We start from the raw sequence: 57,270 nt of genomic DNA, 5'->3' as shown, positions 1-57,270 counted from the left end.
CAAAAACATCGTGATCCTTTAGCTTTTTAGCTAGGGCCTTGGCACTATCGACCCGATTTAACAGCCAGAAAGTATGCGCCAGCTCTTGTCGTAACTCTGGTGTTGAGAAGGGATACTTCTCTTGCTTGGTCAGAGCATCCAAGAAACGGTCGACGGCTTCATCGTAAACAAATTTACCATTTTCCTTTGTTTTGAAGAACTCGTTAAGATCAAAGGCTGGGTCGACCTGATCACCATCATCAAGTTTAACCTTGCCCTTTAACTCGTCAGCCATCATTGCTGATACCTGGTAGGTGTACATGTTCAATTTGGGCATCACTTCGTAAGGATTGCTACTACCTTCTTGATTTTCATCCCAGTCAAGTTTGGCTTGTTGTTCATCCGCATATGACCAGTTATAGATTTGGTCTGAAGCAAACTTACCCTTCGCCAAAGCTTTAAATGGTGTTCCAGTCAAATGTAAGGTGTACTTGCGCTTAATCTTATCGAAAGCTTTATCGGTCTTGTAGGTATCTACTCCTTCATGAGCCTCGTCGATTACCAGCAAATCCCAGTTCAGTTCACTAATCCACTTCAATTTGTCGTAATTCCCGCCAAAGTAGACAGAACCTTTTAGCCCTTGCAAACTCTCAAAGGCAATTTGTCCATACTCTTTACCATCCGAGATTGTGTTGATAAATTCATCCCTGGAAAGAACCGGACGATTCTTCAGGGCATCCGTTTCACTCACAAACTTGAAGTTAGTCTGCCAAGCAATAAACTTATCAAAATCATCAAACCAAGAATTGGCAATGCTTGGTCGATTAGTTACCACCAAGATATTTTGCATGTTCATCTGCCGAACTAAATCGTAAGTAGTTAATGTCTTCCCAAAGCGAGGCTTCGCATTCCACAAGAACTCACTGTCTTCGCCATGTTTAAGGAAGTAGCTTACCGTTTGGTCTACAGCTTGTTGCTGTTCCTTGCGCAATTCATACTGAGTACCATCTGTTCCCTGGATATCACTAAAATCGCGTTCAGTAAACTTGTAGAAATACTGATGTGAAGTATCGCCATCAACGTGAAACCACTCGGTTTTCGGCTTACGTTCAATATGGCGCTTACTGGTTAAGTAATCGTGGAAATCATGATCAGTAAAAGTCTCATCTGAGCCATCTTGGTAACGAGCATTACCTTTCCAGAGAATTTCAGCCTTTACATCCGCCGTATGGGTTTGTTGCTTAATTCGATCTTCTACTGATTGGCGGTCTGTATAGCCGATCTTAGTCCACCCTCGATGAGAAATATCATTAGGCGTGGTATAGGCATAAATCATTGGGATGATCTTTTTGAATGATTTAATTGTTGGTGCATTCATGCTAGTTCATCTCCTTTACGTGGGTTTCAATAAAGTCAATCTCCTCTGGAGAAAGGTTGTACTTCTTGTATAGTTGCTGATCGATTTCAGCGATGGATTTAGTCCAGTCGATGTCGGAGTTGGATGTGAAATCTTGGATAGGAACATACGCCCACTTATCCCTTGGATTATCTTGAGTTATTTTCAAAATCCCCAGCATCGCTCTTGCGAATTTTGTCTTAACATATTTAAGACATCCTTCTGCTTCAGTAACGGTGTCAAATGAACCAATAGATAGAAAGGTTTCAGTTGCCCCGACAAGGGGTTCCCCGACAAGGGGTGTACTTAACACTTCCCCTATCGCTCCGCTACCATTGGCTTTCGGAATAAACACTTTATATTTTCTAAATGAATCCGGACCATCAACGTATTCTTCTCTACACCATTCATATACACGTTTTCCCTTTAAAAGACCTAAGAATTTTACGTATCCATCTTCTTTGTAGTGTTTCTCCGAATAAAAAATCAAATTTGAAAGTTTATTGAATGCTCCGGCTCCAATGTCTTTCTTATGTCCTTTTGATTGAATATCAACAAGTTCTGGATACTCCTCAAGTGCCTTATCTGCTAACTTATAAACACCACGTCCCGAAATTATAGTATTCAAGAATGTAGTAGTCTTTGTAGTGACCTTTTTCATAGCAGTCCTTAATGGCAAATATGGAGTGAACACTCCAATCGGTTCAAATTCCTTTTTGTTATCCCAATAAGTTACTGTAACCCCACCCTTTATATCTGTATTCTCAAACACAGAACTGCTATTTTGTTCAAAATACAGAACCTTAAGGTGTTTATTTTCGAGCATACGCTTGTTCCAATCTTTAGGCGTGCTCCCTGCATTAAATAAAAACCTTCCCGGGTGAATCATCTCCACAATGTTTCCAACTTTATATGCCTCATCTAAAAATTTGTGGTAAATAGGTGGCGCATATCCCTTATTATCACCAATCGTTTCATCCTGATACGGTGGATTCCCAATCACCACATCAAACTTAAATTTTTTATCCTCTCCACTCATTATCCTCGTTCCTCCTTGTAGACTTTCAACACATCACACAACGCATATTCTTTTTCAGCTTCTGTCTCTAACTCACCAAACAAACTAAGTTGTCCCTCTGCAGCCCCCATATCAGTAACATCACTATTATTAAATAATGATTTATAGGTAAAGGTCTCCCGTTGAACCTTTCCATCAACTGGCCACCAATGGCTAAACTCAATCAATTGGCCATCATTTGTAGTGTACTCAAGCGTATTTCCCTGAACTATATTAGTCGTAATTACAAACTTAGCTGCCTTATAGAACTCGGTCTTTACACTCAGTTGCTTTTGCATTTTTGCTTGGTAATGGTTAATTACCACTTCTAGCATTGCATCCCTTGCCTTAAGTAAATTATCTTGCAAAAGTTCAATGCCGTAGATACTCATCAACGCCCAAATTGCTTGCTTGGTCCAGTTAGCCTTACTAACCTGTTGGCCAAGATAAGTTAACCGTTGATGCAAAATTTCAACCAAGAATGCACCCTCGCCAGCACTGGGTTCTAAAAATGTTGCATGAATATCTTTAATCTTCTCCTGAATAGCCGGTTCAGATAGCATTTTTTGCACCATCCATTTTGGGGTAAAGACTTCACCATGATTTTGGACTCGTTCTTTTGATTTAATTAATTCTGTGGATTCGGCTGTTTCTTGTAACTCATATTGTTTTGCTTCTACTGTGAATTCTTGCCCATCAAATAATGAGATTTCATTTTCTTCTGCTATGAGAATTCACCCCTTACTTATTTCTTTTCTACTTCACAAATGTCACTGATATCGCAATCAAGGGCGATACAGATTTTCAATAATACTTCGGTCGTAATATTACCATTACGACCTAATTTAGCAATTGAAGCAGCACTAACCCCACTAGCTTCTTGCAGTTCTTTTTTCTTCATGCCACGGTCAATTAATAGCTTCCATAACTTGTTATAGCTAATTTGCTGATCAATCTTTTTCATTCCAGGATCTCCCAAATAGTTCTTTGCCACCACGCTCAAGCCTTAAAATAGTATTTTCGTTTACTTTTTCTCGAATCGAATCACTATACTGTTCAAGCTTGTCTAGCGCTATAAAAATCTGTTTATCATTCTCTTCAAGATACATCTCAATAATTTTTTCTACTCGTGGAATTTCGATATCAGAAAAAATAATTGTGTCATGAACAATAATCGGTAACTCTGTTAACTTTAGACATGCTTCATCAAATAAAATTAACCCTTTATAGGAAGCACCAGTTCCGTGATCATTAGGAGTTTCAAACACGTATTTCTTACTGCTTTCAATTTCAATTCTTGGAGCTATATACCTAGAAGAGCCACAAATCACTTCATTAAGTTCCGCCATTTTATCATTCAATAAATTCTGAACTTGAATAGACTGTTCCTTAGTTATACGTTCTAGCGCATCTCCTTGATCCTTTTTATCTTCTTTCAGTTGGATCTCTTCTAAATAATTCTCATTAGATTTCTTCAATACATCAATCTGTTGCCTTAATTCAGAGTACTGCTTAAAAATTTCGTCGGTAATGCTCGTTATTTGGCCACCCTTCGCATCGTTAATCTTCTCTTTTAATACTTTGATTTGACTTTGTAAATCGAAAATTCTATCTTGCAGCTGTCTCTCTGTATTATCGAATTCAACTTTTAAGTTCTTGTATAGTTGCCTATGAAAAGCTTCCACCATTTGCACTTTTTTCAAATCAACCTCTGGGAAAAATTCCTTTAGCTCTTGATAATCTCTTTGGAAGCGTACTGGCCCTATATTTCTATTTTCTTGAACAAGTTCTAATCTCTTTTGATTATGATTTCTTTGGTTAACCAATACTTTGAGTTCTGAATAAAATCTTTTCAACTCAGCAGCTTGAACTTCATCCAATGTTGGCAGATCTTGTTGTGTTCTTTCTTTCAAGCTCTCAATTTCTGTGTACAACTGATCAATTTCTCGTTGCTTTCTATCATACTCAGACTTATTTTTTGTAATTGGCATAAATTTATATTTACCACTAGTTTTAAATGCCTTGTACTTTTTTTCAGCTTCTTTTGCGTACTTGCTACGTTCTTCTATCGGACCATACTTGTTAAATATCTTGAGAAGTTTGGAAATTTGCTGCTCCATTTTTTCTTTTGAGTTTGCCTGAAGTGGATGTGTTTGATCATTTGTATCCCTACCTGCTACGCGAATAAATGAAGATACCGTATTTCTAAAACTCGTTTCTCGAATACTGTATTTGTCCGCCAAAAATTCACAGTACTTATCTATAGTCAACTCAGCATCTTTTGATAATGGTAGATATTTAGAATTACACCGTATGACTGTATTAAAATCACCAGTTGAGCGTTTAAAATAAAAATTTTCTCCATTAAACTCGAACTGAAACTTAATAGTGTGTTCGCCAACTTCACTTTGGACATCGGTATCTTTTTTGGCGTAATCACTCCCACCGAAGACAAAATCTAAGATCATCAAAAAAGTAGATTTGCCAATTGAATTTGTACCCAAATCTCTACCTAAAACAACATTTAATCCCTTATGAAATATCAAAGGAGGGCGAGCCTTACCATTTTCAATAAATTCATCACAACTAATCTCTTTAAGCACGTACCAGCACCCCTTCATCATTAACAGAAATTTTATTGAGCATATATAGTAAATCCAGTGTCTCCAAGAATTCACCGACATCCTCAAACTGGTTATTAACAGACTTCAACAACTCTTCTGGTTTCATTGGTCTAGCATCCAGCTTTTTCAAAATCACTAACATCTTATATAGAGAACTTTCCCTAAAAGATGTCACTTTACTTGGCATTTTCAACTTCAAACACCTCACAGTTTGCAACAAAAAATGCAACAACAATTCTAGCGGCCTCATAATATCTATCCGTAAGCTTTTCTTTTTCAAGGATAAAATCAGTAAGTACTTTGAATATTTTTTCTCGACCATAACCCATTCCCTTAAATCTTAGATATGCCGTCTTTATTTGCATGGCTAAGATTTCAAACATGAATGTTCCATTTTCGAGTTGCGAAAATCGCTCCCTAATCCAGTTATAGTACATTGAAACATAGGCTTTAATCGTAAATTGCAAAACCACATTATCCGGAATCTTATCATCAATTTTTTTAGCGTCATAAGCCAGATCAATTGCTGATGAATCAATCTCAATATTTGTTAACCCCTCAATAACAGTTACAAGCTGGTTCTCTAACTGCATATCTTGCAATGCTTGTTCAATCGTATTCTTACTTATCATTTCTGCCTGTACTTCAACTAATCGTTTAAAAGTATTTATATCTGGATTTTGGAGATACTTATTAGCACAAGAAACACATAATGGAATTTGACTACCTATTGCATCCGATTCATCGGGTGCCTTTTTTATTTTCTCAAAGCTTTCTTTTTCAATTCGGCTCAAGTTCTCAGGAAAGATATAAACAATATTGTAATTATCAATGAATTTCCCAGAAACATTGGGAAGCAACGAATCTCCGCACAATGGGCATTTCAGATCATAGTACCTTATTAGGGCCTCCTTTTCCCTAATTTGATTGATATCTACCATATCACTAGGTAGCACCTCATCACTACCATCCGAAAGTTTTTCAAAAAAGCAGCACATTAATCTATAGCAAAATGTTGCTAATTTGGATTCGTTAACTTCAAATCCATTATTGACCAATGCATTGTAAATTGCTTCTCGTGCTTGTGGCGTCGTATATCTAATCGAATCTTTGAAGTTTTCTCCAGTTCCCCAGCTGTTTAAAAATCTAGTTGCTGTTCTTTTAGGAATTTTTCTCTTCCCATTGCAATACTTAGCAACTGTACTTGATTCAACCTTACGTAGCGGATTTAAACTGCCGTCTTCATCCAAAGTATCCTCAATATCCGTTTGAGGTTCTCTTAATAAGTCATCCCCAACTCTGCACAAAAAACTGGTTGGCGAAATTTCTTCAGAGTTAGCCAAATACTTATATAGCAATTGAAAGAAATCACTAAATTTCATTCAAAACACACTCTTTTCAGTTCGGGCAAAATTTGTCCTAACTTGTCCGGCAATGCCCGACTTAACAAACGCCCAGTTTATATACTTTAGTCATGAATTAATAATTCTACACAGTTTAAATTATAAATGTGCTGGGGCAGATGCTCAATATTAAATTTATGCGTTCGCACATTTTTTTATCTGTTCGGCATGAGATAAATGATCAATATCTGTTACTAGCATGCCACCTAAATTAAATACCATCCTGTAACAAAGCCACTAGTAAGGCGCTGTTGCAGTACCCAAGCGATTCAATCGTTTAGGTCTGTTTAACACGCTCTTCTAGTGGCTTTTTACGTACCTTCAATTCCTTCGCTTGGGTGATCCAAGTTAGGAGGAATTTTTATGTTGTTTTTCAAGAAAACTGACTATGAAGTAGTTGCTGAACAAGATGGCGAATTTACTGTTCGTATTAAAGGAAAGGCTGGTCAAGCCATTACTGTTGATGAAGCAGTTGGTGAAGTCATTCTTGACCTCGATAATGACCAATATAACTCCGACCACAGATTTTATCGTCATCAAGACGTGTTCTTTCAAGAAAAATCGGATGATGTTGAAATTGACTCGTTCGACAGTATAGCTGACCGTTCATCAATTGAAGCTACTTCTACTTACGGCCAAGAACCACTTCTTGATCAGTTAATTGAACAAGAAGATGCTGCAGAACATGCGCGATTAGTCGCCTTGCTGCCAGAAGCATTGGCTACCTTAACAGATAAGCAGCACTATGTCATAGAGCACTTTTTCCTTATGGGCGAAAAGCAAAACGTCATCGCTAAACAAATGCAAGTTTCACCGATGATGGTTCATAAGCATTTAGAAGCCGCCAAAAAGAAGCTGCGGACATTCTACGAAACTGAAGCAGAAAAATAATTGAAACTTTTCGCTCCAAGGAGGTTTATTTTCCTCCTTATTCTGGCAAATGAATGTGAGGTTATTAAACCCACCAAATTAAACAGAAAGGAAAGGTGACCATTATGGTAGAGCACCAACTTACGATTTCAGTTGCAGGTAATCCTCGCTCCAAGGGTGTGGTTAGTTTTAAGCAATTGACGATCTGGGAACGCATTCTTCGCTACCTATTAGGAAGCAAAAGCCAAATCATGGTGATTGCTCCAGGGCAAAGTGTAAAACAAATTCGCATTAAGGAGGCGAATACTCATGAGCAAGACTAAAAATTTCGTTGAAACACTTCGTGAACTTCGCGAAGCATGCAGTCAATTAAATGAAGCAATTGCCGATTTGAATGTCACACTGGAAAAAATCAATGCTGAAGAAAATGGACCAGAAGTTGAAATGCCAAAGCGTGACGTCCAAGCCGATAAAGAATTGATTCGCCAAAAACTCGCCGAAAAAGCTGCTGCTGGTAAAACTAAGGAAGTGCGGGAACTTCTTCATCAATTCAAGGCTGAAAAGCTATCGGATGTTGATCCAAAAGACTATGAAGAACTTTATTACAGCATCGAGGCGCTAGATTATGACGAGTCCAACTAAACATACCCTTTTATCAGCTTCAAGTGCCCACCGCTGGCTCAGTGCACCGCCCCTGCCACGGCTTGAACAATACTTCCCGCAATCTACTTCAACTGCTGCTGAAGAAGGAACAGCTGCCCATGCTTTAGCCGAATACAAAGTTCACCGGGCTTTAGGAGATCTGAAGTTTCCACGGCCTTCTTCTGACTATCAGTGCGACGAAATGGAGCTGCTAACCGACGATTATTCTTCCTATATTATGGAACAATATGTCAAAGCGAAGAAGTTTGCTAAGGATCCTTTGATCAAGGTCGAATTGAAACTGGACTTTTCACAGTATGTCCCAGAAGGATTTGGGACGGGTGACTGCGTCATTGTCAGCGATCACTTACTGCACATTATTGATTTCAAGTACGGCAAGGGCGTAAAGGTAGTTGCTCGTAATAATCCGCAAATGAAGCTCTATGCGCTTGGGGCCTTAGCGATGTTTGGCAATCTCTACAACATTGACGAAGTAGAAACCACCATCTTCCAGCCCCGCATGAGCAACATCAGTACCTGGACTATTCCGGTCAAAGAGCTGATGCACTGGGCTAATACTGAACTAAAGGAAAAAGCCGAGCTTGCTTTCATGGGCAAAGGCAGTGTCAGGTATGGGCCTTGGTGTCAGTTTTCAACTTGCAATGCCGTTTTGCGAGCCCGCTACGATTATCATCACAAGCTCGAACGCTTTCAGCTAGCTTCGCCTCACCTTTTAACCGATGCGGAAGTCACTGAAGTACTTGAACACATTGATGATCTCAACCGCTGGGCTCATGAAGTCAAGGCTTATGCGGCTGACTTAGCTATCAACCACGGCAAAACTTGGCCAGGCTTTAAGCTAGTCGAAGGACGCTCCATCCGCCATTACCGAGATGAAGACCTGATTGCAGAAAAATTGCAGGCAGCCGGCTATACCGACATCTACCAAAAGAAATTACTACCCATTACTAAATTAGAAAAACAGCTGGGCAAGCAAAAGTTTGATGAACTTGTGGGTGATCAAGTCTACAAGCCATCCGGAAAGCCAACCCTGGTGGCTGATGACGACCCACGACCAAACATTGCTAAGTCAAAACCAGCTGATGAATTTAAGGAGGAACAATAATATGTCTCAAAATACTAAAGTCGTTACCGGAATCAACACTCGTCTTTCTTACGCTAACATCTGGGAACCAAAATCCATCAATGGTGGCAAGGAGAAGTATTCAGTTAGCCTAATTATTCCTAAGTCTGACACTAAGACTGTAACTGCTATCGAAAAGGCCATTGATGCCGCCATTGAAGAAGGCATCGGTAAATTTGGTGGCAAGAAGCCTAATAAGGCGGCCTTGAAGTTGCCACTTCGTGATGGGGACCTTGAAAAAGATGATGTCAACTACAAGGATGCTTATTTCATCAATGCAAACTCCATCACCGCTCCACAAATTGTCGACAAGCAAGTTCAACCAATTCTTGACCAAACTGAAGTCTACAGTGGCTGCTACGCACGGGTCTCAATCAGCTTTTACGCTTTCAACACGAATGGTAATCGCGGGGTAGCTTGTGGTCTGGGCAATATTCAAAAGATCCGTGATGGTGAACCTTTAGGCGGCCATAGCAGTGCTAGTGATGACTTCACTGCGATTGGCGAGCAAAATGAACCCGACTTTTTAGCCTAACAATTTTAAAGAGTAGCCTCTGTGCTGCTCTTTTTTGAAAGGATGATTTTATGCATCAAATCTCGATTGATATTGAAACCTACTCTAGTGTCAACTTAGCCAAAAGTGGCGCATATCCTTACGCCGCCAGCAGTGATTTTGAACTTTTGCTGTTTGGCTACGCGGTTGATTTTGGCCCAGTAAAAGTGATTGACCTAACCCAAGGTGAACAAATTCCAATCGAAATCTACCAAGCCCTCGATGATCCTACGATTATCAAATCCGCCTTCAATGCTCAGTTTGAACGCGTCTGTCTCTCCCGCTTTGTTGGTCATCAATTGAACCCGCAAGGCTGGCACTGCTCCAGGGTCTGGGCTGCAACTTTAGGTTTGCCCCTTTCGCTTAAAGATGTCGGCACAGTCTTGGGCCTAGACAAACAGAAAATCACGGCCGGCAAGGAATTAGTGAAATACTTCTGCACTCCTTGCATGCCAACTAAAACTAACCAAGGTCGCACCCGGAATTTTCCCTACCATGCTCCAGATAAGTGGCAACTATTCAAGGAATATAACCAGCGTGACGTGGAAGTTGAAATGGCCATCTCACAAAAACTCAGTTCTTATCCAGTCCCCCAATCAGAATGGGATCTCTACTGGATGGACCAACGAATCAACGACCGCGGGATTTTAATTGATCAAGAGCTAGTCGATAATGCCATCAAGTGTGACCAAACTTTCCGCCAGCAATACTTTGCTAAATCACAAAAGATCACTGGCCTTGATAATCCTAACTCGCCCCTCCAGCTAAAGACTTGGCTAAATGAGCAAGGCGTTCAAGTCGACTCACTTGCCAAAGCTGCTGTTGCCGACTTAGTTAAGACTAGCAGCGGCCAAATTAAAAAGGTGCTTACTCTGCGCCAGCTTCTGGCTAAATCCAGCATCAAGAAATACCAGGCCATGCAAAATGCCATCAGCAACGACCACCGCGTCCATGGCTTACTGCAATTTTATGGAGCTACCCGCACTGGTCGTTGGGCTGGACGGTTGGTTCAAGTGCAAAACTTGCCCCGCAACTCCCTACCAGAATTGCAAGCTGTTCGTGATTTAGTTAAGCAAGGCAATTTTGAAACACTCGAACTACTTTATGAGTCTGTTCTCGATGTGCTGTCCCAACTCATCCGGACGGCTTTTATCCCTAAGGCTGGCTATTCATTTTACGTAGCTGACTTCTCAGCCGTCGAAGCGCGTGTGATTGCCTGGCTGTCTGGCGAAACATGGCGTCAAGAGGCCTTTGCCCAAAATAAAGACATCTACTGCGAATCTGCCAGTCAGATGTTTGGCGTGCCAGTTGTCAAACACGGCATCAATGGTGAACTGCGCCAAAAAGGCAAGATTGCGGAGCTCGCTCTTGGTTATGGTGGATCAGTTGGCGCTCTAAAGGCCATGGGAGCAACCAAGATGGGATTAACCGAAGACGAACTACCACCCTTAGTTACCATGTGGCGAGAGGCTAGTCCCAACATTGTGCAATTTTGGTGGGATGTCGATCAAGCGGCTAAAAACTGCATCCGTACTCACCTTCATACAAATACGCACGGAATGAACTTCAGCTACCAGGGCAACTGCCTTTTTATTCAGCTGCGCTCTGGTCGCAGGCTCTGTTATCCCCAGCCTAAGATTGGCCTTAACCGTTTTGGCAGTGAATCAATTACCTTCATGGGAATTAACACGGTCAAGAAGTGGGGCCGAATTGAAACTTACGGTGCTAAGCTGGTCGAAAATATCGTTCAAGCAACTAGTCGCGATTTACTAGCTTGGGCTATGTTTCGTTTGGAAAAAGCCGGCTACCCATCTGTCATGCATATCCACGATGAAACGGTAATTGAAGCCCCAAAAGGAAAGTCTCTCGATGAAATTATTGCCGTCGTGACTGAAACGCCAAGCTGGGCTAAAGGCTTAATTTTAAATGCGGCTGGCTTTGTTGGTGATTTTTATCAAAAAGATTAAATCAAATAGGTTTATTTTTCGCTCTCTTCTGGCTATTAGATGAGGGCGTTTTTTCTTGCCCCCAAATAGTAATTTTAGAAAGGATCTGAAACAAATGTCAGAAGAAATTCTTCAAGCTCCAGAAGCTATCAAAAAGCTGCGCATAGGGCGACCTAACCCAAATTACCGCCCATTAATTTTTGTGGCTGCACCTTTTAGCGAAGTAGTCAAAGGTGATAGAGAGGTTCTAACTCAAGTGCGGGATTATTGCCGTTATATCCACGAAGTTGGCGGGATTCCAATTTGCCCTCAGCTCTACTTCCCCCAGTTTGTTAACCTCCATCACTACCATGATTTTCAAGTGATGAACTTTCTTTGCTTAGTGCTATTAGCTAAGTGCGAAGAAGTCTGGTCTTTTGGCGTGCCGACTCGTGACATGAAGTTCTTCATCAAGAAGGCTTTTGCTAAAGATATCCCCGTTCGCTATTTCAATGAAGATATGGAGGCTTGGTAAAAATGAAGTTCACTCTTTCAGTTGCAACAGTTAGCGGCATTGCCAGCAACACCCATTATCAAAGTGTCCAAGAAATTAATTCTGCTTCAGATTTGCAAACGGCAGTTAAAAATGACCATGTTTGCGGGCTTTTTAAAAATGGACAACGCTCGCTAGCTAATTTTCTTCAAGCTGACTGCTTGGTAATGGATTGTGATAATGACCACACCGAAGACCCAGGTGGCTGGATTAAACCCAGCGATCTATCAAATTACTTTGAAGACGTGGCTTACGCGATTACCTTTTCCCGTAACCACATGAAGGAAAAACATGGCAAAGCGGCTCGGCCAAAGTTTCACGTGTATTTTCCAATCCACCCCATCAAAGATGCCAAAACTTATGCCGAGCTCAAGCATGAGATCCAGCGCTATTTTCCTTATTTTGATGCTAATGCTTTAGATGCGGCTCGGTTTGTTTTTGGCACGCCTGCTACTAAAGTTGATTTGCATGAAGGCAGCTTAACGGTAGATCAGTTCATGATGAGCAAACGTTTCTTTGATCAAGCAGCTAACCAAATACCAGAAGGCAAGCGCAATGCCACCCTTTCTCATTTTGCTGGCCGAGTCATTATGCGGCTAGGTGCAACTGACCAGGCCTACCAAGCCTTTCTTGATCAAGCCGATAAGTGTGATCCACCATTACCTGATCAGGAACTCAACGCAATCTGGCACAGCGCTTTGAAGTTTGGCAAGAAGATGGCCGCCCGGCCTGGCTATGTGCCACCAGCTGAGTACAATCAGCCCGATGATACTCTACAACCCAGTGATTACTCTGATACCGGCGAAACTTACGTCTTTGTTGATAACTGTAAGCAGCGAGTTTGTTACACCAGCCAATCGGGCTTCATGTGGTTTGATGGCAAGATTTGGCAGGAGTCAGAACCCTTAGCGTTAGGTGAAGTTCAACGCTTCACTGACAGGCAATTAAATGATGCTCAAATTCGCATTGAGCAAGCAAAGAAAGTCATCAATCAAAATGGGGTCAGTTTGCTGGTTAAAAACCTCGGGCGAGCTAAAGCCATTAAAGAATTAAACGATACCCAACTTCAAACCTTAAATGACTATGAGCAAGCTATCCAATACCAAAAGTTCATCTTAAAAGAACGAAGTGTGCGCGGAATTAGTGGTGTATTAATTAACTCCCGGCCACTACTTAATAAAGAATTGAACGAGTTTGACGCGGATCCATTCTTGTTGAATACACCTGTTGGTCCATTCAATCTCAAAAAAGGAATGCGGGGCAAGCAAGATATTACGGCCAGTGAGTTGATTACTAAATCTACAAGTTGCGCTCCTAGTCCTCAAGGAATGGATATCTGGCAAGAAGCCCTGAATACTTTCTTTTGTAATGACCAGGACTTAATTAATTATGTTCAAGAAATTGTCGGTTTAGTTGCCATTGGTCAAGTTTACCTTGAGGCCCTAATTATTGCTTATGGCGATGGTCGCAATGGTAAATCAACCTTTTGGAACACTATCGCTAGCGTTCTTGGCAGCTATACCGGCCATTTATCATCAGATGCTTTGACTGTTGGTGTCCGACGCAATGTTAAGCCTGAAATGGCAGAAGTAAAGGGCAAGCGACTCATTATCTCGGCTGAACTTGAAGAAGGTAAGCGGCTCAACACTTCCACCATCAAGCAGCTCTGTTCAACGGATGAAATCTATGCCGAAAAGAAATATATGAAACCCTTCTCCTTTACACCTAGCCACACGATTGTCCTCTATACCAACTACCTACCCCATGTTGGCGGTAATGATGACGGTATTTGGCGACGTTTAATCGTGATCCCCTTCAAGGCAAAAATCACTGGTCGCTCAGATATTAAAAACTACACAGCCTACTTAACCGAGCAAGCGGGGCCAGCAGTTTTGCAATGGATTATTGAGGGTGCACAGCGCATCATCCAGCAAAATTACCAGTTAAGCACCCCCAAAGTTGTAAAGCAGGCCATTCAAGATTATCACGCTGATAACGACTGGCTGGGACACTTCATTTCTGAAAAATGTGTGGTTGGCCATGATTATACGCAAAAGTCAGGAGAACTCTATCAAAAATACCGTGAATACTGTCAGGGTATTGGAGAATACACTAGAAGCACATCCGACTTTTACACGGCTCTAGAAAATGCCGGCTTTAAACGTCATCGCAAAAATAGCGGGGTCCTGGTTTATGGTTTATGTCTGAAAGCAGAAGACTTCCTCGACTAACACCGACCTGCACTTAATCATCATCAAGAATGCCTTTATATCAGCACTTTAACTTTACTGTGTATGTCGTGTTACTCTCTTCTATAACTTTATATAGAAGGTAAAAAGAGTAAATAAAATATATAGAAAGATAGGAAGATGACCATCACGACCAACACAGCTGGATAAACTTAATTGAAAGGAGATCTTACAAATGCGAGAAAAACAAATTGAAGCAGCCTTTGTTAAAGCCACCAAACAGCGCAGTGGCCTGTGCCTGAAGTTCACTTCACCATCGATGGCCGGAGTACCAGACCGAATTGTGCTCCTGCCACATGGTCTGATGGGCTTTGTCGAAATGAAAGCTCCCGGCAAACGCCCTCGCCCTCTGCAAGTTAACTGCATCAAGCAACTACAAGACTTGGGCTTTAAGGTCTTTGTCTGTGACAACTTAAATCAGATTGGAGGAATCCTGAATGAAATACAAAGCCCATCCTTACCAAGCCTACGCGACTAACTTTATCTTAGAACACCCCATTGCTGCGATTTTACTGGACATGGGTTTAGGCAAAAGCGTCATCACTTTAACCGCCATCAATCAACTCATCCAGCAAGGCCAGGTCCACAAGGTTTTAGTGATTGCACCATTGCGGGTGGCCAAAAGCACCTGGCCTGATGAGATCCAGAAATGGGACCACTTAAAAGGCCTCAGCTACTCAGTTGTAATTGGTTCCCCTGCCCAGCGCAAAGCTGCCCTACTAGCAGATACAGATCTATACATCATCAACCGCGAAAACGTGAAGTGGTTGGTAGAAGATTCTGGTGTTGCCTTTGACTTTGACATGTTAGTCATCGATGAATTATCAAGTTTCAAGTCTTACCAAGCTAAACGCTTTAGGAGCTTAATGAAAGTTCGCCCTCTCGTTAAACGTGTCGTCGGCTTAACTGGTACGCCGTCCAGCAATGGCTTGATGGATTTGTGGGCCGAATTCAAGGTGCTAGACATGGGGCAAAGATTAGGACGATACATCTCTCATTATCGCGAGCGTTACTTTTTGCCAGACAAACGTAATCAATATGTGGTTTGGACCTATAAACCAAAGCCACACGCCGAAGAGGCTATCTATGATCAGATTAATGACATCACCATCTCCATGCGCAGTAAAGATTACTTGCAGATGCCGCTTTTAACCATGAACCAAGTCAAAGTAAAGTTAAGCTCCAGTGAACAAGCAGCCTATGATACTTTGAAAAATCAACTCATCGTAGAGGTCAAGCACCAACAAATCAATGCTTTAAATGCGGCATCGCTGGCCAATAAGCTCTCCCAGATGGCTAACGGCTGCGTCTACGATGAGGACAAACACCAGATTCTTATCCACCAGAGAAAGCTTGATGCCCTGGAAGATTTAATTGAAGGCGCTAATGGCAAGCCAGTCTTGATCGCCTATTGGTTCAAGCATGATTTGGTTCAGATTAAACAGCGCTTCAAGGTTCGTGAAATTAAAACCGCTGCCGACATTAAAGAATGGAATGAGGGTCAGATTCCTATCGGCATCATTCATCCAGCTGCTGCTGGTCACGGTTTAAACTTGCAAGCTGGCGGCTCCACCCTTATCTGGTTTGGCCTGACTTGGAGTCTAGAATTGTACCAGCAAACTAACGCTCGGCTTTGGCGCCAAGGACAAAAGGAGCCGGTTGTCATCCACCACTTAATTACCAGTGGCACGATCGATGAACAAATTATGCAGGCCTTAGCCAGAAAGGATAAGAGCCAGCTGGCCTTGATTGAAGCTGTCAAGGCAGAACTTAATGGAGGTAAGGAGCATGAACAACATTATGTGGAACTACTTGGATAAACGCAATGCGACCATCGCAGCTTTAAAAGACTACAACGATATGCGCTTCATCATTGATGATTATCAAAACCAGCGCAGCCATCTTCAAGATAAGATGTTAGGCATTACTAGCCCACAACCTAAATTAACAACTGGCAGAGCAAGTTTTGGCAATCATCAAGAAGATCATCTGATTGAAGGCCTGACAAAATTAGAACAGGCCAACGAACGCTACCAGGCAGCACTAGCCTACCTAAAGTGGTTTGAACCCGCCTGGCAAGAACTAACTGAAGATGAGCAGTGGTTGCTTGATGTCTGTTACCGAACACCTAACCAATCAGTAAACAAGGGACTATTACTTGTCAGTGACCACTTCTTCATTGCCAAGTCGACTGCTTACAACAAGAAAAATCAAGCCCTCGATCACCTGACGCTTTTGCTTTATGGCAGCCACCACTAAGTCGGTAAAAATCCGAACACTTTTCTTATCGAGCGGTGGTATACTAATAGTGTAAAGTAATAGCTACTCGACTAGCCTAGTGGTTCTAAGCGACCACTGGGCTTTTATTATGCCCGCAGAAAGGAGGCTTGCTTATGCCTTACGCACCAAAGAAACCGTGTCGCTACCCTGGCTGCCCCCAGCTTACTCATCAAACTTACTGCAAGAAGCACACTCAAGTCATGAATCACAATTACAATCACTACCAACGACCAAAAACTCATCACCAACGCTACCACCGTGGTTGGCCCAAGATTCGTCAGCGCTACCTGCGCCTCCACCCCTTCTGCGAGATGTGTCGCTCGCAAGATCGCTTTACTAAGGCTACTGAAGTCCACCACGTCTTGCCACTTGAGCACGGTGGAACTAATGACTTCAAAAACTTAATGGCACTTTGTAAAGCCTGCCACTCACGCATCACCGCACAAATGGACGACCGCTGGCACCAAAAGCCTCGTGTTTATCATTATTAACCTAGGGAGGGCCCATTCAAATCCTTAAGGAGGAGCACCGCGGGAACGGGCGTGGGCCTTCGCGTACAAAAATTTGATTTCAAACGGGGTATTAACCCCCACCATTAGAGAGGAGGGATAACTTGGCTAAAGATGGTACTAATCGGGGTGGCGCAAGGGTCGGGGCTGGACGAAAACCTAAATCACTGCATGATAAGCTCGCTGACGGGCAAGAAGCAAATGTAATCGACCTGCCAGAACCCGCTAATCTTGAAGGTCATGTGATGCCTCCCGTTAAAAAGTACCTGAAGGCCGAGCAAAAAAGCGGGCTCGAATTTGATGCCGCAGACATCTTCAAAGAAACTTGGCAATGGTTGGTCGAACGTGGCTGTGAACGATTAGTCAACAGCCAGCTAATTGAGCAATACGCAGTCAGCGTCAGTCGCTGGATTCAATGTGAAGAGTGTATCTCAAAGTTTGGCTTTCTAGCCCGCCACCCCACAACTGGCAATGCCATCGCTTCACCTTACGTGGCAATGAGCCGGGATTACATGAAGCAATCTAGTCAGCTTTGGTTTCAGATTTTTCAAGTGGTCAAAGAAAACAACGCGGTCGCTTATCAAGGCACTACTCCTCAAGATGATGTGATGGAGCGGCTATTAAGAACCCGGAAAGGAAAATACTAATGCAAATTATCAAACAAAAGATCAATAAACTAATCCCTGCAGACTATAATCCTCGTAAAGATTTAAAGCCTGGGGATCCAGAATTTGAAAAACTAAAACGCTCAATTCACGAATTTGGCTATGTTGACCCAATCATCTGGAATAAACAAACCGGCCACGTCATTGGTGGCCACCAACGCTTGAAAATCCTTCAAGACGAAGGTCTTACTGAAGTCGACTGTGTAGTTGTTGACTTTGATGAAGCCAAAGAAAAGGCCCTCAACGTTGCTTTAAATAAAATCAGTGGTGCCTGGGATCAAGCCAAACTTGGCCTCTTAATCTCTGATTTAGAAGCATCTGCCTTTGATGTTTCCCTAACTGGTTTTGACGAAAGTGAAATTGCCGACCTGCTAGAAACTGATAGCAACACTAAGGATGACAATTTCGATGTTGATGCTGAATTAAAGCAGCCCACCTTTTCTCAAGCTGGGGACATTTGGCATCTTGGTCGCCACACCCTATTTTGCGGTGATGCGACTAAAGCAGAATCCTACCAAAAGTTGCTCGGTAAAACGCAGGTTAACTTGGTTCTTACTGACCCACCCTATAACGTCGACTACCAAAGCAAAGCTGGCAAGATCAAAAATGACCATCAAGCCAGTGACAAGTTCTATCAATTTCTTCTGGATGCCTTTCAAAATATGAATCAAGCTATGGCCGATGATGCCAGCATCTATGTTTTCCATGCCGATACGGAAGGATTAAACTTCCGTCGCGCTTTTCAAGATGCTGGCTTTTATTTATCTGGTTGCTGCATCTGGAAGAAGCAATCTTTAGTTTTAGGCCGCTCGCCTTACCAGTGGCAACACGAACCCGTTCTTTATGGCTGGAAGAAAACTGGCAAACACGAATGGTACACTGGCCGCAAGGAATCAACTATCTGGGAGTTCGATAAACCTAAGAAAAGCAAAGAACATCCAACCATGAAGCCTATTCCACTCTTGGCCTATCCAATCATGAACTCGACCATGACCAACTGCACGGTACTCGATCCTTTTGGTGGCTCTGGTTCAACCTTAATTGCCTGTGAGCAAACCAAGCGAACCTGCTTCATGATGGAACTGGATGAAAAATACTGCGACGTTATTATCAAACGTTACATCGAGCAAGTTGGCTCTGTTCAAGATGTATCTGTGGAGCGATATGGGAAAACAATCCCCTACTCTGAAGTGGTAAAGCGTGATAAATAACTCGCTAAATCCTTGCTATCTGTGCCTTTCAGAGTGATATATACAGTACCAAAACGAAAGAGAGGTACAGAAAATGATTATTAACTTTGGTGTAACAGGTAAAAACCGCAAGCAATTAGTCACGGCCATTGCCAACTTCACAAACTGCAAGGCCGAATACCAATACACACCAACCTACGCTTATAAGATTGGTCCCTACACTGTCACCCAAAATGGTGAATTGGTGTACCAGGAGGAAAACATCCAACCCTTATTAATAGACTTGGCAAAGCAAGGATTTAATCCTAAAGATGACAAAATCAACCTAAAGCTCAGCTATAACCGCCAGAATTTTGATGAATCTTCTCTCGACCATTTACGCCAGCTAATCTGGGCTAAGGGCAACTTAATCAAAGAAGCCCTTGCCATTGATAGCTTACCGCTAGAGGTAACGGACGAAAAAGTGAGCTTAGACTGGTTTAAGGAAATCGATCCAAAAGAATCTGAGGCTTATCAGCTCTTTTTAAATCACCTGGTTGATTACGCCAAAAAACGAACCCGAGTAATCACGCAGCCGCGCGAATACGAAAATCCGCGCTATGCTTTCCGCTGTTTTCTCCTTCAGCTTGGCTTCATTGGGCCTGAGTATAAGGAAGCAAGAAAGATTCTACTGAGTAAGCTTCATGGCTCATGTGCATTTAGGAAGGAGGCCACTAACCATGCGTAGAATTGAAGATGAATTAGCTAAGCGCGACCGGATTCGCAAGCAAGTCTTAACCATCAGAGATACTGGCGAAGTAAACATGTTTGATGTGCCAAATGTTGAGCGCTTAGCCTATTACTACAACTGCCACGACCTTACCGAGTACATTCATGAAGATCGAGCCGGATATTTAAACTTAATCATGACAGGAAAATTCAATTAACCAACTAAGGCATTGACCACTATAGTCAGTGCCTTTTTAGCTACCCGAAAGGATGTGATCCCTCTTTGAATAAACTCAAGAATTATCAGCCTAGCCGCTTTATGGCTAAAGATTCTACTTACGACAAGGATGCCGCTGACTTTGCGGTTTCCTTTATCGAGTGCCTTTGTCACACTAAGGGCACCTGGGCCGGGAAGCCTTTCGAATTAATCGACTGGCAAGAACAAATCATTCGTGACCTTTTTGGTATTTTGAAACCCAATGGCTACCGCCAATTCAACACAGCCTATGTAGAAATTCCTAAAAAGCAAGGTAAATCTGAACTTGCTGCCGCTGTTGCCCTATTGCTTTGTTGTGCAGACGGCGAAGAGCGAGCTGAAGTCTATGGTTGCGCCGCTGATCGCCAACAAGCTGCCATTGTCTTTGATGTTGCGGCTGACATGGTGCGGATGAATCCAGCCTTAAAGAAGCGCTGTAAGATCCTCGCCTCGCAAAAACGGCTGATCTATGAACCAACCAACAGCTTCTACCAAGTCCTCTCAGCGGATGCCTACTCCAAGCACGGCTTCAATGTTTCAGGAGTAATCTTTGATGAGCTGCATACCCAGCCAAACCGTAAGTTATATGACGTGATGACTAAAGGCTCCGGTGATGCCAGAACCCAGCCACTCTACTTTTTGATTACCACTGCTGGAACCGATGAGCATTCCATTTGTTATCAAGTTCATCAAAAGGCGCTCGACATCATGGAAGGCCGCAAGCATGACCCGCGATTTTACCCGGTTATCTATGGGGCTGATCGCGAAGAAGACTGGTCAGATCCAGAAGTATGGAAAAAGGCCAATCCTTCTTTAGGCGTTACCGTAGCTATGGAAAAGGTAAAAGATGCCTATAATTCGGCCAAAGAAAACCCGGCAGAAGAGAATACTTTCCGCCAGCTTCGCTTAAACCAATGGGTAAAACAAGATGTCCGCTGGATGCCGATGGATAAATGGGACGCGTGTGCTTTTCCAGTTGATCCTAATCAATTGCGGGGACGACCTTGTTATGGCGGGCTTGACTTATCATCGACAACCGATATCACGGCTTTTGTTTTAGTCTTTCCGCCACTTGATGACAGTGAAGGCTTCACCCTGCTGCCCTACTTTTGGATTCCAGAAGATAACGTTGATTTGCGGGTGCGACGTGACCATGTTCCTTATGATATTTGGAAACAACAGGGCTTCTTGCAAACAACGGAAGGCAATGTTGTCCATTACGGCTACATCGAGCATTTCATTGAAGAATTGGGAAAGAAGTACAACATCCGAGAAATTGCCTTTGACCGTTGGGGCGCTGTCGAAATGGTTCAAAATCTCGAAGGCATGGGTTTTACTGTGGTTCCCTTTGGCCAGGGCTTCAAGGATATGACCCCGCCAACTAAAGAACTGATGCGCTTAACCTTAGAGAAGAAAATCGCTCATGGCGGCCAACCAGTCCTACGCTGGATGATGGATAACATCTACATTCGCACTGATCCAGCCGGCAATATTAAGCCTGACAAAGCCAAGTCAACTGAGAAGATTGATGGCGTTGTCGCTACTATCATGGGGCTTGATCGCGCTATCCGCAATGAAGGCGGTGATGGAGATTCTGTTTATGACAATCGCGGATTATTGTTGATATAATGATTCAAGAAAGCGAGGAAGATTGTTATGAACCATGAGCAAGGCAAAGCGCCAATTGATATCTCATTACTAACCAAAGAACAATTTGATAATGAGATTCAAAAAGGCTTCTCCGATTTTGAGAACGGAAGAACTTTCACTGCTGAACAAGTACAAGCACAGCTACTTAAACATGAAAACGATAACTAATAAACACTAAGGCATCGACTTTTAGCGGGTCGGTGCTTTTATTATGCTCTGATTCAAAAAGGCTATAACACATGTAGTAGTACAGCCTTAAATTCTGTGTTGTCTCTTTAATCTCAGCAGGATTACTAACAACTATCTCCTTAGCCATTAACCATCCAGTCGTGAAACTCAGGATGTTTTTCAGGATCATAGTGACCATTCTCATCTATTTCAATATCTTCAACTGGATAATTTTTGAGTAGCTCTACCCAATCTTCTGCTGTTGGAATTTTATCCATAAATATCACCTCTCGAATTATCATGTGACACCTTTATTGTCTCATAAGTATTGAATCAAAGCCACGAAAGGAATTTCACAATGAGTATTTTCAATAAACTATTTCACACCAACAAGGCCTCACCTAAAAACACCTTGTCCAGTACCATGTCATTTCTCTTTGGCAGCACTACGGCTGGGCAAAACGTGACTGAACGAACTGCCATGCAAAATACGGCCGTTTATGCCTGCGTCCGCGTTCTTGCTGAAAGTTTAGCGACCTTACCTTTGCATCTTTACCAGCTAACTGATGATGGTGGCAAGCAACGGGTTAATGACCACTCATTATCCTTCCTGCTTCATGATGCCCCTAATCCTGAGATGACCAGTTTCATTTTTAGAGAAACTATGATGAACCATCTCCTGCTCTGGGGCAATGCCTATGCCCAGATCATCCGTAATGGCCAGGGGCAAATTACCGGGCTCTATCCCCTAATGCCTGATCGCATGGATGTTAACCGAGCTCGCAATGGTGAGCTTTATTACACCTACACGCGCAACTATGATGACTACCAAGCCAAGGACGAGTCAAAACAAGTCGTTCTTCTAAGTGATGAGGTCTTGCATATTGCTGGCCTTGGCTTTGATGGTCTAATTGGCTACAGTCCGATTGCAATGGCTAAAAATGCCATTGGTCTGTCTTTAGCAGCTGAGCAGTATGGTTCTACCTTCTTCAAAAATGATGCGACGCCAGGCGGTATTCTCGAACACCCCAGTGTTGTCAAAGATCCCGAGCGCCTTCGGAAAAGTTGGCAATCTCAATTCTCAGGCCCCAGTGGTCATAGTATTGCGGTATTAGAAGAAGGCATGACTTTTCACCAATTATCAATTCCTCCGGACCAAGCACAGTTCCTAGATACCAGAAAGTTCCAATTAGATGAAATTGCCCGCATCTTCCGAATTCCACCACACATGATTGGGGACTTAGAGCGCTCGACTTTTTCTAATATCGAACAACAATCTCTCGAATTTGTGAAGTACACCTTGAATCCTTGGTGTGTTCGCTGGGAACAAGCCATGAACCAACAACTTCTTAGTAAAGAAGAACAAGGCCGTTATTTCATCAAGTTCAATGTTGATGGCCTAATGCGTGGTGACTATGAAAGCCGGATGAATGGCTACGCAATCGGTCGCCAAAACGGCTGGCTCTCAGCTAATGATATCCGCGAATTAGAAGATCTTAATCGAATCCCCACTGAGGATGGTGGCGATGAATATCTGGTCAACGGCAATATGCTACCAGTTAAGGATGCAGGACAATTTTATCAAACTAAAACGACAGGAAGTGATCAAGCATGAAACGATTCTGGAATTGGAGCAGCGAAAATAATACCCCAACCTTAACCATCAACGGGACCATTGCTCCTGATTCATGGATTGATGATGAAGTCAGCCCCCAAGTTTTTCAAGACGAATTAAATCAAAGCTGTGGCCCGATTGATGTCTGGCTCAATTCTCCCGGCGGCGACTGTGTAGCTGCTAGTCAAATCTACACCATGTTAATGAGTTATCCGAATGACGTTAATGTCAAAATAGCTGGCATTGCGGCTTCGGCAGCTTCAGTCATTGCCATGGCTGGCACCAAAGTTTCAATGGCCCCCACTGCTTTAATGATGATCCATAATCCATTAACCATTGCAGCCGGCAACCGTTCTGATATGGCCAAAGCAATCCAGCAACTTGATGAAACTAAGGAAAGTATCATCAATGCCTATGAAATTAAGACCGGCCTGCCCCGAGGCAAGATTGCTGCCCTAATGGATGAGCAGACTTGGATGAATCCGAATAAGGCGATTGAGTTAGGCTTTGCTGATGAAGTGCTCAACGCCGAATCAGTCTCTGACAGCTACACTTATTCTGAACACCAAAGCACCCTGCAAATTCTCAACAAATTACAATCCAAAAATCACTACCCAATTGAGTCGCTACAAAGGCGGCTCTTTTTACTACCCCACTAACTTCAAGGAGGAATTTTTCAATGAGTAAATTAACTGAACTACAAACCAAGCGTGCCAAGATTTGGCAACAAGCTAAGGACTTTTTAGACGAAAAGCACCAAGAAAGTGATGTCTTGTCGGCTGAAGATAATGCCACCTATGAAAAGATGGAAGCTGACGTGGTAAGTCTTGGCAAGGAAATCGACCGTCTCACTAAACAAATGGAAATCGATAACCAGCTTAAACTGCCTACAAGTCAACCTTTAACCACCAATCCTGCTACTGATAAGCAAGGACTAGTCACAAACTACAGCCAAGACTTCTGGAACTTAATGCGCGGACAGGCACCAGTGACTAATGCCTTAAAAGAAGGCACGGACCCTGATGGTGGCTACTTAGTCCCAGATGAATTTGAAAAGCAACTGATTCAAAAGCTTCATGAAGCAAATATTCTTCGTTCAATCAGCCATGTAATCAAAACCAACAGCGGTGAACATAAGATTCCACTTGTGGCAACTGAAGGAACGGCTGCCTGGATGGAAGAAGAAGCTGCCTACACCGAATCCAATACTCAATTTAGTCAAGTATCCCTTGGTGCGCACAAACTTGGTACTTTGATCAAAGTTTCCGAAGAACTTCTCAACGATTCCGCCTTTAACTTAATGGGCTATTTGTCTGAAGAGTTCGGTCGCCGATTGGGTGATGCAGAAGAAAAGGCCTTCTTAACCGGGACAGGAAGTGGACAGCCAACCGGAATTCTTAATGACACCACTGGAGCTACTTTAGGCTCAACTGCCAAGAGTGCAACCGACATTAACTTCGATGACTTGATTGATCTCTTCTATTCCTTGAGAGCACCTTACCGCAAGAATGCTGTCTTCATCATGAGCGATGACACTGTCAAAGCTGTCCGCAAACTGAAAGACAAAAACGATCAATACATCTGGCAACCTTCTGTGCAAGCAGGTCAACCCGATCGCATTCTTAACTGCCCGGTTCTTACCAGTCAATACATGCCAACTTTAGCTGCCAGCAACAAGCCGGTTTTATTTGGAGACTTCAACTACTACTGGATTGCCGATCGTCAAGGCCGAACCTTCAAACGTCTCAACGAACTCTACGCTGTAACTGGTCAAGTGGGATTTTTAGGTTCACAACGTGTCGATGCTAAGGTAATCTTGCCTGAAGCTATCAAATACCTATCAATGGCCGCTAAGTAAGGGGGGGATTTTGTGGAAATTGTTAGTTTGGATGAAGCTAAGACCTACTTAAGGATTGATGGCACTAGCGAAGACCAACTGATTACCCGCTTAATCAATTCTGCTACCACAATCGTCGAAAATATTCTGCGCCAACCACTCAGTTCATTCGATCAGGTGCCAGAAGATATCCACACCGCTGTCCTCTACTGCTTGGCTTATCTTTATGAGTACCGGGAAACAGCGGACTTTGATGCCATGGTCAAGTTTCTGCGGGCTATCTTAACACCTTATCGAAAGGAGGCCTTTTAGATGCAAAAACAAAATAACCGAACCAGCAAGATTGCTGATATTGGCGAATTAAACCAGCGGATTCAATTAATGAAAATCGAAACCTATGGCCGTAATCCTAATACTTATCAGCCATTGGAAAGAAATGTTGTCTTTGCCAATGTCTGGGCTAAAGTCTCTGCTCTTCATGGACAAGAATACTATACTGCAGTTTCAGTAAAACTCGAAAAGCAGCTCTCTTTTATCGTGCGCTATCGCCCAGACATCGACGAAAAAACCAATATTTGGTTTGATGGCCGGGGCTACAACATTGGTTTTATTGATAACGTTAAGTATCGGAATGAATACTTAGAAATCAAAGCAAATTATAGTAAAGGAGTGCGACCACCAAATGAAGATTAGTATAAGTGCCTTTCCCATCAATTCATGGTTTGGGATTGTCGGAGCCTTTTTAGGCTGGTTCTTAGGCGGCTTGGATGACCTACTTTATGTCCTGTTGATTTTCATGGCGGTGGACTATCTGACTGGTGTCCTTTGTGCCATCAGTGAACGGAAGCTATCCAGTGAAATTGGCTTTAAGGGCATTATGCGTAAAGTCCTCATCTTAGTTTTGGTAGGAATCGCTCATGCCCTGGATGTCTACCTACTTAAAAATGGCTCCGCAATTCGCACTGCCACGATTTTCTTCTATGTTTCCAATGAAGGAATCTCACTATTGGAAAATGCCTCTCGCCTAGGCTTGCCTGTTCCTGAAAAACTCAAGGAAGTGCTCAAACAATTGCACGGTAAAAATGACGATCATAATGATCAATAACCTCCTGTTTGGCCTGTGGATTAATTTCCGCAGGCTTTTTTCTTTTGCACAGGTTTATTTTTCGATTTTTCCTGGCTATTAAATAGAGGTGATTACAATGGATAAACCGAAAATGGAATTTAAAATTACGACCCAAGAAATCATTGATGACTTGCACTACCATCAAGCCCAAGCCATCGCAGAAGATTTTCTAGCTCGCGGACTAATCAATCAAAGTCAGTTTGAAGAAATTGAAAAATTAAACCGGCAATCATTCCCACCACTATTAGCTGAGTTAATGGTCTGAATCGTTGCTATATCAAGGTTTTAGAGCTAACATCACACACTGATGAAAGGAGGTACATAAAATGGCAAGCGTAACTAAACTTACTAAACCACAATCAAAAGTCCAGGCAACCTTACAAGTAGCTGCTTATTGCCGGGTTTCAACTAATAGTGATGAACAAGAAGACAGCCTAGCTAATCAACAAGATCATTTTAAAAGCTACATCCAGCAGCAACCTAACTGGCTGCTGCATAAAATCTACTATGATAATGGCATCTCTGGCACCAAAGCGCAAAACCGTCCTGGCTTACAAGCGCTGTTAAAGGATTGCCAAAACGGGCAAGTTGACCTGGTGTTAACCAAATCGATCAGTCGCTTCTCGCGCAACACCACTGACTGCTTGCGAATCATTCGCCAGCTTAAACAACTGGATATTCCCGTCATTTTTGAGAAAGAAAACATCAACACCGACAGTATGGATAGTGAATTAATCCTCTCGGTACTGGGTAGTTTAGCTCAGGATGAATCACAATCAATTGCCCATAATGTCCGCTTAGGTTATCAACAGCGTGCCAGTAACGGAGTGTTTCATTATTCGCTTCCCCCCTACGGCTACCAAAAAGATGCCAATCGGGATTTAATAATTGATCCGATTGAACGAAAAGTGGTGCTCCGAATCTTCAATTGGACAATCGAGGGTAAAAGCCCTGGCCAGATTGCCCAAACGCTCAATGAACAAGCTATTTCCACGAAACGAAACGGCAAGTGGCATGACTCCACTATTCGAGGAATTTTACAAAATACGGTCTACTTGGGCACGACCGAGTTTCAAAAGACTTTCACGGATGATGAATACCACCGCCACCCTAACCAAGGTGAACAAGGCAAAATCATCATTGAAGAACACCACCCAGCGATTATTGATCAAGCCACTTTTACACAGGTGCAAAAGATCATCATGCTCAAGCGAAAATTTTATCCACAAGCAAAGGCTAAGCCACAAAGACATACTTTTAGTCGCAAAATCTACTGTGGAAATTGCCAGAAGCTGTTTAAAAGACAAAGCCGTAGTGGCAAAGTCTGCTGGGGCTGTCAAACCCACATTAAGAGTGCTAAAGATTGCCCAGTGAAGTCGATTCGTGAAGACGCCCTGCATCTTGCCTTTTGCACCATGGTAAACAAGCTGATCTTTAGCCAGAAGTTCCTATTAGAACCATTAGTCGAACAACTCCAGGCCGATCAAAACCAGGAACAGGCAGCTAAACTCAGCCAAGTTGAAACCGAACTCAAAGAAGCCAAAGATAAACAAGATAATCTCCAACAGCTCAGAAAACAAGAGCTGATTGAAAAGGACTTCTTTACTAAGCAAGATGCCGAACTTGAGCAGGAAATTGCCAACCTGCAAAGTGAAATTGAGCGCCTCAAGCAACTATTAGGTGACCAAAATTCCAAATTGCCACTGACTCATGAACTCTTGAAACTATGCCAAAGAAGCAACTATTTAACAGCGTTCAACGCCGAGCTCTTTGAACAAATTATTGAATCAATCACGGTCGATCAAGACCATAATCTTACTTTCCACCTCAAGTGTGGATTAAATCTAACTGAAGGGAGTAAACATCATGTCAAAGCTTAAATACGGTTATCAATGGCAAGCCGGACAAATTGTCATCAACCCTGACCAAGCTGATGTAATCAAGCAAATCTTCGCTGGTTTTCTTGCTGGCCAGACTCGCAATCATCTAGCGCGCCAATTTAACTTAACTCATACTTCTGTTTTGCGAATCTTAACTTCAAATAAATATGTTGGTGGAGACGGCTACCCACAAATCATTACCACTACCAACTTCAAGCAGGTACAGAAGCAACTGAAAAAGCAGATTGTCCGGAAGCCTAAAAAGCAACCAACTCCGCCCACCAAGTTTTACCGCGGGATCATCAATAGATACTCTGATGATGCTTTTAAACAGGCTGAACATATCTATCAATTAATTTACAGTGAGGTGGAAGTCTATGGCGAAAGTTAGAATTATCCCCGCCCAAGTCAAACAAGGTAATCGAAACCGACAAATTGAAGAATCGGAAGCTAAGCTCAAAGTAGCTGCCTATTGCCGGGTCTCAACCCTCTACGAAGATCAAGCATCAAGTTATGAAACCCAAATAGCCCACTATAAAGAATTCATCACCAAGAATCCCAAGTGGGAACTAGCTGGTATCTATGCTGATGATGGAATTTCTGGAACGGATACCAAGAAGCGGAATCAGTTCAACCAGATGATTGATGACGCCAAGCAAGGTAAAATTGACCTCATCGTCACCAAGTCCATCAGCCGGTTTGCCCGGAACACCATCGACTGCTTGCAATATATCCGGGAATTAAAAGAACTTCATGTTGCGGTCTTCTTTGAAAAGGAAAACATCAACACGATGGACGCCAAGGGTGAAGTCCTAATTACCATTATGGCATCACTTGCCCAACAAGAAAGTGAATCCATTTCGCGTAATATTAAGATTGGTCTTCAGTACCGCTATCAACGTGGCCAAGTAATCGTCAATACTGCCCGCTTTCTTGGCTATGATAAAGATGATGATGGCAACCTGGTCATTAATCCTGAACAAGCCAAAGTCGTCAAGCGAATCTTCTATGAATGCCTGACGGGAAAAAGTGCGATTGAAATTGCCCGCGAGCTGACCAAAGAAGGCATCAAGAATGGTATCGGTCGGACGCAGTGGCATTCGTCTGGGATTATCAAGATTCTCCGTAACGAAAAATACATCGGTGATGCCCTTTTGCAGAAGACTTATACGGTAGATTTCTTAACCAAGAAGCGGGTCAAAAATGACGGCCAAGTGCCACAGTACTATGTAGAGAACAACCACCCTGCTATTATCTCCCGTGCCGTCTTCTACCAAGTCCAGAAGCTCTTGGATATGCGCCGAGAGGGCTTCACAACAGAAGGTGGGCATCACCATGGCTATACTAACGCCTATTGCTTTTCCTCGATTGTCTACTGTGGTCGCTGCAAGGACATCTACACCCGGTGCGTTTGGTATCGACCAAGGATTGGCGAGGTCGAAAAGGTCAACGTCTGGCGCTGCTATTCCCGCCTTCACTGGAACCATAAAGGAAAACGCTGCATGGGGCGGACAATCACTGAAGCTGATCTAGAAGAAGCCAGCTTAAAGGCCATGAACGAGTTGATCCAACAACATCAACTTGCTGATAAGCAAATCGCCGCCAACATTCTTAAAGTCACCAAAGGCACCACCGGCCCTAGCCTGGATGAGCTTGACCAACAATTAGAAGATCAACAGTTATTGCTCTTGAATATGAGTACCCACAATAAGAACGTCGAGCAATTAACTGAACAGGTCCAAGCCTTACGAAAACAACGTGAACAGCTTATACAACAGGAAATCGACTACGACATCAAACGCTCCAACCTGAAGAACATCCAGTCCTTCTTCCAAACCTATCAAGGTGGCCTCACCAAGTTTGATGAAAAACTGGTCCGCCTCTTGATAGAAAAAATCACCATCTTCAAAAGCAAAATTGACTTTACTTTCAAGGATGGTGAAGTGATTACAGTCAAAATGTAAGTTAACCATTACCGCACTCAGCTAATTTGGCTGGGTTTTTTTGTCTTCATTTATCAGTTTTTGGGATGAAGTAGTTGATTTAACCGATGATACCAATAGCCCATGGAAATGGTAGTCGCTGCAAAAAGAGCAACGAAAATATAGTGCAGCCAAATTAATTGATGGGCTAGTGAGTAGTCGGTTGGCGCAATTGTGGCAATAAACAAAACTAACCATGCTGCCCGATGCCTTTTAATGATCCGCCTATACTGTTGTTCACGTTCAGTACGCAAATCATTGTTTACCTTAGTCTGTAGCTTAACATCATTTTTCTTCATATCACTCTGCCCCTTTAGTAATAAGTTGATAGGTAATTATATCATCTAACTGTAGGAAACTGTCACTTTCTTTGTGGAAATTGATCAACTCAATCTGCGGGAACATATCAACACTAATTGCGGGAATTGGTCGCCCCGAAATTAAGCCAATTTTGCAGGTAGTCTGTGGAAACTGATCACCACTAAGGCCAAAGCCTATTAAATCAACATTTCCAGTTCCATACAAAAAAGGTGTATCTATCTGTGGAAACTGGTCACAAAAAGATACACATTTTTTGATTTTATAAATGCCTTAACGGCGCGGTTTCTAGCGTCCTACTTTTTCCGCTCAAGGACCGTTACGCTCTCGACATGTGTCGTCTGTGGGAACTGGTCCACTGGCTGAATTGGCTTTGTTACATGGTATCCTTGCTCAGCAAAACGTTGGATATCACGAACTAAAGTTGCAGGATTACAGCTAACATAGATCACTTTCTGTGGTGCCATCTTACCAGTCGCTTCAATCAACGATTCTGCTAACCCTTTGCGTGGTGGGTCAACGATCACGACATCCGGCTTCAAACCTTCTTCTTGCCATTTAGCTAATTGCTCTTCCGCCTTACCAACAACAAATTGGGCATTCTTAATGCCGTTACGCTTGGCATTGTGCTTGGCATCTTCAATCGCTGTGGGAACTATTTCAACCCCGTAGACCTGCTTAGCATGCTTAGCAGCGGCTAATGAGATCGTCCCAATTCCACAATAGGCATCAATAACTGTCTGGCTACCATCTAAGCCCGCATTATCAATGGCAGTTTGGTAAAGACGTTCAGTTTGTTGCGGATTAACTTGGTAGAACGATAATGGGGAAATAGCAAAATCAATGCCAAGTAATTGATCATGAATTTCATCGGCACCCCAGAGCGTTTTATTCTTGTCACCAAGCAAACGATTAGTCTTCTTATCATTGATATTCTGAACGATGCTCTTTACTTCTGGCACCTCAGCAATAATCCCGTCGACAATTTGCTTTTCCATCGGTAAACGTTTGATGTTGGTAACCAAAACAACCATTACCTCATGACTGTAATAGCCCCGACGCACCATCACTGTCCGAATAGCACCTTTGCCAGTTCGCTCGTCGTACGGTGTTACATGGTACTTCCGTAATAAATCACGGACAACCACAATCGTCTTATCAATGACCGGATCTTGAATATAGAAGTTTTCAATTGGTACTAAGGTATGACTCCCCCGCTTATAAAAACCAGTCTCTAATTGACCACGAACCGCCTTCACAGGAACTTGGGCCTTATTCCGATAATGGTAGGGCTTGTCCATCCCCATCGTTGGCAATACTTCAATCTCATCTAAATGTGCCTTTGCCAGCAACTCAGCTATTTGGTGCTGTTTAAACTTTAACTGGGCCTCATATTTAAGGTGACCAAGCGGAGCAATCCCCGTCTGGATATACTTCTTATCCTTAACATCAACTCGGTCAGGACTCTTCTTTTGCCATGCCATTACCCGACCCCAGGCAAAGTGACTGGCAACTTTAGTAATCCTTACTGAAATCTCTTCCCCTGGTAAAGCATTGGGCACGAAGACTGGGAAATCGTCAATCTTCACAACCCCGTTACCCTCATAAGTTAGGTCAACTACTTTAGCAGGGTATTCTTCATTTTTATGTACTGGAATGTTTAGTTTCAAGGTTATTCCTCCATTAATTTCAACGTTACAAACTTTTACTATTATAGCAAAATAAACGGCCAACTTCCTCTTCCAGAAGCTGACCGTTCTATTTACTTATTTTCCTGGTCCTTAATATCATCAATTCCATCCATAAAGTCTTTTTCGACTCGCTTAAAATCAGCAGAAGTTGTAATCGCATCTTCAGGAATTTCATCCAAATTAGCAATCACTTCTAAGTGCTGTTTTAGGTTATGGAAGTGCATCGGCGCGTCACCACCATATTCGCCATCAAGGTTAACCATTAAGCGGTCTTCCTTATTTAATGGAATGACTTCAATATCAGTCGCCTTAGCATAAATAATTCGTGGATCATCAAGGTGCTTACCTTGAAGCGCCTTTGCCATTAAACTTAGCATATCAATGACATTACTCTTCTTGACAATAATCATTGTAAACTTACCATCATCAAGAGAAGCATCAGGGACAATCTGTTCAAAACCACCTACTGAGTTAGTAAGGGCAATCATAAACATTGTTGCATTGCCACGATATTCTTGCCCATCATACTTAATCAGCATTTCGATTGGTTTAATTCGTGGGATTAATTCTGCACCCTTAGCAAAATAAGCAGCATAGCCAAATAATGATTTCATTTGGGATGGGACTTCGTAGGTTACCTCTGTCATTGTCCCACCAGCAGCAATGTTCATGAAGTAATTATCACCCGCACGACCAATATCAATCTTAAACTTCTTATTCTTTTTCAAGATTAACTTAGCCGCCGCAATCGGATCATCTCGTGGAATTCGTAATGCCCGCGCATAATCATTCGTTGTTCCGGCAGGGATAATGGCTAATGTCGGCCGGTGCTCCAAACCGGCAATTCCATTAACCACTTCATTAAGCGTCCCATCGCCACCAGCTGCGACGATTAAATCAAAACCATCCTTAGCAGCACGAGTAGCTTCATTTTTGGCTGAGTTAGGAGCAGGAGTAGTCGCAAAAGCACTAGTTTCATAACCTGCTTTTTCATAAATCGATAGGATATCTACGAGGTCGCTACGAAAAGTCTCACGCCCCGAAGTAGGATTATAAATTATCCGAGCACGTTTTCGCACGGTCATCCCTCCTAACTATTTAGCCTTTAAAGACTTCATCAATAATTGAGTAACAACTTGTGGGTTTGCTTTACCACGAGTTTGCTTCATAATTTGGCCCATTAGGTAACCAACAGCCCGATCTTTACCATTCTTGAAGTCTTCAATTGACTGTTCGTTATTAGCAAGTACTTCATCAACGATTGGCTGAAGCTGAGCAGGATCAGATAATTGAACAAGACCATGTTCCTTAGCGTAAGCATTTGGCTCCTCACCATCTAAGATACCCTTGAAGACCTTCTTAGCCATCTTAGAAGAAATAGTACCGTCTTCAATTAACTTCACCATTCCAGCAAGGTTAGCAGGGGTTAACTTGGTATCCTGTAAATCAACTTGTTTATCGTTCAAGTATGAATTTACATCGTTCATTAAGTAGTTAGCTACCCGCTTTGGTTCTCCACCGTCTTTAACAGCCTCTTCAAAGAAGTCAGACATTTCCTTTGTCTGCGTAAGAACCATTGCATCATAATCACTTAATCCAAGATCCTTAACATAGTGTTCACGACGCTCACCAGGCATTTCTGGCATTTCACTTTCAATTTCACTAATCCATTCATCGCTAACATTTACTGGTGGTAAGTCTGGTTCTGGGAAGTAACGATAATCATCGGAACCTTCCTTTGTCCGCATTGAGATTGTTGTTCCCGTTGGTTCATCATAACGACGAGTTTCCTGGGCAATTGTTCCACCTGACATCAAAATATTTTGGTGACGTTTTTCTTCAAACGCTAATGCTTTACGAACATAGTTAAAGGAGTTGATGTTCTTCATTTCAGTCTTAGTTCCAAACTCATCAGAACCAATTGGACGAATTGAGATGTTGGTATCAACCCGCATAGAACCTTCTTCCATCTTCACGTCAGAGATTCCCGTAAACTGAATTCGTTGACGCAATGCTTCCAAGTAGGCAACGGCTTCTTCTGGTGAAGCAATGTCCGGCTTAGAAACAATTTCGATTAATGGGGTCCCTTGCCGGTTCAAGTCAACATATGAATACTTGCTGGTGTGCGTGTTCTTACCAGCATCTTCTTCAATATGCATTTCTTTGATCCCAATCTTTTTCTTCTTACCATTTACTTCAATCTCAATCCAACCATCATGAGCGATTGGCGTATCCGACTGTGTAATCTGGTAGGCTTTTGGATTATCAGGATAGAAATAGTTTTTTCGATCAAAGTGCATATGGTGGGCAATTTGCGCATGGAGAGCAAGGCCGGCCATGATTCCGTCATGAACTACACCTTTGTTTAAGCTTGGCAATACACCAGGATATCCCCAGTCAATAACGTTGGTGTTAGCGTTAGGCTGGTCACCGTATTCAACGGGGGATGGACTATAAATCTTTGAATTAGTCTTTAATTCAACGTGGACTTCTAGACCGATTGTTGTTTGAAAGTTCATCTTAGTTTTGACCTCCTAACTTTGGTGTCTTCTTATGGAAATCAGTTGTCTGTTCAAAAACATAACCTGTATTGTAAATGGTTTGTTCATCAAAGGCTTTACCAATGATTTGCAGACCAACCGGCATTCCGTTTTTAGCCGAGAATCCAGCAGGAATAGACATTGCTGGAAGGCCGGCCATGTTAACAGGAACAGTGAGGACATCATTCATATACATAGTTTGTGGGTCATCAATTTCTGCACCAATCTTAAATGCAGTTGAAGCACCAGTAGCACCAATAATTACATCATGATCCTTGAATACTTCTTCAAAATCTTGAGCAATTAAGCGCCGAACTTTCGCAGCCTTGTTAAAGTAAGCATCATAAAAACCAGCAGAAAGAGAGAAGGTCCCCAACATAATCCGCCGTTTAACTTCTTCACCAAAACCTTCTGAACGAGAACGAACATAAACATCCTCTAAGTTTTTAACATCGGCAGCCCGAAAGCCATAACGAATTCCATCATATCGTTGAAGGTTAGAAGATGCTTCAGATGAGGCTAAAATATAGTAAGCTGGAACCCCGTACTTAGTATGTGGCAAGCTTACTTCATCAATAACTGCACCAAGGGATTCTAGGTGATCTAAAGCAGCCTTGATTACTTCTTGAACATCTTCGTCTAAACCATCAAAGTATTCTTTTGGTACCGCAACTCGTAAGCCCTTAACATTTGTATTTTCATTTAACTGCGCTGCCCAATCCGGAACTTCTTTAAGCGAAGATGTCATATCCCGTTCATCGTTTCCGCTGATCAAGGCAGTCAACAATGCATTATCCTTGACGTTTTGGGTTAACCAACCGACTTGATCAAAACTTGAACCAAAGGCAATAATTCCCCAACGTGATACACGGCCATAAGTAGGCTTCATCCCAACAACACCGTTAAATGAAGCTGGCATCCGGATAGAACCACCTGTATCAGTACCAAGCGCACCTAAAACATCCCCAGCAGCAACCGCAGCCGCAGAACCACCTGAAGAACCACCAGGAACCCGCGTAAGATCCCATGGGTTATGAGTTGTAAAGAATGCTGAATTTTCAGTTGATGAACCCATCGCAAATTCATCAAGGTTAGTCTTACCAACGTTAATATAGCCAGCACTATTTAACTTTTCAACAACAGTAGCATCATAAACAGGGTTAAAGTTTTCAAGCATCTTTGAAGCAGCCGTTGTGGTTAAGTCCTTTGTTAAGATATTATCCTTAACAGCAAGCGGAACACCAGCAGTTAATTGGTCAGCGCTAATACCCTTAGCATCAATTTCTGCAGCTCGTTTCATTGCTTGATCTTCATTTAAGCTAATAAAAGCCTTAACTTGGTCCTCGTTGCCTTTGATGTGGTCAAAAGTTTCCTTAGTTAATTCAGTTGCACTGATTTTCTTGTTTACCAAATCATCATGCAATTGACTCAAGCTTGTTTGGTAAAAGTCCATTATTCGCCGTCCTCACTTTCGTCAAGAATTGCCGGAACCTTGATGTATCCACCATCAGTTTCGGGCGCATTGTTAAGCAAGGCTTCTTGTTCTTCTTTTGAACTCTTAACTGCCTTATCTTCACGCATTACATTTACCCGATCGGTTGCTGATGTCATTGGTTCAACACCATCAGTATCAACCGCTTCGAGGTCCTCAAACATATCGATAATGTTTCCTAATTGAGTGGTAAACTTACCAAGTTCATCTTTAGGGAATTCAAGCTTAGCAAGTTCAGCAACGTGTTCTACCTGTTGCTCAGTGATTTTACTGGCCATTCTCTTTACCTCTTTTCCAGTAATTTAAATCTACATATACAGTTAACAATTTTAGCACAGAATAGGTTCTTATTTCATCCATGAACAAATAAAAAGGAGTTACCACTTCGCTTTTTTACAACGAATTGATATTCTCCTTTTTACTCTTAATAAGAATCAAAAATATGAGACTGGAAATTATCTGAACCGGCATTCCGATAAACAACTGCTTGTATTTCAGAATCGGATTGAATCTTAATGTCAATCGGGATTCCATTAGGTAGGTACTTCTTAGCCGCTCGTGTAATGTACTGAGTAAAACTCGTAATTTCAGTTTGACTATAGAATTGTGTAGTAACAGTAATGTGCATTCCAGACAAAGTTCCATTTTCATATTGGGCTTGGGCTGTAACCCCGCTTAGATTAGGGAAGAAGCTCTGAATCTGACTCTTAAAGTTTGAGAAACTGTCATCATCAGTTTGATCCGAGCTATTGGTTGTGGCCGCACTTGCCTTAGGAAGGACTACATTCTTGTAATCCAACTTCCGCCAGTTGCTGATTGTATCACCGTTGTTCTTACTATAAGCAAAGAAAGTTCCACCAACTAAACTATCGTCCGGTGCTTGTTTGTATAATGCGATGACAATCGGAACATTACCAACCCCAGACTTTTTCCGAACTCGTTGAAGAACCTTTTCTGCGGCAGCTTCACCTTGGCGCCGAAGCTCACTATCACTAATCTTCTTAGTTAATGTCGGTCCGCCTGTTTTAGTTTGATAATTATATTCTGAATTTAACCCAATACCGATTGTAATTCCGCGAAGCTTCATGGAATTACCACTCTCTTGCATATAATCCTGTTCTTCAATCTGCTGAACATAGATTGGGTTAGGATTGCTCTTCTTTCCTCGCGCTGGATTTAACCCGTCCGGATTACTCTTCGTTTTCCGTCCAAGCCAGTTCTCAATAGTACCGCTACTAAGATATTGACCTTCTTGGAAAATATAGCTCTTTGTTGAAAAGACCCGTTTTGAAATCTGAGTTAATCCCGATTCAAAACTCTTAAGGTTATATTGATTATCATTTTGTGAGACATTTACCCCACGAGCCTTACTTGTTCGGTAACGCCCATTCTTAATCACACCTTGATAAGTACCATTGCCTGAACCGGTTGTTGAATAGTTTTTGGACGATGACTTTCCGCCAAAACCACATGATGCAAGCAAGACGGTACACATCAAAACCGCAGCACTAACGGCTATTTTTTTTACCTTTCGCTTCACGATTTACTGTTCCTCCTTCATCGCTTGGCTAAATTGCTGTTCATTCCACACATCAATCCCCAAATCTTGGGCCTTTGTGAGTTTACTACCAGCATCAGCACCAGCAATGACAATATCTGTTTTCTTTGAGACGCTTCCGGTTACCTTGGCACCATGGTCTTCAAGCCAAGCTTTTGCCTCACCACGGGTCATCTCTGTTAGTTTACCAGTCAATACTACCCGGCGATCGTTCCATTCACTATCAGGATTAGTATTTGACCGTGAGCCAAGATAAGCAAAGTTTACCCCAACTTCTCGCAATTCGTCAATCAATTTAACAACTTGTTGATTAGCAAAATAAGTTACAATACTTTCCCCAATTGTTGGGCCAATTCCATTAATTGCGGAAACTTCATCCGCACTAGCTTTCATTAAGGCATCAAGATTACCAAAATGTTCCATAATAATCCGTGCTGCCTTTGCACCAACATGACGAATACCAAGACCAAATAATAAGCGCTCGACAGAATTATTACGACTATTATCAATCGATGTCAATAGGTTAGCCGTTGATTTCTCACCAAATTTATCTAAAGTTAATAATTGGTCATGATTAAGGCGGTACAAACCAGCAACGTCATGAACCAGTTCTTTATCCCATAATTGTTCAATAATTTTAGGTCCTAACCCGTCGATGTTCATTGCATTTCGTGAAGCAAAATGTGCTAGTCCTTCCTTAATTTGTGCTGGACACATCGGATTAATGCAGCGCAATGCAACTTCTCCATCAAGATGGACTAACTCTGAACCACAAACGGGACATTGGGTTGGAATTTCGTACTCAATGGAATCCGCCACCCGTTTAGCTAAGTCGACCTTTGATATTTCGGGGATAATGTCACCAGCCTTATGCAAATAAACTGTATCACCAATTCGAATATCTTTTTCACGAAGATAATCCGGATTATGCAAAGAAGCTCGGCTAACCGTGGTCCCAGCTAATTGAACCGGATCCATTACTGCTGTTGGCGTTACATTACCTGTCCGTCCAACAGTCCAAACAATATCACGAACAATTGTTGCTTGCTCCTCTGGCGGAAATTTATAAGCAATTTCCCACCGTGGTACTTTAACGGTATTACCAAGCGCCACTTCAGTATCAAGATCGTTAACCTTTTCAACAATACCATCAATTCCGTAAGTAAGCTTATCCCGTTGTGCAGTATATTCTTCAATATATTTTTCTATTTCTTCTCGATTATGGACGACCCGATTATTAGGATTGACATTGAATCCTAACTTTCTCATTCGTTCAAGCGCTTCTGCTTGTGTCTTAACGCCAAGTTTTTGATATTCAGGAACATAGTACATGAACGTATCTAATTCCCGACGCGCTGTTACTTGCGGATCGAGCTGTCTTAAGCTTCCTGCTGCAGCATTTCGCGGATTAGCAAAAACAGGCAATCCCTCTGCTTCGCGTTTTGCGTTTAACTTTGCAAAAGCTTCTTTAGGCATATAGCATTCCCCGCGAAATTCAATTGATAGCGGTTCTGACAATTTTTTTGGAACTGATTTAATGGTTCGCACATTAGCAGTAACATCCTCACCAATCGTTCCGTTCCCCCGTGTAGAACCTTGAACTAATTCTCCATTCTCATAAACAAGGGAAAGTGAGAGGCCATCAATCTTCAATTCAAGATTATATTCCGGTTCAACCTTAACATCACTATTTTCTTGTTGCCGTTGATTAAAATCCATCAATTCTTCAATTGAAAAGACATCCCCCATCGACAACATCGGAATCTCATGACGAACCTTTGTTAGTTGACTTTCTGCTGATCCACCTACACGCTGGGTTGGCGAATCAGCTGACTTTAGCTGTGGAAACTGCTCTTCAAGCTCAACTAATCGCTGGTAGGCCCGATCATAAACATAATCTTCAACACTTGGGTTATCTTGTTCATAATACTCTTTACCCCATTTGGTTAATTTGTCCCGTAATGGTTTAACCTCTTTTTGGGCTTGTTCAAGGCTCATTTTATTTACTGGCGTCTGCTTTTCACTCATCTCATCCGCCTCATTTCATTATTTTTGTACTTTAGTTATTGGGGCAAAACTTGCTAGTAGTCGTTTTACTCCCTGGCTTGGGAATGCAATGTCCAGTTCCATGTCATTGCCGCTTCCACTAACTTTCACTACCGTTCCTTGACCCCACTTCTTATGTTCAACCTTATCACCGGTCTTCCAGCCAACTTTATCAGCACCGGTTCCATTATTAGTGATTGGTTTTACCCGCTTACCTGCACTTCGATAAGTTCGCTTTGGTTGATCATGATATGTAGTAGCTGTTGCAGCAGCACGACCAAATGGGATTTTACTATCACTAATACTATTACCAGATGGATTATTTTCAAACTGTAATAAATCAGAATCGATTTCTTCTACAAAACGAGATGGCTGGTTACGCTGAACGCGACCATAAAGTAACCGTGAAAAGGCATTGGTAAGGTATAGCTTTTTCTTTGCTCGGGTTATTCCAACATAAGCCAAGCGCCGTTCTTCTTCTAATTCATCATCTTCCATTAAAGCACGGGATAATGGGAAAATGCCTTCTTCCATTCCTACGAGGAAGACAACTGGAAATTCAAGTCCTTTAGCTGCATGTAACGTCATCAAAGTTACTGCTGGTGCCTGCTCATCAACATCGTCCTGGTCTGAAACAAGAGCTAAATCAGCTAAAAAGTTAATGATCTTTTGGATATTTGAATCATCGTCATCTTTATGTTGTTCATCATATTCCTGTGTAACAGATTTAAATTCATCAAGGTTTTCACGACGAGCATGTGCTTCAAGGCTGCGATCATCGTTAAGCATCTTATTATAGCCGCTTAATTCTAAAATTTGCTCAGTTAAATCTGTCAGTGTGAGGTATTCTGCTTGTTTAGTTAAATTAGCCATCAATTGCCCAAATTCATCAATCTTGTTCCGGGTTCGCGCAGTAATCTCATTAGCAGTATCAACATTTTGAGCAGCTTTTAGCAATGTCCATCCATTCTCATTGGCAAAATTACGAAGGTGTTCAACACTCGTTAAACCAATTCCGCGTTTAGGAGTATTAACAACTCGTTCAAAGCTCATTGAATCAGCGGGATTAACAATTAACGTTAGATATGCTAAGATATCGCGAATTTCACGCCGATCATAAAATTTGTGTCCGCCAACCATTGTATATGGAATACTACTCTTTAAAAAGGTTTCTTCGATCATCCGTGATTGAGCATTTGTACGATAAAGAACGGCAAAGTCATTAAAGTGATAACCATTTTTTTCTTGTTCTTCTTTAATCTTAGAAACAATAAATTGCGCTTCATCATGCTCATTTTGGGCACGGTAATATGAAATCTTATCCCCTTGTCCATTTTCTGTCCAAAGATTTTTCTTTTTACGATAGAGGTTATTAGCAATAACTTCATTTGCGGCATTTAGGATTGTCTGCGTCGAACGATAATTTTGCTCAAGCATTACCGTCTTCGCCTGGGGATAGTCGTGCTCAAAATTTAAGATATTATTCATATTAGCACCACGCCAACCATAAATACTCTGATCAGCATCCCCCACTACACATAAGTTTTGATACTTTTGTGCTAGTAAATTAACTAACCGATATTGGGCATCATTTGTATCCTGGTATTCATCCACATGAATATAATGAAACTTATCTTGATAAAATTCGAGTGTTTCCTGGTCGCTTTCCAGCAACTCAATTGTTTTCATAATTAAGTCATCGAAATCCAATGCCTGATTGGCTTCTAATTCTTGTTGATAAAGCTTGTAAGCACGGGCAACCATGTTTTCAAACATACTATTAGCTTCTTTGCTATAGTCATCAGGTGTCATTAACGCATTCTTAGCATTAGAAATAGCGCTAAGAATACTTCGTGGATCAAACTTCTTAGTGTCGATATTTAACTCTCCACAAATCCGCTTCATTAACGTCCGTTGCTCACTCGTATCAGCAATCGTAAAAGCACGATTATAGCCGATTTTTTCAATATCACGACGGAGGATTCGAACACACAATGCGTGAAAAGTTGAGACCCAGATCTCATTAGCACTCTCACCAAGCAATTTACCCACTCGTTCTTTCATTTCGCGAGCAGCCTTATTGGTAAACGTAATTGCTAGAATATTCCATGGCAATACACCATTTTCTTCAATCAAATAGGCTACCCGATGTGTCAATACCCGCGTTTTTCCTGAACCAGCTCCTGCCATTACTAACAGTGGTCCTTCTGTAGTTAACACTGCTTCGGATTGCTTATCGTTCATTCCTTCTAATAATGCTTGACCGTTATTCACGCTGTTCCATCCTCTCTAAAATTTCATCGGCTAATATTATACCAAATTAAGATCTTGTTTGGCGATTAAAATCGAACATATGTTAGGAAAAATAAAGAGACTGTGAAATATCCCCAGTCCCTCATTATTTAGCGCTCCTTATTTCAAGTTAGGCTTGATCCTTCCAAACCTCAGTATCATCAACCTGATTCTTTAACGCAGCAAGGTTGTCACTACCGGTAACCCACACAAATCCTAGTATTGCCTGATCACTGTCACCAACATCATTGAAAAATCTAAACTTCCAATTATTCTTAAGAAGCCACTGACGTTGAATAGCACGTGACTGATAATTACGGATTACCATTAACAAACCAGTTTGAAGCGGAGTAATAACATGTAATGGCATTCCAACTGCACATCTTAGTTGTTCCTCATACTGGTCGACATTAGCTGTTGCATCATATACGTTAGCAATGGAAGTCAATCCTGGCTCAATGTTCTTCACATATAATGTCCCCGTTGATGTGACATAGAAATTAACTGAAAAAACACCGTGATATTCAAGTGAAGCTGCCACACTTTTTACAATCCGTTGCATTTCTTTTAGCATATCTTCGTGAACACTTGCTGGTGTAGCCACAGAGATTAATTGACGCTCTTTATTATACTGCAGCTGCGCTAATGGGAAGATTTCTGTATCTTTTCCATCTGTTGCCGCTGTCATCGTATACTCGTTTGTATGTTCAATCCATGATTCCAACAAATATGTACCAGTATCAATGAAATCTGCTGCTCGAGTAATATCCGATTGTCGCTCAATTAGCATCGAGTTTTCACCGATTCCACGTTGAATGGGTTTTAATAATGCAGGATAACCAATAGAATCAATCGATTGGTAAACATCATCTAAACTAACCACAGTAACATAAGGAGCAATATTAATATTTACTTGATCCAAGAATGCTCTTTCCATTAACCGATCTTGAACAATCTCCAAGGCATTAATCCCCTGCGGAACTACTGCATATTGACTCAAATAGTGCAATACGCGTGAATCAACATTTGGTGTCTGGTAGATAATTGCGTCACATGCTTCACCAAATTGTGTTAATTTCACACGATCGTTCAATGCACCGACAATTGTAAAGTCTGCCATTTTAGTTACTGATGGCTGCGAACGATCAATATAAACACCAACGTTAAAACCTGCTTTTTTGGCTGTTGCAATTAACGCCGCACCATTCCGATTAATTCCGATAATTCCTAAAGTACTACCTGGGTAAATAGCATTTCTGCCCATTTTCTCACTTCCCTTATTAGTCTTTTACGAATTCAACTTTATTATCGCGCAATGATTGAATTCGTGCCAATGATTCAACACGAATCCCCCGTTCTTTTAACTCACCTGCTCCGGGTTGGAAACTCTTTTCAATAACAATTCCAGCCCCTGCTACCTGAACTCCAGCTTGATCAGCAATCTCTAATAGGCCTTCAACTGCTTGACCATTAGCTAAGAAATCATCAATCATCAAAATCTTATCGTTAGGTTCTACATACTTTTTAGAAATCGAAATACGATTAGTAGTTTTTTTAGTATAAGAATATACATCAGCGGTATACATATTTTGATTGAGGGTCAAACTTTTATGCTTACGAGCAAAAATAACGGGAAGATTCATTTCTAATCCTGTCATTACAGCTGGTGCAATCCCTGATGATTCGACAGTCCAAATCTTAGTAATGCCTTCATTTGCAAATAACTTCGCAAACTCTTGACCTACATGCAGCATTAATTGGGGATCAACTTGGTGATTCAAAAATGCATCAACTTTTAGCACATTACCTGGTAAGACAGTTCCGTATTTCTTGATTTTTTCTTCTAACTCTTTCATTTTAATGCCCCTCTATCACTACTTATCATAGTTATATAATTTATAAGCTTTGATTACAGAAATTAACTTTTGTGCATAATCAGGATCAGTTGCATAACCGGCTTCTTGTAGTCCGCGAGCCGCTTCCTGATAGTTAGTTGCATGTACAACCCGGTCATAATTTTGCTGATTAGTATCTGTCCCATTGAGCATCAGGCGGGTATGATCTTTAATGGAATCACTCCAACTATCGTAAACCCGAAAACGGCCTTTAGTAACGATCCACTTACCATTAACGTACTCTTTGGTTGTCATTACTTGCGAATTAGCGCCTGTTCCTTTAATTCCAAATAAATTATGGTATTGTGATGCCAGCTGGCTAGTTCCCCATTGAGATTCAAGAATCGCTTGGGCAATTGTAATCGATGCGTATACATGATAAGTATTTTGCATTGCTTGAGCTTCAGGAGCAACTTGCTGAATAAATAATTGCTTTGCTCGGCGATCCTTCTCCCGTGCCTCTTGTTCGATTCGTTGCTGATTCCAAATACGGTAAAAATGGTGTCCAACGTATACACCTAAAAAAATAACAATTACAGCCAGGATACTGATAACCCATGTTCTACCCGTATGGCGATTTTTACTTCTCCGCTTCCGTTTTGCCACAAGTTTAGCCTCCTCTTTTCTACTAGTTATTAATTGTAGCAAACTCCACCTCATTTGGGTTAATTTATCTTAATATTTTTAGAAGAAGTTAAAAAAGGATCATGGCGCCGTTAAACCATGATCCCGTTATCTTTATTAATTTTTAATGGAACTGCATTCCGCCATCAACAATAATTGTTTGTCCCGTAACGTAATCTGAATCATGACCAGCTAAGAAACTCACCACATTGGCAACATCCTCTGGCTCTGAAAGTCGTTTCATAGCAATGTTCTTGGCAAAGGTTTCCATTCCCCACTCATCACTCTTACCAGCATTTTGACCAACTTGATGTGCGATGTCAAACATCATTGGTGTCTTAACAATCCCTGGTGCATATGCATTAACAGTAATATCTTCAGTTGCAAGATCTCGAGCTGCGACCTGCGTAATACCGCGAATAGCAAATTTGGTCCCTGAGTAAAGCGCAAGATTAGGATTACCAACAACTCCCGCTTGGGAAGTAGCATTAATAATTTTACCGCCATGTCCAAGATCCTTAAATGCCTTATGTGCTGCCTGAATGCCCCAGAGAACCCCGGCAACATTTACTCCATATACCTTTTCAAACTGTTCCGGAGTAATGGAATCAATTGGTGTAGTAGGACCCAAGCCGGCATTGTTAACAATTACGTTAAAGTCGCCAAAATGTTCAACTGTTTTCTCAACAGCGGCAAATACCTCATCACGATTTGAAACATCAGCAACAAGCGGTAATGCTTCACCACCGTTATTATTAATTTCATCGGCAACTTGTTGTAGTTTTGCTTCGTTTAATGCTACAAGAGCAACAGCAAAACCATCTTTTACTAACCTTTCAGCAATTGCCTTACCGATTCCTTGACTTGCACCAGTTACTAATGCTACTTTTTTAGTCATTAGTAATCCCTCCTTTTTATACTAATCACTTATAATTATAGTAAATAGGGAGTTTTATTTAAACTAAAAAAAGTACCGGCATAATGCCGATACTTTTGGAAGCGATAATCGAAATATTAACGCTTACTGAATTGAGCAGCCTTACGAGCTTTCTTAAGACCTGGCTTACGACGTTCCTTCATACGAGGGTCACGAGTTAATAAACCAGCTTTCTTTAAAGCGTCACGGAAGTCTGGGTCAACAGCGAGAAGTGCACGGGCAATACCGTGACGTACTGCACCTGCTTGACCAGAGAATCCACCACCATTAACATTAGCTAAAACATCGTATTGACCTTCTGTTTTAGTAACACCAAATGGTTGGTTAACGATAGCACGTAAGTTGGCAAATGGAATGTAGTCTTCAATTGCCTTGCCGTTCATCGTAATCTTACCTGAACCTGGTACTAAGCGAACACGTGCGGTTGCATCTTTACGCCGACCAGTACCACTGTATTGTACTTGTTGAGCCAATTCCATTCCCTCCTTAGATTAAGTTAGTAATATCTAAAACTTCTGGGTTTTGTGCAGCATGCTTGTGGTCTTCACCAGCATAAACATGTAACTTCAAACCTTGCTTATGACCAAGCGAGTTGTGTGGAAGCATACCCTTAATAGCAGTTTCCAATAACTTTTCTGGTTCCTTTGCACGGAAGTCACCGGCAGTCCGTTGCTTCAAACCACCAGGGTAGTTTGAGTGACGGTAGTACATCTTTTGAGATGCTTTCTTACCAGTTAACTTAACTTGCGCAGCGTTGATAACGATAACGTAATCACCAGTATCAACGTGTGGAGTAAATGTTGGCTTGTTCTTACCACGCAAAATTGATGCGACTGCAGATGCTAAACGACCCATTGGGACATCCTTAGCATCAACAACGTACCACTTGCGATCAACTTCACCAGGTTTTGCGATGTATGTCGTTCTCACGATTAAGTCCTCCAATTTTGTTTTTCTTTTGCATATAATAGTGTACCGAGTTATTAGATGGAAAAGAAATACCAATGGCTAGTATACCTTTTTCTGCCACTTTCGTCAATCCTTTTCATCATTTGTTCCATAATCTACATTAACCAAATATAATCCGATTGCAGGTGCAGTCATTCTAGCTAATGTCCTATCTTTAGCAGCAAGAACCCTGCGCACATCATCAACCGGTCGCTGTCCGCTACCAACTTCTAAAAGAAAAGCAACCATAATGCGAACTTGATTATAGAGGAATCCATTCCCGGTAAAGTCAAATACAACCTCATTTCGTATTTTATCACGCCTAATAATTATATCCTCAATCGTCCTAACATTACTTTTCGCTTGACTTCCCGAAGCAACAAAACTTGTAAAATCATGCGTCCCTATTAGATCTTTAGCTGCCTCTTTCATTTTTTGCAAATCAAGCGGGTATTTAAAATGTGCTGTATAATTTCGCTTAAACGGATCAACAAACTCTCCTTGATCTACCCGATAGCGATAAGTCTTACGGTGAGCACTATAACGCGCATGAAAATCCTTGTCCACTAATTCAGCTTTTTTTATTAAAATATCCAAAGGCAAAATACTATTAAGAGCTTTTCTCATTGATTCATTGCTTAAATGGTATGGAATATCAAAATGAGCCACTTGATTAATGGCATGCACACCCGCGTCCGTTCTTCCCGATCCAATCACCGGAATTGCCGGAGTAGGATGCTTAGCAATCTTATTTACTGCATTTTTCAGTGTTTGCTCCACAGTCCGCTTATTCGGTTGGATTTGAAAACCGGAAAAATTAGTTCCATCATAAGCAAAAGTTATTTTATACCGATACATTATTTACTTCCTTATCAAAAAATTATTCGGATCCATAGTAACCCAATCATTACAATTCCTAATCCTAATGCTGCCCAAATATCATAAGTATGCCATGTTAACTGCCGATAATGAGTACGCGGAGCATTCGGATCATAACCACGGGCTTCCATTGCTGTAGCTAATTCTTCTGCCCGTTTAAATGAATTAACAAATAACGGAATTAAAATCGGCACCAGATGTTGAATCCGCGTCAAAATATTTCCCGAATTAAAGTTAATTCCTCTTGCACGTTGAGCTTTCATAATCTTAGTAGTTTCATCCATAATTGTTGGGACAAACCGTAATGCAATTGAAAGCATTAACGTAATCTGATTAACAGGAACTTTAACTACTTTTAATGGCTTCATTAACCACGCTAGAGCATCTGCAATTTGAAATGTTTGAGTTGTAGCGGTTAGAACTGTCGAAGCGGTAATAATAACAATGAAACGGTAAAGAATGATTAAAGAATTTATTAGCCCGTCTTGTGTAATTGCCATTATTCCCCAATGCCAATACATTTTTCCTCCACTACTAAATAAAATTTGAAAGGCTACAGTAATTAAAATAATCCAAAAAAGCGGCTTGATTCCTTGCCAATACTGCTTTAAGGCAACATTGCTCAATTTAATAGCCAAGAATAGAGCTGCAAGGAGCCATAAAGCTGTCAACCAGTTATTAATAAAGAAAATCAAAATTACATAAACAATACACATTATAAGTTTTATTCGCGGATCAAGACGATGAAGAATTGATTTTACTGGCACATAACTACCAAAAACAATTTTATTATTCATTTTCTTTACCCCTCATCGCTTTTACTATTTCATCTGCCAATGAATCTAAAGTAAGCGGCTCAGTATTTTCTAATTTAGCACCATGTTTCCTAAGAAATTGGGCAATATCAACGGAAATAGGTAAAGTTAATGATAACTTTGCTAATTGTTGCGAATCACTAAATAGGTGCCGAGGAGTTGTATCAGCAATCACTTTCCCATCACTTATTGCAATCACATGGTCAGCATAGCGCGCCACTTGTTCCATTTGGTGAGTAACCATTATAACTGTTGTCGCTTTGTTATTTAGCTGTTTAATCAACTCAAGCAATTCATTGGTTGCCTGTGTATCTAAACCGGCAGTAGGTTCATCAAGAATTAGAATTTGTGGTTTCATTGCTAATACTCCTGCAATAGCAACCCGTCTCATTTGTCCTCCCGAAAGTGCAAAAGGAGAATGAGACTTTAACTCCACGGGTAGCCCAACCATTTTTAAAGCGTCATCAACGGATTTCTTAATTTGTGCTGACGTCCATCCCAAATTACGCGGGCCAAAAGCAATATCCTCTTCAACCGTTTCAGCAAAAAGCTGTTGTTCCGGAAATTGGAAAACAAAACCGACACGATGATGGACCTTGCTCAAATCTTCAGCCTTAGTTGTTGCATTAATTTTTAATCCAGCAACATCAAGATCGCCTTTTACAGGTTTGATCAGCCCATCAATTAAGGAAACTAATGTTGATTTACCACTTCCAGTTTGTCCGACAATAGCAACAAATTCTTGCTCTTTTATAGTCAATGAAACATTCGACAATGCCTCGCTAGTTGTATTCGGATATGTATAATGGAGATCTTTTATTGTAACTGCTGACTTAGCCAATTTTTTAACTCCTCTAAATTTAAGTATTTTTGTGGAATAGTTACTCCTCTTTCAACTAATAAAGATTGTAATTGCTGGCTAGCTGGTATTCCTACACCTATTTTAAGCAGCAACTCTTTATCCCCAAGAATTTCTGCTGGAGAACCTTGTTTTGCTATTTGTGCATCATTTATTACCACGATTTTATCTGCTAACTCAATTTCATTAAGATCATGCGTGATAGAAATAATTGATAGGTTATACTCTTTTTTTAGTTTCTTAAGTAGAGTCAATATTTCTTGACGTGCACGAGGATCTAACATACTAGTTGCTTCATCAAGAATAATTACTTTGGGCATTAAGGCAATAACTCCTGCCAATGCCACACGTTGCTTTTGTCCTCCTGAGAGATTAATCGGCTCCACATTTTTATATTTAGTCATTCCTACCATCGCCAAGGCATTATTAATCCGGTTATCCATCTCTAAACGAGAAATTTGACGATTCTCAAGACCGAATGCAACATCGTCAGCAACTGTAGCACCAACAAATTGATTTTCAGGATTTTGGAATACAAATCCAATTTGCTGATGAATTATACCCAAAGTGTTTTCATCGACTTTCATCCCGCCTACTTCTACTAACCCCGATGTAGGTATTAGTAACCCATCAATTAACCTAGCAAGTGTACTTTTTCCGCTCCCATTGTGCCCAATAATCGCTGTCCAAGAAGATGCATTAATATCAAGGTTGATATTATCTAATATTAAAGATTTACTATCTGGATACTTAAATGTAAGATTCCGAATCTTAATCTGGGTCACAACGATTCCTCTTTTCAAGATTAGTTAATAAATATATTTTAGCAAAGTCCACTAGAAAATTATCTATAAAATTCAATTTAAAATAAAAAATCACTTACCATCGAAGTGCGCGAGGGTTTCCCGCATTCAAGCTAGACTAGGGTAATTTCCCACCATCGTAACGCTCTATACTATCAATGATAGTGATTCTTTATTACGTATTTAATTTATGTGAACAAATATAAATTAGTCCACTAATTCAAGAATAACCATTGGTGCACCGTCACCACGACGAGGCATGGTCTTCAAGATGCGTGTGTAACCACCGTTACGATCTGCATACTTTGGAGCAATTTCTTCAAAAAGGTTTTGAAGAGCAGATTGTACACGAATATCATCGCCATCTTCCTTAACATCAGCAACAACATTACGTACAAAAGCAGCAGCCTTACGACGAGAAGCTAAATCACCATGCTTAGCAAGTGTAATCATCTTGTCAGCAGTCTTACGAACTTCCTTGGCACGTGCTTCAGTAGTAGTAATTCGACCATTAACGATTAAATCTGTAGTTAAATCACGTAATAAAGCCTTACGTTGTGAACTTGTACGTCCTAATTTACGGTAACTCATAAAGTGGTTCCCTCCTTTGCAATTGGTATATCAATTAGTCGTCTTGGCGAAATGAAACACCAAGATCATTTAACTTAAGTTTAATTTCTTCTAACGACTTTTGTCCTAAGTTCCGAACTTTCATCATATCAGACACTGTTCTGTCAGTTAATTCCTTAACAGTATTAATACCAGCTCGTTTCAAACAGTTGTAAGAACGTACAGAAAGATCAAGCTCTTCAATAGTCATTTCAAGCATCTTTTCCTTATGCGTTTCTTCTTTTTCAACCATAACTTGGGCATTTTGCGCTGTTTCAGTTAAATCAACAAACATAGCTAAGTGTTCAGTTAAAATCTTTGCACCTAGACTAACTGCTTCGGTTGGTGTTAATGAACCATCAGTCCAAACATCCAGCGTTAACTTATCATAATCGTTACGTTGACCAACCCGGGCATTTTCAACAGTGTAATTTAAACGTTCAATTGGGGTATAGATGGAATCAATCGGTAAAACACCAATTGCAAGATCATCCATCCGGGCCTTATTATCGTTAGCAGAAAGGTAACCGCGACCCTTATCAGCAGTTAACTTGATGTGTAATTCTGCGCCATCAGCAACAGTTGCAATATGCAGATCAGGATTTAAGATTGTGACTTCATTATCACCCTGGATATCACTTGCAGTTACTTCAGCAGGTCCCTTAACATCTAATTCAAGGTCCTTTTGATCCTCAGAATCAATCTTCAAAGAAACTTTTTTTAGATTCAAGATAATCTGCGTAACATCCTCAGTTACACCTTTAACAGTGCTAAATTCATGTAAAACACCATCAATTTGCATACTCGTAATCGCTGCACCAGGTAACGATGCAATTAATACACGTCTTAACGAGTTACCGAGAGTGGTTCCATAACCGCGCTCAAGTGGTTCTACGACAAACTTACCGTAGTTATCTGTTTCTTCAACTTTGTGAATATTTGGCTTTTCAAATTCGATCATTCTATCCTTGTACCCCTTTCAAAACGTGGTTCGTATTTGAGACAAAAAGGCAATTGATGGAAATAATTGTCTCCAGCAATGTCAATTAAACACGACGACGCTTTGGAGGACGAGAACCATTGTGAGGAACAGGTGTTACATCACGAATAGCAGTAACTTCCAAACCAGTTGCTTGAAGCGCACGGATTGCAGCTTCACGACCTGAACCTGGACCCTTAACTTCAACTTCAACAGTCTTCATACCGTGTTCCATAGCTTGCTTAGCAGCAGCTTCTGATGCCATTTGAGCAGCAAATGGAGTGGATTTCCGACTTCCCTTAAAGCCTAAAACACCAGCTGATGACCAAGCCACAGCGTTACCTTGAACGTCTGTAATCATGATCAAAGTGTTGTTAAATGTTGAGTGAATGTGTGCAACACCAGTTTCAACATTCTTTTTTGCACGACGCTTACGCGTACCTTTTTTGGTTGCCATATCTAGTACTAACCTCCTTTTTTATTAAAGTAAAATTACTTCTTCTTATTAGCGATTGCGACAGCTTTACCCTTCCGAGTACGAGCATTATTCTTAGTGTGTTGACCACGAACTGGTAACCCACGACGATGACGCATACCACGGTAAGAACCGATTTCTTGAAGTCGCTTAATGTTCATTGAAACTTCACGACGTAAATCACCTTCAACTTGAATTTGATCTACTTGTGCACGAATCTTTTCTTCTTGGTCAGGAGTTAAATCACGAACACGAATATCTTCTGATACACCAGCATTTTCAAGAATCTTCTTAGCAGTAGAATCACCAATACCGAAAATATATGTTAAGCCGATTACGATTCGCTTGTCACGAGGTAAATCGACACCTGCAATACGAGCCATTAGCTACACCTCCATTTCATTAAATAATAAATTACTTACCTTGACGTTGCTTATGCTTTGGGTTAGCAGAGCAAATAACCATCACACGACCATTACGCTTAACGATCTTGCAGTGCTCACACATCTTTTTAACAGATGGTCTTACTTTCATTATAAAATCCTCCTATGAGAGTAATTGATCAATAACTACTTGAACCGGAATGTGATACGACCCTTAGTGAGATCATATGGAGACATTTCAACTTTTACTCGATCACCTGGTAAAATTTTAATATAATGCATCCGAATCTTACCAGAAACATGAGCTAAGATTTCTGCTCCGTTTTCCAATTCAACTTTAAACATTGCATTAGGTAAAGTCTCAGTTACTTTACCTTCTACTTCAATCACATCGGCTTTTGCCACGAAATAGTACCTCCTTACCTAATTCTAGATATTACGTAAAAATGGTGGAAAGTATGCTACTTCCCACTACTCAGATAGATAAACCTTGCATAGTTTAGCATAAGTTTCAAAACTTCGCAAGAGATAACTAATATCTAGTTTAGGTTAGTTAATACTTTCTTGATATCTTCATAAACTTTGTCGATATCTTGTTCACCATTAATTTCGTGTAAAATACCTTGCTTTTGGTAATAGTCTACCAGTGGCGTGTTCAACTTAATATTAACATCTAGACGATTCTTAACCGTTTCAGGCTTATCATCATCACGCTGATAAAATTCATGATGACCACAAACGTCACATGTACCTTCAACCTTAGGGGCATTATAGATCTTATGATAAGTAGCTCCACAGTTGCGGCAAATAAAACGTCCACTTAAACGTTCTACCAATACGTCCGGTTCAACGTGAATATTGATCACAGCATCAAGATGCCGATTACTCTCTGCCAACATCTTATCCAAAGCATCTGCCTGATTAAGATTACGAGGAAATCCATCTAGCATAAAGCCATCTTTAGTGTCATCTTGAGCTAACCGTTCCTTAACGATACCATTAGTAACCTCGTCAGGAACTAGTTCACCTTTGTCAATATATTTCTTAGCTTCAATTCCCATAGGCGTTTCATTTTTCATAGCAGCCCGGAAAATATCTCCAGTTGAAATATGAGGAATCGAAAAGTCTTCAACAATCTTTTGAGCCTGTGTACCTTTACCAGCACCTGGAAGACCCATTAATACAAGGTTCATACTCATTAGTTATTTCCTCCTTTAGGTTCTCGAATAAATCCGATATATTCACGCTTCATTGTTAGTCCATTTAACTGTCGAACAACATCTAAAGCAATTTGCACGATAATTAGTAAGCTTGTACCACCTAAACCAATTGACTGACTTAAGTTCCATACATTACTTGCAATTAACGGAATTAAGGAAATTAATCCTAAGAATAATGAACCAACTGTACTTAATCGCATTAACAATGAAGAAATATAGTCTTGTGTTCCCTTTCCAGGACGCACTCCAGAAATATAACTTCCTTGCTTCTGTAAGTTCTCAGCAAGTTTTTCTGGATTAACCTGAACAAAGGCATAGAAAAAGGTAAATACAACAATCAAAAATACATACAGTGCGATCCCAGGACCAGATTGCATGTTAAAAATGGTCGTCATGATTTGATACCAACTATCTCCACCATGGTTTTGCTGAAAAGCCATTAAAATGGTTTGAGGTGTTGATATAAACGAACCAGCAAAAATAACTGGAATAACACCCGATACGTTAATCTTCAAGGGAAGATAACTACTGGACGGTGAAGTAGTAGTTCGTCTCGTATACTGAATTTGCAAGCGTCTCTCAGCCTGCTGTACCCAAGTAACAAACGCTACAATAATTAAGATTGCTACAATTACAAGGGCAACAAATCCAATTCCCATCCATAAGGCAGAACCAGATTCACCGGCAATTTGGTCATCCCATAGTTGGCGAATTCCACCTGGCATTTGTGCAACAATACCGGCAAAAATTAACATGGAAACACCATTACCTAAACCACGTTCGGTAATCATGTCCCCCATCCAGGTAGCAAACATTGTACCCGCAGTTAAAATTAATCCGATTGTTAGATATGTTTGAACGCCTGGGTGATTAACCAAACGAATTGTACTTAATGCATTAAACCCGGCGGTAATACCGATTGATTGAATAAATCCCAATACAATCGTTAACCATCGGGTTGCTTGATTAAGTTTTCGCCGTCCTACTTCTCCTTGTTTACTCCATTCAACAAAACGCGGAACAATATCCATTTGTAATAGTTGAACAACAATTTGAGCAGTAATATATGGAGAAACACCCATTGCAAATAATGAATAGTTCTCCAGTCCACCACCACTAAAGGTATTGAGGATTGATGCTAAACCGGTTGAGGAGATTTCCTGCAAAGCAGCAGCGTTAACTCCAGGAACGGTAATCGCTGCCCCAATCCGATAGACAATCAATACAAACAATGTAAAGAAAATCTTTTTACGGATATCTTTTACTTTGAATGCATTTTTGACGGCTGTGAACAAACTACATCACCTCAGTTTTACCACCGGCAGCTTCAATTGCAGAAACCGCAGAAGCAGAAAACTTATTAGCCTTAACAGTTAATTTCTTTTCAAGCTTGCCGCTACCAAGAACCTTAATGCCGCTCTTCATGTTCTTGACTAAGCCACTTTCCATCAATAATTGTGGCGTAACTTCAGTACCATCATCAAACTTGTTTAATGATGCCAAGTTAACAATTGCGTATTCTTTACGGTTAATGTTAGTAAATCCACGTTTTGGAATTTGCCGGTAAAGTGGCATTTGGCCCCCTTCAAATCCTAAACGGGTCTTTCCATGAGCCTTTTGACCTTTAGTACCACGTCCTGATGTAAAACCATGTCCTGATGAAAGTCCACGACCTTTACGAAGACGCTTGGAACGAGAACCAGCAGCTGGCTTCAATTCGTTTAACTTCATTGATAGGCACCTCCTTATTATTTAATTTTAATTACTTAACTTCTTCAACAGAAACCAAGTGAGCGATCTTAAAAATTTGACCGCGTGTTGCCGCGTTATCTGGTAAGATAACTGAGCTATTGATCTTACCTAAGCCCAATGCCTTAACAGTACGGCGTTGAGTAGGTTGTCGGTGGGCAACACTGTGAATTAAGGTAACTTTTACTTGAGCCATAATTTAGTGCCCTCCTTATTCTGCTAAGTGGTCTACAGAAACACCACGTAACTTTGCAACTTCTTCAGCGTTCTTCAATTGCTTTAGTCCTTCAAACGTTGCACGAACAACATTAACAGGGGTGTTAGAACCAAGACGTTTTGAAGTAACGTCGGCAACACCGGCAAGGTCCATAACGTTACGAACCGCACCACCGGCAGCAACTCCAGAACCTTCAACAGCTGGCTTTAACATGATCTTTCCACCGCCGTATACACCAATAACTTCGTGTGGAATAGTAGTTCCAACAATAGGAACAGTAATCAAGTTCTTTTCAGCAGCAGCTTGTGCTTTACGAATAGCTTCTGGAACTTCTTGAGCTTTACCAGTACCAAAGCCAACATGACCTTTACGGTCACCAACAATTACTAAAGCGGCAAAACGCATACGACGTCCACCTTTAACAACCTTAGTAATCCGGTTGATGGCTACAACTTGATCGTCCAAATCCAACTTTGCTGGATCAATGAATTCTGATGATGCCATTGCAGGTTATTCCTCCTTTTTTAGAATTTAAGTCCGTTTTCACGAGCAGCTTCAGCTAAGGCTTGAACACGCCCATGGTAAAGGTATCCACCACGGTCAAATACAACTTCAGTAATGTTCTTTTCGTTAGCACGCTTGGCAATTAAAGCACCTACGCCACTAGCTTGTTCAGTCTTAGTCTTTCCACTTACTTCACTGTCATTTGTGGAGGCACTTGCGAGCGTCACACCCTTTACGTCATCAATTAATTGAGCGTAAATGTTTTTGTTTGAACGGTAAACACTTAAGCGTGGGCGCTCCGCAGTACCAGAAATCTTACCGCGAACGCGTAAATGACGACGTTGACGGATCTTGTTTTTGTCTGGTTTAGAAATCACAACAGTCACCTCTTATTATATTTATTTTATTAATTAAAAGAATGTTAAATAATCTTTTAAGATTACTTACCAGTCTTACCTTCCTTACGGATAATGTGTTCGTTTTCGTAACGAATACCTTTACCTTTGTATGGTTCTGGTGAACGTACAGCACGAACTTCTGCAGCAAAATTACCAAGGTGTTCCTTGTTAATTGAGCTTAATTCAATAGTAGTGTTGTCAGGTACGTTGATATCAACATCTTCTGGCTTATCCATTTCAACTGGGTTAGAGTAACCAACAGTTAAAATTAATTTATTACCCTTAAATTGAGCACGGTATCCAACACCGACAAGTTTAAGAACTTTCTTGTATCCATTAACAACACCTTCAACCATGTTATTAACATTAGCACGAGTAGTACCGTGTAACATCTTCAACTTGTTAGTATCAGCATCACGATCAAATTTTACTACATTACCATCAATAGTCATTTTGATTAATGGTGAAATTTCACGAGATAAAGTACCTTTAGGACCTTTAACAGTAACTACATTACCATCTTGAGAAATTTCAACACCACTTGGCAAATCAATTTCTTTGTAACCAATACGACTCATCTTTGCACCTCCTATCTAATAATTATTTTTTACCAAACGTAAGCGATAACTTCGCCACCAATTTTCTTGGCGCGAGCAACTTTATCAGTTACAACACCTTCTGATGTTGAAATGATGGCAATTCCCAATCCATTAAGAACTTTAGGTACAGCATCAGACTTAACGTATGTACGTAAACCAGGCTTAGAAATACGCTTTAA

70 protein-coding genes (2 of these 70 only partly in view) are annotated in these 57,270 nt (G+C 41.2%); 28 read left to right on the top strand and 42 right to left on the bottom strand.

Translation table 11 applies throughout. The annotated features are described in order from the left end of the window. The 7 genes from H5S41_RS07545 to H5S41_RS07515 form a co-directional block, all read right to left on the bottom strand. Positions 1–1,357: the beginning of a DEAD/DEAH box helicase gene (locus H5S41_RS07545; RefSeq protein ID WP_182602842.1), read on the bottom strand. Its footprint begins 1,988 nt before the window's first position; only the first 1,357 of its 3,345 coding nucleotides appear in the window; its start codon is at positions 1,355–1,357; its stop codon lies beyond the left edge, outside the window. A 1-nt stretch (position 1,358) separates the two neighbouring features. Further along, a complete protein-coding gene (locus H5S41_RS07540) occupies positions 1,359–2,414 on the bottom strand; it encodes an Eco57I restriction-modification methylase domain-containing protein (protein ID WP_182602841.1) in 1,056 nt (351 codons plus the stop codon). Continuing rightward, complete coding sequence (locus H5S41_RS07535; protein ID WP_259395112.1) at positions 2,414–2,995, bottom strand: methylase; 582 nt, start codon at positions 2,993–2,995, stop codon at positions 2,414–2,416. Before H5S41_RS07535 ends, H5S41_RS07540 begins: the two co-directional genes overlap by 1 nt. A 182-nt stretch (positions 2,996–3,177) precedes the next feature. Beyond that, positions 3,178–3,396, bottom strand: coding sequence for a helix-turn-helix domain-containing protein (locus tag H5S41_RS07530; RefSeq protein ID WP_081509806.1), 219 nt, complete (start codon positions 3,394–3,396; stop codon positions 3,178–3,180). Continuing rightward, positions 3,383–5,035: a DUF2326 domain-containing protein gene (locus tag H5S41_RS12105; protein ID WP_180375889.1), complete on the bottom strand. Its 1,653-nt coding sequence runs from the start codon at positions 5,033–5,035 to the stop codon at positions 3,383–3,385. The genes H5S41_RS07530 and H5S41_RS12105 overlap by 14 nt, the downstream gene beginning before the upstream one ends. Further along, the gene (locus tag H5S41_RS07520) at positions 5,028–5,243 is read right to left on the bottom strand and encodes an ABC-three component system middle component 7 (RefSeq protein ID WP_225357950.1); all 216 of its coding nucleotides are present in this window, start codon (positions 5,241–5,243) and stop codon (positions 5,028–5,030) included. Before H5S41_RS07520 ends, H5S41_RS12105 begins: the two co-directional genes overlap by 8 nt. Then, positions 5,233–6,438: an ABC-three component system protein gene (locus H5S41_RS07515; RefSeq protein WP_081509808.1), complete on the bottom strand. Its 1,206-nt coding sequence runs from the start codon at positions 6,436–6,438 to the stop codon at positions 5,233–5,235. The genes H5S41_RS07520 and H5S41_RS07515 overlap by 11 nt, the downstream gene beginning before the upstream one ends. Before the next feature lie 384 nt (positions 6,439–6,822). Here H5S41_RS07515 and H5S41_RS07510 point away from each other — a divergent pair, with 384 nt between their 5' ends. From H5S41_RS07510 to H5S41_RS07425, 18 genes are all read left to right on the top strand, one after another. Further along, on the top strand, positions 6,823–7,350 hold the full coding sequence (locus tag H5S41_RS07510; RefSeq protein WP_143454775.1) for a sigma-70 family RNA polymerase sigma factor: 528 nt from the start codon (positions 6,823–6,825) through the stop codon (positions 7,348–7,350). Between the two features lie 104 nt (positions 7,351–7,454). Next, positions 7,455–7,652, top strand: coding sequence for a hypothetical protein (locus H5S41_RS07505; protein ID WP_081509809.1), 198 nt, complete (start codon positions 7,455–7,457; stop codon positions 7,650–7,652). Further along, positions 7,639–7,971, top strand: a complete 333-nt coding sequence (locus H5S41_RS07500; RefSeq protein ID WP_044005187.1) for a hypothetical protein — start codon at positions 7,639–7,641, stop codon at positions 7,969–7,971. Before H5S41_RS07505 ends, H5S41_RS07500 begins: the two co-directional genes overlap by 14 nt. After that, entirely contained in the window at positions 7,955–9,097 is a 1,143-nt protein-coding gene (locus H5S41_RS07495; protein WP_182602840.1) for a DUF2800 domain-containing protein, read from the top strand. Before H5S41_RS07500 ends, H5S41_RS07495 begins: the two co-directional genes overlap by 17 nt. After that, positions 9,075–9,650, top strand: coding sequence for a DUF2815 family protein (locus H5S41_RS07490; protein ID WP_220483265.1), 576 nt, complete (start codon positions 9,075–9,077; stop codon positions 9,648–9,650). The genes H5S41_RS07495 and H5S41_RS07490 overlap by 23 nt, the downstream gene beginning before the upstream one ends. 50 nt (positions 9,651–9,700) lie before the next feature. Continuing rightward, positions 9,701–11,635 carry a DNA polymerase gene (locus H5S41_RS07485; protein ID WP_182602838.1) on the top strand — a complete coding sequence of 645 codons (1,935 nt, stop codon included), beginning with the start codon at positions 9,701–9,703 and terminating at the stop codon, positions 11,633–11,635. A 94-nt stretch (positions 11,636–11,729) separates the two neighbouring features. Continuing rightward, on the top strand, positions 11,730–12,128 hold the full coding sequence (locus H5S41_RS07480) for a DUF7768 domain-containing protein (RefSeq protein ID WP_087449017.1): 399 nt from the start codon (positions 11,730–11,732) through the stop codon (positions 12,126–12,128). Between the two features lie 2 nt (positions 12,129–12,130). Then, positions 12,131–14,377 carry a phage/plasmid primase, P4 family gene (locus H5S41_RS07475; protein WP_141783097.1) on the top strand — a complete coding sequence of 749 codons (2,247 nt, stop codon included), beginning with the start codon at positions 12,131–12,133 and terminating at the stop codon, positions 14,375–14,377. 193 nt (positions 14,378–14,570) lie between these two features. Then, positions 14,571–14,873: a VRR-NUC domain-containing protein gene (locus H5S41_RS07470; RefSeq protein WP_141783098.1), complete on the top strand. Its 303-nt coding sequence runs from the start codon at positions 14,571–14,573 to the stop codon at positions 14,871–14,873. After that, the gene (locus H5S41_RS07465) at positions 14,833–16,215 is read left to right on the top strand and encodes an SNF2-related protein (protein ID WP_180874791.1); all 1,383 of its coding nucleotides are present in this window, start codon (positions 14,833–14,835) and stop codon (positions 16,213–16,215) included. Before H5S41_RS07470 ends, H5S41_RS07465 begins: the two co-directional genes overlap by 41 nt. Continuing rightward, positions 16,196–16,654 carry a restriction endonuclease gene (locus H5S41_RS07460; protein ID WP_259395111.1) on the top strand — a complete coding sequence of 153 codons (459 nt, stop codon included), beginning with the start codon at positions 16,196–16,198 and terminating at the stop codon, positions 16,652–16,654. The genes H5S41_RS07465 and H5S41_RS07460 overlap by 20 nt, the downstream gene beginning before the upstream one ends. A gap of 134 nt (positions 16,655–16,788) precedes the next feature. Further along, on the top strand, positions 16,789–17,166 hold the full coding sequence (locus H5S41_RS07455; RefSeq protein ID WP_087448602.1) for an HNH endonuclease: 378 nt from the start codon (positions 16,789–16,791) through the stop codon (positions 17,164–17,166). A gap of 122 nt (positions 17,167–17,288) precedes the next feature. Continuing rightward, a complete protein-coding gene (locus H5S41_RS07450; protein ID WP_003672635.1) occupies positions 17,289–17,831 on the top strand; it encodes a P27 family phage terminase small subunit in 543 nt (180 codons plus the stop codon). After that, the gene (locus tag H5S41_RS07445; protein WP_003672636.1) at positions 17,831–19,060 is read left to right on the top strand and encodes a site-specific DNA-methyltransferase; all 1,230 of its coding nucleotides are present in this window, start codon (positions 17,831–17,833) and stop codon (positions 19,058–19,060) included. Before H5S41_RS07450 ends, H5S41_RS07445 begins: the two co-directional genes overlap by 1 nt. Positions 19,061–19,133: 73 nt before the next feature. Further along, positions 19,134–19,766 (top strand): hypothetical protein, encoded by a 633-nt coding sequence (locus H5S41_RS07440; protein ID WP_180874792.1) that lies wholly within the window; start codon positions 19,134–19,136, stop codon positions 19,764–19,766. After that, positions 19,759–19,965 carry a DUF5049 domain-containing protein gene (locus H5S41_RS07435; RefSeq protein WP_182602837.1) on the top strand — a complete coding sequence of 69 codons (207 nt, stop codon included), beginning with the start codon at positions 19,759–19,761 and terminating at the stop codon, positions 19,963–19,965. The genes H5S41_RS07440 and H5S41_RS07435 overlap by 8 nt, the downstream gene beginning before the upstream one ends. Before the next feature lie 65 nt (positions 19,966–20,030). Further along, positions 20,031–21,632, top strand: a complete 1,602-nt coding sequence (locus H5S41_RS07430) for a terminase large subunit (RefSeq protein WP_013923830.1) — start codon at positions 20,031–20,033, stop codon at positions 21,630–21,632. A 27-nt stretch (positions 21,633–21,659) separates the two neighbouring features. Then, positions 21,660–21,821 carry a hypothetical protein gene (locus tag H5S41_RS07425; protein WP_003672640.1) on the top strand — a complete coding sequence of 54 codons (162 nt, stop codon included), beginning with the start codon at positions 21,660–21,662 and terminating at the stop codon, positions 21,819–21,821. Positions 21,822–21,961: 140 nt separating this feature from the next. Here H5S41_RS07425 and H5S41_RS07420 read toward each other — a convergent pair whose 3' ends face one another. Further along, the gene (locus tag H5S41_RS07420) at positions 21,962–22,099 is read right to left on the bottom strand and encodes an AbrB family transcriptional regulator (RefSeq protein WP_225361166.1); all 138 of its coding nucleotides are present in this window, start codon (positions 22,097–22,099) and stop codon (positions 21,962–21,964) included. An 80-nt stretch (positions 22,100–22,179) separates the two neighbouring features. Between H5S41_RS07420 and H5S41_RS07415 the strand changes: the two genes are divergently transcribed. The 10 genes from H5S41_RS07415 to H5S41_RS07370 all read left to right on the top strand — a co-directional run bounded on the left by H5S41_RS07415 (position 22,180) and on the right by H5S41_RS07370 (position 30,243). Then, complete coding sequence (locus H5S41_RS07415) at positions 22,180–23,436, top strand: phage portal protein (RefSeq protein ID WP_162854411.1); 1,257 nt, start codon at positions 22,180–22,182, stop codon at positions 23,434–23,436. Then, a complete protein-coding gene (locus H5S41_RS07410) occupies positions 23,433–24,095 on the top strand; it encodes a head maturation protease, ClpP-related (RefSeq protein WP_003672645.1) in 663 nt (220 codons plus the stop codon). The genes H5S41_RS07415 and H5S41_RS07410 overlap by 4 nt, the downstream gene beginning before the upstream one ends. Before the next feature lie 20 nt (positions 24,096–24,115). Then, positions 24,116–25,294: a phage major capsid protein gene (locus H5S41_RS07405; RefSeq protein WP_003672646.1), complete on the top strand. Its 1,179-nt coding sequence runs from the start codon at positions 24,116–24,118 to the stop codon at positions 25,292–25,294. A 12-nt stretch (positions 25,295–25,306) separates the two neighbouring features. Then, a complete protein-coding gene (locus H5S41_RS07400) occupies positions 25,307–25,585 on the top strand; it encodes a head-tail connector protein (RefSeq protein ID WP_003672647.1) in 279 nt (92 codons plus the stop codon). Next, positions 25,586–25,966 carry a phage head closure protein gene (locus H5S41_RS07395; RefSeq protein ID WP_003672649.1) on the top strand — a complete coding sequence of 127 codons (381 nt, stop codon included), beginning with the start codon at positions 25,586–25,588 and terminating at the stop codon, positions 25,964–25,966. Continuing rightward, entirely contained in the window at positions 25,956–26,378 is a 423-nt protein-coding gene (locus H5S41_RS07390) for a phage holin family protein (RefSeq protein WP_003672651.1), read from the top strand. Before H5S41_RS07395 ends, H5S41_RS07390 begins: the two co-directional genes overlap by 11 nt. Before the next feature lie 97 nt (positions 26,379–26,475). Next, a complete protein-coding gene (locus tag H5S41_RS07385) occupies positions 26,476–26,664 on the top strand; it encodes an SHOCT domain-containing protein (protein ID WP_003672653.1) in 189 nt (62 codons plus the stop codon). A 61-nt stretch (positions 26,665–26,725) separates the two neighbouring features. Then, positions 26,726–28,279: a recombinase family protein gene (locus tag H5S41_RS07380; protein WP_003672655.1), complete on the top strand. Its 1,554-nt coding sequence runs from the start codon at positions 26,726–26,728 to the stop codon at positions 28,277–28,279. Continuing rightward, on the top strand, positions 28,266–28,670 hold the full coding sequence (locus H5S41_RS07375) for a recombinase family protein (protein ID WP_003672657.1): 405 nt from the start codon (positions 28,266–28,268) through the stop codon (positions 28,668–28,670). Before H5S41_RS07380 ends, H5S41_RS07375 begins: the two co-directional genes overlap by 14 nt. After that, positions 28,657–30,243 (top strand): recombinase family protein, encoded by a 1,587-nt coding sequence (locus tag H5S41_RS07370; protein WP_182602836.1) that lies wholly within the window; start codon positions 28,657–28,659, stop codon positions 30,241–30,243. The genes H5S41_RS07375 and H5S41_RS07370 overlap by 14 nt, the downstream gene beginning before the upstream one ends. 53 nt (positions 30,244–30,296) lie before the next feature. Here H5S41_RS07370 and H5S41_RS07365 read toward each other — a convergent pair whose 3' ends face one another. The 34 genes from H5S41_RS07365 to rpsH all read right to left on the bottom strand — a co-directional run. Then, the gene (locus tag H5S41_RS07365) at positions 30,297–30,560 is read right to left on the bottom strand and encodes a hypothetical protein (RefSeq protein WP_003672659.1); all 264 of its coding nucleotides are present in this window, start codon (positions 30,558–30,560) and stop codon (positions 30,297–30,299) included. 1 nt (position 30,561) lies between these two features. Continuing rightward, positions 30,562–30,786, bottom strand: coding sequence for a hypothetical protein (locus tag H5S41_RS07360; RefSeq protein ID WP_003672660.1), 225 nt, complete (start codon positions 30,784–30,786; stop codon positions 30,562–30,564). A gap of 89 nt (positions 30,787–30,875) precedes the next feature. Continuing rightward, positions 30,876–32,249, bottom strand: coding sequence for a 23S rRNA (uracil(1939)-C(5))-methyltransferase RlmD (rlmD, locus tag H5S41_RS07355; RefSeq protein ID WP_182602835.1), 1,374 nt, complete (start codon positions 32,247–32,249; stop codon positions 30,876–30,878). 92 nt (positions 32,250–32,341) lie between these two features. Then, the gene (locus H5S41_RS07350) at positions 32,342–33,355 is read right to left on the bottom strand and encodes a diacylglycerol kinase (RefSeq protein ID WP_182597658.1); all 1,014 of its coding nucleotides are present in this window, start codon (positions 33,353–33,355) and stop codon (positions 32,342–32,344) included. 9 nt (positions 33,356–33,364) lie between these two features. Continuing rightward, the gene (gene gatB / locus H5S41_RS07345) at positions 33,365–34,789 is read right to left on the bottom strand and encodes an Asp-tRNA(Asn)/Glu-tRNA(Gln) amidotransferase subunit GatB (RefSeq protein WP_182602834.1); all 1,425 of its coding nucleotides are present in this window, start codon (positions 34,787–34,789) and stop codon (positions 33,365–33,367) included. A 1-nt stretch (position 34,790) separates the two neighbouring features. Continuing rightward, entirely contained in the window at positions 34,791–36,263 is a 1,473-nt protein-coding gene (gene gatA, locus H5S41_RS07340) for an Asp-tRNA(Asn)/Glu-tRNA(Gln) amidotransferase subunit GatA (RefSeq protein ID WP_182602833.1), read from the bottom strand. After that, positions 36,263–36,580, bottom strand: coding sequence for an Asp-tRNA(Asn)/Glu-tRNA(Gln) amidotransferase subunit GatC (gene gatC, locus H5S41_RS07335; protein WP_153709945.1), 318 nt, complete (start codon positions 36,578–36,580; stop codon positions 36,263–36,265). The genes gatA and gatC overlap by 1 nt, the downstream gene beginning before the upstream one ends. A 146-nt stretch (positions 36,581–36,726) precedes the next feature. Continuing rightward, entirely contained in the window at positions 36,727–37,842 is a 1,116-nt protein-coding gene (locus H5S41_RS07330; RefSeq protein ID WP_182597660.1) for a CamS family sex pheromone protein, read from the bottom strand. A 3-nt stretch (positions 37,843–37,845) separates the two neighbouring features. After that, positions 37,846–39,888, bottom strand: a complete 2,043-nt coding sequence (gene ligA, locus H5S41_RS07325) for an NAD-dependent DNA ligase LigA (protein ID WP_182602832.1) — start codon at positions 39,886–39,888, stop codon at positions 37,846–37,848. 18 nt (positions 39,889–39,906) lie between these two features. Continuing rightward, positions 39,907–42,180, bottom strand: coding sequence for a DNA helicase PcrA (pcrA, locus tag H5S41_RS07320; RefSeq protein ID WP_182602831.1), 2,274 nt, complete (start codon positions 42,178–42,180; stop codon positions 39,907–39,909). A 148-nt stretch (positions 42,181–42,328) separates the two neighbouring features. Beyond that, positions 42,329–43,462 (bottom strand): ATP-grasp domain-containing protein, encoded by a 1,134-nt coding sequence (locus H5S41_RS07315; protein ID WP_163704314.1) that lies wholly within the window; start codon positions 43,460–43,462, stop codon positions 42,329–42,331. 16 nt (positions 43,463–43,478) lie between these two features. Then, positions 43,479–44,054: a xanthine phosphoribosyltransferase gene (locus H5S41_RS07310; protein WP_182597664.1), complete on the bottom strand. Its 576-nt coding sequence runs from the start codon at positions 44,052–44,054 to the stop codon at positions 43,479–43,481. A gap of 18 nt (positions 44,055–44,072) precedes the next feature. Continuing rightward, positions 44,073–44,699: a glycoside hydrolase family 73 protein gene (locus H5S41_RS07305; protein WP_163704319.1), complete on the bottom strand. Its 627-nt coding sequence runs from the start codon at positions 44,697–44,699 to the stop codon at positions 44,073–44,075. A gap of 142 nt (positions 44,700–44,841) precedes the next feature. Then, positions 44,842–45,615 (bottom strand): (S)-acetoin forming diacetyl reductase, encoded by a 774-nt coding sequence (locus H5S41_RS07300; RefSeq protein ID WP_182602830.1) that lies wholly within the window; start codon positions 45,613–45,615, stop codon positions 44,842–44,844. 116 nt (positions 45,616–45,731) lie between these two features. Then, complete coding sequence (rpsI, locus tag H5S41_RS07295) at positions 45,732–46,133, bottom strand: 30S ribosomal protein S9 (protein ID WP_153709939.1); 402 nt, start codon at positions 46,131–46,133, stop codon at positions 45,732–45,734. A 7-nt stretch (positions 46,134–46,140) separates the two neighbouring features. Further along, positions 46,141–46,584, bottom strand: coding sequence for a 50S ribosomal protein L13 (gene rplM, locus H5S41_RS07290; protein ID WP_163704323.1), 444 nt, complete (start codon positions 46,582–46,584; stop codon positions 46,141–46,143). Positions 46,585–46,689: 105 nt separating this feature from the next. Then, positions 46,690–47,460: a tRNA pseudouridine(38-40) synthase TruA gene (gene truA, locus H5S41_RS07285; protein WP_182602829.1), complete on the bottom strand. Its 771-nt coding sequence runs from the start codon at positions 47,458–47,460 to the stop codon at positions 46,690–46,692. A 14-nt stretch (positions 47,461–47,474) separates the two neighbouring features. Beyond that, positions 47,475–48,278 carry an energy-coupling factor transporter transmembrane component T family protein gene (locus H5S41_RS07280; RefSeq protein WP_182602828.1) on the bottom strand — a complete coding sequence of 268 codons (804 nt, stop codon included), beginning with the start codon at positions 48,276–48,278 and terminating at the stop codon, positions 47,475–47,477. Next, a complete protein-coding gene (locus tag H5S41_RS07275) occupies positions 48,271–49,137 on the bottom strand; it encodes an energy-coupling factor transporter ATPase (protein WP_182602827.1) in 867 nt (288 codons plus the stop codon). The genes H5S41_RS07280 and H5S41_RS07275 overlap by 8 nt, the downstream gene beginning before the upstream one ends. Further along, positions 49,113–49,940, bottom strand: a complete 828-nt coding sequence (locus tag H5S41_RS07270; RefSeq protein WP_182602826.1) for an energy-coupling factor transporter ATPase — start codon at positions 49,938–49,940, stop codon at positions 49,113–49,115. The genes H5S41_RS07275 and H5S41_RS07270 overlap by 25 nt, the downstream gene beginning before the upstream one ends. 225 nt (positions 49,941–50,165) lie before the next feature. Then, positions 50,166–50,549 (bottom strand): 50S ribosomal protein L17, encoded by a 384-nt coding sequence (gene rplQ / locus H5S41_RS07265; protein ID WP_153709933.1) that lies wholly within the window; start codon positions 50,547–50,549, stop codon positions 50,166–50,168. Between the two features lie 34 nt (positions 50,550–50,583). Continuing rightward, positions 50,584–51,528 carry a DNA-directed RNA polymerase subunit alpha gene (locus H5S41_RS07260; RefSeq protein WP_182602825.1) on the bottom strand — a complete coding sequence of 315 codons (945 nt, stop codon included), beginning with the start codon at positions 51,526–51,528 and terminating at the stop codon, positions 50,584–50,586. 85 nt (positions 51,529–51,613) lie between these two features. Further along, a complete protein-coding gene (gene rpsK / locus H5S41_RS07255) occupies positions 51,614–52,003 on the bottom strand; it encodes a 30S ribosomal protein S11 (RefSeq protein WP_003664532.1) in 390 nt (129 codons plus the stop codon). A 35-nt stretch (positions 52,004–52,038) separates the two neighbouring features. Beyond that, the gene (gene rpsM / locus H5S41_RS07250; protein WP_003668778.1) at positions 52,039–52,404 is read right to left on the bottom strand and encodes a 30S ribosomal protein S13; all 366 of its coding nucleotides are present in this window, start codon (positions 52,402–52,404) and stop codon (positions 52,039–52,041) included. Between the two features lie 31 nt (positions 52,405–52,435). After that, complete coding sequence (gene rpmJ / locus H5S41_RS07245) at positions 52,436–52,555, bottom strand: 50S ribosomal protein L36 (RefSeq protein WP_003664535.1); 120 nt, start codon at positions 52,553–52,555, stop codon at positions 52,436–52,438. Between the two features lie 35 nt (positions 52,556–52,590). Then, positions 52,591–52,809, bottom strand: a complete 219-nt coding sequence (gene infA, locus H5S41_RS07240; protein WP_003664537.1) for a translation initiation factor IF-1 — start codon at positions 52,807–52,809, stop codon at positions 52,591–52,593. A 134-nt stretch (positions 52,810–52,943) separates the two neighbouring features. Then, positions 52,944–53,603: an adenylate kinase gene (locus H5S41_RS07235; RefSeq protein WP_182597670.1), complete on the bottom strand. Its 660-nt coding sequence runs from the start codon at positions 53,601–53,603 to the stop codon at positions 52,944–52,946. Continuing rightward, positions 53,603–54,919, bottom strand: a complete 1,317-nt coding sequence (gene secY / locus H5S41_RS07230; RefSeq protein WP_153709929.1) for a preprotein translocase subunit SecY — start codon at positions 54,917–54,919, stop codon at positions 53,603–53,605. Before secY ends, H5S41_RS07235 begins: the two co-directional genes overlap by 1 nt. A 1-nt stretch (position 54,920) precedes the next feature. Further along, positions 54,921–55,355: a 50S ribosomal protein L15 gene (rplO, locus tag H5S41_RS07225; RefSeq protein WP_153709928.1), complete on the bottom strand. Its 435-nt coding sequence runs from the start codon at positions 55,353–55,355 to the stop codon at positions 54,921–54,923. Between the two features lie 31 nt (positions 55,356–55,386). Beyond that, positions 55,387–55,569: a 50S ribosomal protein L30 gene (gene rpmD, locus H5S41_RS07220; RefSeq protein ID WP_003664541.1), complete on the bottom strand. Its 183-nt coding sequence runs from the start codon at positions 55,567–55,569 to the stop codon at positions 55,387–55,389. Positions 55,570–55,584: 15 nt separating this feature from the next. Further along, positions 55,585–56,094, bottom strand: coding sequence for a 30S ribosomal protein S5 (gene rpsE, locus H5S41_RS07215; protein WP_003664542.1), 510 nt, complete (start codon positions 56,092–56,094; stop codon positions 55,585–55,587). 20 nt (positions 56,095–56,114) lie between these two features. After that, positions 56,115–56,471 (bottom strand): 50S ribosomal protein L18, encoded by a 357-nt coding sequence (rplR, locus tag H5S41_RS07210; protein WP_003664543.1) that lies wholly within the window; start codon positions 56,469–56,471, stop codon positions 56,115–56,117. Between the two features lie 62 nt (positions 56,472–56,533). Then, the gene (gene rplF, locus H5S41_RS07205) at positions 56,534–57,070 is read right to left on the bottom strand and encodes a 50S ribosomal protein L6 (protein WP_153709927.1); all 537 of its coding nucleotides are present in this window, start codon (positions 57,068–57,070) and stop codon (positions 56,534–56,536) included. A gap of 29 nt (positions 57,071–57,099) precedes the next feature. After that, positions 57,100–57,270, bottom strand: the final stretch of a protein-coding gene (rpsH, locus tag H5S41_RS07200) for a 30S ribosomal protein S8 (RefSeq protein WP_003664546.1). It continues 228 nt past the right edge of the window; the window shows 171 of its 399 coding nt (coding positions 229–399); the start codon falls outside the window, past its right edge; the stop codon is at positions 57,100–57,102.

It is taken from the genome of Limosilactobacillus albertensis (assembly GCF_014145555.1).
In the GTDB taxonomy this organism is placed as follows: domain Bacteria; phylum Bacillota; class Bacilli; order Lactobacillales; family Lactobacillaceae; genus Limosilactobacillus; species Limosilactobacillus albertensis.
The sequence above is the reverse complement of the archived record's forward strand: the minus strand, read 5'-3'. Positions and strand labels throughout refer to the sequence as shown.

Coding starts and splice junctions, on each gene's coding strand:
- H5S41_RS07540 (WP_182602841.1), bottom strand. CDS start 2,414: ATGAGTGGAGAGGATAAAAAATTTAAGTTTGATGTGGTGATTGGGAAT.
- H5S41_RS07535 (WP_259395112.1), bottom strand. CDS start 2,995: ATGCTATCTGAACCGGCTATTCAGGAGAAGATTAAAGATATTCATGCA.
- H5S41_RS07530 (WP_081509806.1), bottom strand. CDS start 3,396: ATGAAAAAGATTGATCAGCAAATTAGCTATAACAAGTTATGGAAGCTA.
- H5S41_RS07520 (WP_225357950.1), bottom strand. CDS start 5,243: ATGCCAAGTAAAGTGACATCTTTTAGGGAAAGTTCTCTATATAAGATG.
- H5S41_RS07515 (WP_081509808.1), bottom strand. CDS start 6,438: ATGAAATTTAGTGATTTCTTTCAATTGCTATATAAGTATTTGGCTAAC.
- H5S41_RS07510 (WP_143454775.1), top strand. CDS start 6,823: ATGTTGTTTTTCAAGAAAACTGACTATGAAGTAGTTGCTGAACAAGAT.
- H5S41_RS07505 (WP_081509809.1), top strand. CDS start 7,455: ATGGTAGAGCACCAACTTACGATTTCAGTTGCAGGTAATCCTCGCTCC.
- H5S41_RS07500 (WP_044005187.1), top strand. CDS start 7,639: ATGAGCAAGACTAAAAATTTCGTTGAAACACTTCGTGAACTTCGCGAA.
- H5S41_RS07495 (WP_182602840.1), top strand. CDS start 7,955: ATGACGAGTCCAACTAAACATACCCTTTTATCAGCTTCAAGTGCCCAC.
- H5S41_RS07490 (WP_220483265.1), top strand. CDS start 9,075: ATGAATTTAAGGAGGAACAATAATATGTCTCAAAATACTAAAGTCGTT.
- H5S41_RS07485 (WP_182602838.1), top strand. CDS start 9,701: ATGCATCAAATCTCGATTGATATTGAAACCTACTCTAGTGTCAACTTA.
- H5S41_RS07480 (WP_087449017.1), top strand. CDS start 11,730: ATGTCAGAAGAAATTCTTCAAGCTCCAGAAGCTATCAAAAAGCTGCGC.
- H5S41_RS07475 (WP_141783097.1), top strand. CDS start 12,131: ATGAAGTTCACTCTTTCAGTTGCAACAGTTAGCGGCATTGCCAGCAAC.
- H5S41_RS07470 (WP_141783098.1), top strand. CDS start 14,571: ATGCGAGAAAAACAAATTGAAGCAGCCTTTGTTAAAGCCACCAAACAG.
- H5S41_RS07465 (WP_180874791.1), top strand. CDS start 14,833: ATGAAATACAAAGCCCATCCTTACCAAGCCTACGCGACTAACTTTATC.
- H5S41_RS07460 (WP_259395111.1), top strand. CDS start 16,196: ATGTGGAACTACTTGGATAAACGCAATGCGACCATCGCAGCTTTAAAA.
- H5S41_RS07455 (WP_087448602.1), top strand. CDS start 16,789: ATGCCTTACGCACCAAAGAAACCGTGTCGCTACCCTGGCTGCCCCCAG.
- H5S41_RS07445 (WP_003672636.1), top strand. CDS start 17,831: ATGCAAATTATCAAACAAAAGATCAATAAACTAATCCCTGCAGACTAT.
- H5S41_RS07440 (WP_180874792.1), top strand. CDS start 19,134: ATGATTATTAACTTTGGTGTAACAGGTAAAAACCGCAAGCAATTAGTC.
- H5S41_RS07435 (WP_182602837.1), top strand. CDS start 19,759: ATGCGTAGAATTGAAGATGAATTAGCTAAGCGCGACCGGATTCGCAAG.
- H5S41_RS07425 (WP_003672640.1), top strand. CDS start 21,660: ATGAACCATGAGCAAGGCAAAGCGCCAATTGATATCTCATTACTAACC.
- H5S41_RS07420 (WP_225361166.1), bottom strand. CDS start 22,099: ATGGATAAAATTCCAACAGCAGAAGATTGGGTAGAGCTACTCAAAAAT.
- H5S41_RS07415 (WP_162854411.1), top strand. CDS start 22,180: ATGAGTATTTTCAATAAACTATTTCACACCAACAAGGCCTCACCTAAA.
- H5S41_RS07410 (WP_003672645.1), top strand. CDS start 23,433: ATGAAACGATTCTGGAATTGGAGCAGCGAAAATAATACCCCAACCTTA.
- H5S41_RS07405 (WP_003672646.1), top strand. CDS start 24,116: ATGAGTAAATTAACTGAACTACAAACCAAGCGTGCCAAGATTTGGCAA.
- H5S41_RS07395 (WP_003672649.1), top strand. CDS start 25,586: ATGCAAAAACAAAATAACCGAACCAGCAAGATTGCTGATATTGGCGAA.
- H5S41_RS07390 (WP_003672651.1), top strand. CDS start 25,956: ATGAAGATTAGTATAAGTGCCTTTCCCATCAATTCATGGTTTGGGATT.
- H5S41_RS07385 (WP_003672653.1), top strand. CDS start 26,476: ATGGATAAACCGAAAATGGAATTTAAAATTACGACCCAAGAAATCATT.
- H5S41_RS07380 (WP_003672655.1), top strand. CDS start 26,726: ATGGCAAGCGTAACTAAACTTACTAAACCACAATCAAAAGTCCAGGCA.
- H5S41_RS07375 (WP_003672657.1), top strand. CDS start 28,266: ATGTCAAAGCTTAAATACGGTTATCAATGGCAAGCCGGACAAATTGTC.
- H5S41_RS07370 (WP_182602836.1), top strand. CDS start 28,657: ATGGCGAAAGTTAGAATTATCCCCGCCCAAGTCAAACAAGGTAATCGA.
- H5S41_RS07365 (WP_003672659.1), bottom strand. CDS start 30,560: ATGAAGAAAAATGATGTTAAGCTACAGACTAAGGTAAACAATGATTTG.
- H5S41_RS07350 (WP_182597658.1), bottom strand. CDS start 33,355: ATGACCGTGCGAAAACGTGCTCGGATAATTTATAATCCTACTTCGGGG.
- gatB (WP_182602834.1), bottom strand. CDS start 34,789: ATGAACTTTCAAACAACAATCGGTCTAGAAGTCCACGTTGAATTAAAG.
- gatA (WP_182602833.1), bottom strand. CDS start 36,263: ATGGACTTTTACCAAACAAGCTTGAGTCAATTGCATGATGATTTGGTA.
- gatC (WP_153709945.1), bottom strand. CDS start 36,580: ATGGCCAGTAAAATCACTGAGCAACAGGTAGAACACGTTGCTGAACTT.
- ligA (WP_182602832.1), bottom strand. CDS start 39,888: ATGAGTGAAAAGCAGACGCCAGTAAATAAAATGAGCCTTGAACAAGCC.
- H5S41_RS07315 (WP_163704314.1), bottom strand. CDS start 43,462: ATGGGCAGAAATGCTATTTACCCAGGTAGTACTTTAGGAATTATCGGA.
- H5S41_RS07310 (WP_182597664.1), bottom strand. CDS start 44,054: ATGAAAGAGTTAGAAGAAAAAATCAAGAAATACGGAACTGTCTTACCA.
- H5S41_RS07300 (WP_182602830.1), bottom strand. CDS start 45,615: ATGACTAAAAAAGTAGCATTAGTAACTGGTGCAAGTCAAGGAATCGGT.
- rpsI (WP_153709939.1), bottom strand. CDS start 46,133: ATGGAATTGGCTCAACAAGTACAATACAGTGGTACTGGTCGGCGTAAA.
- truA (WP_182602829.1), bottom strand. CDS start 47,460: ATGTATCGGTATAAAATAACTTTTGCTTATGATGGAACTAATTTTTCC.
- H5S41_RS07280 (WP_182602828.1), bottom strand. CDS start 48,278: ATGAATAATAAAATTGTTTTTGGTAGTTATGTGCCAGTAAAATCAATT.
- rplQ (WP_153709933.1), bottom strand. CDS start 50,549: ATGAGTTACCGTAAATTAGGACGTACAAGTTCACAACGTAAGGCTTTA.
- H5S41_RS07260 (WP_182602825.1), bottom strand. CDS start 51,528: ATGATCGAATTTGAAAAGCCAAATATTCACAAAGTTGAAGAAACAGAT.
- rpsK (WP_003664532.1), bottom strand. CDS start 52,003: ATGGCAACCAAAAAAGGTACGCGTAAGCGTCGTGCAAAAAAGAATGTT.
- rpsM (WP_003668778.1), bottom strand. CDS start 52,404: ATGGCTCGTATTGCAGGTGTCGATTTACCTCGTGACAAGCGAATCGTA.
- rpmJ (WP_003664535.1), bottom strand. CDS start 52,555: ATGAAAGTAAGACCATCTGTTAAAAAGATGTGTGAGCACTGCAAGATC.
- H5S41_RS07235 (WP_182597670.1), bottom strand. CDS start 53,603: ATGAGTATGAACCTTGTATTAATGGGTCTTCCAGGTGCTGGTAAAGGT.
- rplO (WP_153709928.1), bottom strand. CDS start 55,355: ATGAAGTTAAACGAATTGAAGCCAGCTGCTGGTTCTCGTTCCAAGCGT.
- rpmD (WP_003664541.1), bottom strand. CDS start 55,569: ATGGCTCAAGTAAAAGTTACCTTAATTCACAGTGTTGCCCACCGACAA.
- rpsE (WP_003664542.1), bottom strand. CDS start 56,094: ATGGCATCATCAGAATTCATTGATCCAGCAAAGTTGGATTTGGACGAT.
- rplF (WP_153709927.1), bottom strand. CDS start 57,070: ATGAGTCGTATTGGTTACAAAGAAATTGATTTGCCAAGTGGTGTTGAA.